The following is a 57,189-nucleotide window of genomic DNA, read 5'->3' as shown; positions in this document are numbered from 1 at the left end:
AAGGAGATCAACAAGCCGTGGTACGCCAACCCCGACCTCTGGATCTTCACCGCGCTGGTGGTTGTTGGCGCCTTGGTGACGTGGGGGTCCATCGCCCGCGCGCGCTCCCAGCGTCGCAATGCCTTTGGTCAGCAACTGCAGCAGGGCATCCTCAGCCTGGCTCGGGTCACCACGGATCTGGACACCACGGAGCTCTCCGCCCGCACCCTGCCCACCGGTTCGGCGCACGCCGCGGACCTGGAGCGGCGCTTTGGCAACTTCATTCAGAGCTACCGCCGGGTCTTCACCGAACAGCAACAGCTGGAGGCCATGGGCCCCAAGGAACGCTCCAAGGCTCCCGCCGTGCACCGTGCCACCGCCTTCGCGGATGCCACCGCGGCCTTGGATTTCACGGACGATGCAATCGTGCAGGCAGCCGCGCTGTATACGCGTTCCGCCCGCTGGCATGACGCCTGGCGGGCCCAGACGGCGCCCTTGCTGGAGGACTTGACGGCACTGACGCAGTTGCCCGCGGCCCAGAATGATGCGGAGAATGCGGCCCTTGCCGCCCTGAATTCCTTCCGGATGCAGGCTCTGGCCCGGGTGGAGGAGATCAGCCGGGCGCTGGATGCGCAGGCGGCCACCGTGGACCAGGCCCTTGATGCGCTAGCGGATGTGCGCAAGCACCTCACCATCCGCCTGGACTCGCTGGCGCAGGTGCAGATCGATTCGTTCGCCAAGACGCAGAGCGAGCGGGAGCAGATGGAGGACCAGCTGCGCTCCGCCCGCTACAGCCAGGGGCGCCGCTACGGCACCGGATCCATCCTGGACGTCACACGTTCCGCTGACCTGTTCTGGCGGGTGACCAACTTCAACCTGGGATACTCGGCCGGTCGCAGCTCCGTTCAGCACAGCCGCCAGGCGGCGCGTTCCAGCTCCTCCGGCGGTGGCATCTCCCGCGGCTATGGCGGGGGCGGCGGCAGCTTCTCCGGCTCGGGTGGTTCCTCGCGGTTCTAGGCGAGGGGCTAGCCCTCGCCCTGCTGCGTCGCTCTGAACTCCGCCAGCAACTCGGGGTCCTCGCACGCGGCCGCAAAGGCCTTCAGGCGACGCTCAATCTCGCGCCCAAGCAGCCAGCCGCCCATCCGCTCCGCGAGGGGTTTGAGCCAGGCCGGCTTGCAGGAGAAGGTGTACTTCCAGACTGCTTGAGTGCCGCCGTCGTGCTCCGTGAAACGCCAGCCAGCGCCAAAGTTGTGGAAGAACCAGGGGCCGGTGACCATCTTCATGCCCACGTTGACGGGCGGTGCGTAGGAGACGTATTCGCTCACCATGCCCAGGCGCATGCGGGAAACGGTGCGCGTCTGCACACCCTTCCCGGCCGCCGTGGCACCGTGGAGGAATCCCTGTTGTGAGATGAAGGGGTCCCATTTGAGGCGGAAGTCGCCGGTCGTCTGCGAGAAGGCGAAGACCGTGGCGGGGTCAACGTTGATGTGGCGTTCGGCGCGAACTTGAGGCATTCGCCAACCTTAGCCGGAGCGGCTGGCCGGGCATCGGACGAGCACGCGGCGCAAGGTGTCAGAGCCCTCATCTAAGATATGTTCATCACTCGATACATATTGGAGGACCCTGCCATGAGGCCCCGTTTTGTTCTCGCGCTCGCGACCCTCGCCATCGGCGCACTGCTTGCCCCCGCCACGCCCGCCGCGGCCGCTCCCGTCACCGTGACGAGCGCCGTCATGGCGCCCACCGCGGTCAAGGCCAGCGGCAAGGTCACCATCAAGAAGCTCGGCAACAAGACGGTTGCCAAGGGCAAGAAGACCACCATCAAGCCCTCCTACAAGCGCGCCGGCAAGGTCAAGGTCACCTCGGCTCGCCTGTGGGCCACCAAGTCCGGCAAGAGCGTTGCCAAGAACAAGGCATCCGCGTCCCTGGGCGCCGGCACGTACAAGGTCAAGCAGAAGGTCAGCTACAAGCTGCGCTCGGGCAAGGGTTGGGGCAAGACCCGCTCCACCACGCTGAACCAGACGCTGAAGGTCCGCGTCGCGTCAGCGAAGCCGACAAAGGCGCAGAAGAACGCCCTGGGCGCGGCGCGGAACTACCTGGACTTCTTGCCCTTTTCCAAGTCTGGCCTGATCAAGCAGTTGCGATACGACGGGTTCTCCGCGGCGAACGCCAAGTGGGCCGCCGATCGCGTGGGCGCCAACTGGAACAAGGAGGCCGCCGCCGCGGCAGATATGTACCTCGAGATCATGTACTTCTCCCGCGATGGCCTGATTGCCCAGCTCAAGTACGACGGCTTTACCTCCGCGCAGGCCCAGTACGGGGTCAACGCGGTCGGCCTCTGACCCGGCGCCGAGCGAGACCAAGCGGGCCTATCGACGCCAAGCGGCTTACACGCCCGCTCCTCGTCGACAAGCCCGCTTGGACGGCGCGGAAACCCCCGCCGCACCACCGCACCCGTTCCACCGGGGCCACCCGGGCCACCCGGGCCTGTCACCATAGGTGAATGCGCATCTGGAGTGTTCACCCTCGCTTTCTTGACCGTCAGGCCCTCATCGCAGGGTGGCGGGAAACCCTGTTGGCACAAAAGGTTTTAGATGGCGGAACCAAGGGCTATAAGCACCACCCGCAGCTGGATCGCTGGCGCGAGACGCCGGAACCGCTGGTGTCCATTGGCTCCTACCTGTGGGGGCTTCGCGAGGAGGCGACGGCGCGCGGCTATCAGTTCGACGCGGGGCGCATCCTCTTCCCGCCCGCCGATCCGCGCGCCCTTGACGCGTCGATGCCGCTGAGCACGGGCCAGTTGGACTTGGAATGGCACCACCTGGAGGCCAAGGTGGAGGCCCGCTCCCCCGAGGTTTACGCGCGGTGGTTCGCACCCGGCGTCGAGCAGGAGGCCGCCCCGCACCCCATGTTCCGCCTCTTTGAGGGACCCCGCGCCAGCTGGGAGCGCAACTAGCGGCGCCACCCCCAGCCGATTCCCAGAAACTTTCACAGCGTGCAAGTTTGCACGGCGTGCACATTTCTACGTAGGGTAGAGCCGTGCCGATCACCCCTCCCCCAGCAGATGGCCTCTCGCGCCGCGAACTGAACCGTCAGGCCACCGCCCAAGCCATTGCCCAGGCCGCGCTCACCCTGGCGGAGGCCGATGACTGGGCCGCCGTCACCGTGGAGCGCGTGGCAGAGGAAGCCGGAATCTCCCGGCGCACCTTCTTCAACTACTACAGCTCCTTGGAAGAGGCACTCAACCGCCCCCTCCAGGTGCTGATGCAGACCGCGGCCAACCGCATGGCGACGGATCACGACCCGGCCGACCTGGACATCCTGGACCGCCTGCTGGAGGGCATCACCGAGGTGCTGAGCCTGGACCTCATGGAACCGGCGGCGCGCGTTCTGCTCATGGGCCGCGACAATGCCGCCCTGCACGCCGCCCAACTGATCACCTGGGAGCGTTGCGTGCAAACGCTCATGCCGCCGGAAGAGGGCACGCCCGCCGTGCGCCTCTACACCTCCACCCTGATCCGGGCGGCCATCGGTGCCGCGCAGGCAGCCTTTGACGCGTGGGGCACCCACCTGGTGAGGCCGCTGAGCGAATCCGACGTGGAGCGCCTGCGCTCCACCATCGCTGACGCGATCGGCCTGCTGCGCGACGGCTTTGCCCGGCCCTCCTGGCTCACGGAGGAAGACCTGGCCTCCTGCAACTTCTCCGCCCCCACCTTCATCATCTAACTCCGCTACCGCGCTTTCCCACCCCGCTTTCCCCACCCCGCAGCTTCCAGTCCCCACCGGGACGTTCACCGAAGGACACCATGGCCTCTCTCCTGTACCGCCTCGGCAAGCTCGCCGCCAGCAAGCGCTGGTGGTTCCTTGGCTCGTGGATTGTGGCGCTGGTCGCCATCGGCGCGGCCGCAGCACTGGGCATGGGCACGCTGAGCAATACCTTCACCATCCCGGGCACCCCCACCCAGATCACCCTGGACAAGATGAAGAAGGAGCTGCCGGAGCTGGCGGGTGGAACCGGATCGGTGGTGTTCCAGGCCAAGGACGGCACGCTGTCCGCGTCCCAAAAGGACACCATTGCGGATTCCCTCAAGAAGCTGAAGGACGAGGACCTGGTCAAGAGCGCCCTGGACCCGTTCGCCATGCAGAAGCAGGTGGACCAGGCGGCGTCCAAGATCGAGGACGGCAAGAAGGAAATTGCCACCAATCAAAAGAAGCTGGACGACGGCAAAAAGGCCCTCAGCGATGGCAAGAAGAAGCTTGAAGACGGCAAGAAGCAGATCGCCACGGGCAAGAAGGACCTGGACAAGAACCAGAAGAAGCTCACTGACTCCAAGGCACAACTAGCCTCCGGTCAGAAGCAGCTGGATGCTGGCCGCCAGAAGTTGGCCTCCGGGCAGAAGGAATACAAAGCCGGGTTGGCCAAGTACAAGAGCGGCCTGCAGCAGTACAACGCGGCCAAGGCCAAGCTCGCAACCGGGCAGAAGCAGTACAACTCCGGCGTGGCCCAGCTGGCCGCGGGCAAGAAGAAGCTGGCGGCAGGCAAGGCGCAGGTCGCCCAGGGAGAGAAGGCGCTTCCCGGCGGGCAGAAAAAGCTCAAGGCCTCGGAGGCCAAGCTGAAGGCCGGGCAAAAGGAATACCAGGCCGGCGCGGCGCAGCTGAAGCAGTTGCAGGGCGGCCTGGCCAGCATCCACAAGCAGTGCGCCCAGGCCCCCCAGGCCCAACAGGCCGCCTGCCGCGACGCCGCGGTGAAGCAGGCCGGCATCGGCTCCAGCTACGCCAGTGCCCAGCAGACCGCCAAGGCCGGCGCAGCCAAGTCCGCGGCAGCCAAGAAGCAGCTAGATTCCGGTGCGGCCCAGCTGGCCGCAGGCAAGAAGGAACTGGCCTCCAAGACGGCCCAGCTGAAGCAGGCCAAGAAGGCCCTGCCCGGGGCACAGAAGAAACTGGACGCCGCGCAGTCCCAGCTCGCCACAGCCAAGAAGCAGCTCAGCACCGGCCGCGCCCAGCTCAAAGCGGGCCAACCCACGCTGGCCTCCGCCAAGCGCAAGCTCGACGCAGCAGCGCAGCAGTTGGCCACGGGCCGCTCCGAGCTGGCCACCAACCAGAAGAAGCTCACGGACGGCCGCGCCCAGTTGCTCGCGGGGCAGAAGAAGTTGGACGCGGGGGCCAAGACGCTCAAGGACTCCGAATCCAAGCTGAAGAAGGAGGAAGCCAAGCTTCCGTCCGCGCAGAAGAAGCTGGACGACGGCGTGTCCAAGTTGGCCACGGCCCGCACCGACCTGGCACTCGGCGAGCGCACGGCGGACGCCTCCTCCACCATGCGCTTTGTCTCCACGGACAACACCACCGCGGTGTCCAACCTGCAGTTTGAGGGTCAGGTGGAGGCCCTCTCTGCAGCGGATCGCCAAGAGCTCCAGGACATCCTCAACGCGTCCACTAAGGACGGCGTTGAGGTGCTCTACTCCAAGGAGATCGTCTCCGACCTGAACTCCTTCTTTGGCCCGGGCGAGGCCATCGGCATCATCATCGCGGCCATTGTCCTCTTTGTCATGATGGGCACCTTCGTGGCCGCCGGCCTGCCCCTGCTCATGGCGATCCTGGGCGTGGGCGCAGGCGTGGGCGGCACGCTGGCCTTCTCCAAGCTCATCGACATGGCCTCCATTACGCCTGCCTTGGCGCTGATGTTGGGCCTGGCGGTCGGGATCGACTACTCGCTCTTCATCATGCACAGGCATCGCAAACAGATGCTGGGCGGAATGGAGACCATTGAGTCCATTGCGCGGGCCGTCGGCACCTCTGGCAACGCCGTGGTCTTTGCCGGCCTCACCGTGATCATCGCCCTCGCGGCGCTGGTGGTCCCCGGCCTGCCGTTCCTCTCCGTGCTCGGCATCTCCGCCGCGGCGACCGTGGCCATCTCCGTGCTGGTGTCCATCACCCTGACCCCCGCGCTGCTGAGCTTCATGGGCCGCAGGATTGCCTCCAAACGCGCCTGGCGCGCGGCACAGCTGCGACGTGAGCAGATCGCGACAGGCGAGGTGGACGTGGCCAGCGAGTCCGCACGCAAGAACCACCGCGGATGGGGCGCCCTCACCAGCCGCCGCCCATGGATCTTCACGGTGGTGTCCGTGCTGTTGCTGGCGATCATCGCTTTGCCTGCCCTCTCACTGCGCACCGCGCTGCCGGACGGCGGCCAGGAGGCCTACGGCTCCTCAGCCCAGCGCGCCTTCTCCACCATTTCCGAGCGCTTTGGCGGCGGTTACAACGGCCCGCTGATCGCGCTGGTGGAGCTGCCAGAGGGGCAAAGCAAGGACCAGGCTCAGAACACCATGCTGGACGTAGCGGATCAGATCCGCCCCACGGAGAACGTGGTGGCGGTGATCCCCGCCAAGGTGAATGATGACCGTACCTTTGGCGCCGTCCAGATCATCCCCAAGGATGGCCCCTCCAGCGCCTCCACCGAGGCCCTGGTGCACTCCTTGCGGGACAAACAAGCGCAGATCAAGGAGGCCACCGGCGCCTCGGTCGACGTGACCGGGCAGGTGGGCGCGCAGATCGACGTCTCCGAGAAGGTCACCCAGGCCCTCGCGCCCTACTTGGCCATCGTCGTCGGGCTCTCTCTGGTCTTGTTGCTCCTGGTCTTCCGTTCCGTGGTGGTGCCGTTACTGGCCACCGCCGGCTTCCTGCTCTCGCTCACGGCGGCGTTTGGCGCCACCGTGGCCGTGTATCAGTGGGGTTGGTTTGGGCCGGTGTTTGATGTGCACGCGACCGGGCCCATCATGAGCTTCCTGCCCATTTTGCTCACCGGCATCCTCTTTGGGTTGGCGATGGATTACCAGGTCTTCCTGGTCTCCTCGATGCGCGAGGCCTATGCCCACGGCGCGGATCCCAGGGACGCCGTGCGCAACGGCTTCCGCGCCTCCGCTCCCGTGGTGACCGCCGCGGCGCTGATCATGACCAGCGTGTTCTCCGGCTTCGTCTTCAGCCACCTGGCCATGATCCGGCCCATCGGCTTTGCGCTGGCGGTCGGCGTGCTCGCGGACGCGTTTGTGGTGCGCATGACCCTGACGCCCGCCGTCATGACGCTGCTGGGCAAGCACGCCTGGTACATCCCCAAGTGGCTGGATCGGATTCTGCCGGACGTGGACGTGGAGGGCGCCAAGCTCCAGCCCACCGCCTCCGGGCACGGCTCGCATGGGGCGCACGTGGCTGACCCGGTCGACGACGCGGAGCGGGCTGGCGCGCGCGCCTAGCGTGTGGCGCCACGCGCCTCACACCCCGCGACTCACACCCTCCCGCGCCAGAACGGCGCGGGAGGGTGTGCTGTTTGGTGGGAGGTCACGGCACGTTTTTTGACGGGTAGCGGCGCGGGGGCCGCTGTTAGCATGAGCTGGTCCCGCCAAGCCGCGGGCCCCTTTCCCGCAGGGTTGCGGGTCACGCTGGGAGTCCCCATGGCCTTGGTAGAACTCACCTTCCCCTCGCGCAATGAGCGCGACACCATTCAGGCGTGGATCTACACGCCCGCCCGGCCCGCCCGGGCCGTGGTGCAGTTGGTGCACGGGCTCGGCGAGCATTCGCGCCGCTACCTGCGCCTCATCAGTGCGCTGCTGGATCAGGGCTTTGCGGTCGCCGCGGATGATCACGCTGGGCATGGCCGGACGGCGGCCCAGTCGGGGGTGTGGCAGGACGCCGGCCCGGACGCGGCCGCCGTGGTGGTCGCTGACGAGCAAACGCTGCGCGCCAAGGTGCGCCAGCTGTATCCGGACCTGCCGTACGTGATGTTTGGGCACTCGTGGGGGTCCATGATCGCGCGGCAGGTGGCCGCCGAGTCCTCGGAGGAGTTTGACGGCCTGATCCTGGGTGGGATTGCCGCGCAGATTCGCGGGATTGATGCGGTGCTTGACCGCGAGGCGCTCGCGGCAGAAGGCGATCCGGAGGCGGATGCCAGCGGCTACCTCGGCGATGTGTTCGCCGGATTTGTGGAGCGCTATGAGGAGGGGGCCTTCCCGACCGCGTGGGTGGCCCGGGATGAGGGGGTTGTCCGCGACCATGCGGCAGACCCGCTGAACAACTTTGGGGCGCCCATGACCGTGCGCTTCATGCAGGGATTTGTGGGGCTGTACGACGCGGCCAACGGCGCGGGTTTCTACAGCTCCTTGCGGCCTGATCTGCCGATCATGATCCTTGCGGGGGGAGATGACCCTGTGGCCAATTACGGCGAGGGCGCCTTCCACGTGGCCAACCGCCTGGTGCTCAGCGGGCACCGCGACGTGGCCACCCACGTCTACTCCGGATACCGCCACGAGGTGCACAACGAACCGGAGATTCGCGACGATGTGGCCGGCAAGATCATCGACTTCGTGAACCGCGTGGCCGGCTGATCACCGCGTCAGGCCGGGGCGGGGCTTGGGTGCTTGGGGAACACGAAGCTGTTCAAGGCCCACCACCGAAAGAGCGTGGCAAGGACCGTACCGATGATGGGTCCGGACACAAAGTCCGCCACCTCTTGGCTCAGGACTGACACCAGCGGGTAGTGGAATCCGAGCACCCACCTGGACACATACAGGGGTGCCGTATTGATGGCGATGGCCACGGCGGCCACGGCAACAAAGAGCGTCATCTGGATGCGCTTCCTGCGGGCCGCGTTGCGCCCCTGGAAGGTAAATTGCCGGGTCAACACGAAGGAGACGATGGTCGCGACCACGTTGGCGATCAGGAACGCCAGGGTGGGGTTTGAGCCGAGGATGGTGAGCTTGAGCGCGTAATTGATCGCGAGGGTGACCAGAAAGCAGAACCCACCCACGCCGATGAATCGCACTAAGCGCGAGAGCCCGTCGCTGCTGGAGGCAATCCTGAGGGCCCAGCCCCGTTTCCCATCTGGCATGGGCAGCAATCGTAGCGGAACGGCGATCTGGCGGGCATCCAGTGCAAGCTGTGAGGAGCCGCCGATACTCCGCTGCCCATGGCCATAGGTCAGCACTCACTGTATGGTCAGCCTATGCTGACCCTTGCCTCCCGGCTCGACGCCATGAACCGGTTGGGCCGCGCCATGGCGGATCCCACCCGCTCCCGCATCCTGCTGCAGCTCCTTGAGGCCCCGGGATACCCTGCCCAGCTGGCCCGGGATCTGGAGTTGACGCGCACCAATGTCTCCAACCACCTGGCGTGCCTGCGCGGCTGCGGCATCGTGATTGCGCAGCCCGAGGGCCGCCAGACGCGCTACGAGATCGCAGATCCTCACCTCACGACGGCGCTGACCGGGCTAGTGCAGACCACCCTCGCCGTGGACCAGTCAGCCCCGTGCCAGGACCCGGCCTGCACCGTCCCCGGTTGTTGCGACACCGGAGACCGCTCGTGACGGGGCCAACCCTGGCTCCCGAGCGCGCCAGCGTACTCAAGAAGCGCATCAGAATCGTGGTGGGCATCACCATCGCATGGAACGTGATCGAGGCCGTGATCGCATTGATCGCCGGGGGCCTGGCGTCCTCGGCAGCGCTGATCGGCTTTGGGCTGGACTCGATCGTTGAGGTGCTCTCCGCGGCGGCCGTGGCCTGGCAATTCGCCTCTCCCGAGCCGGAGAAAAGGGAGCGGCTCGCGCTGAAGCTCATCGCGGTGTCCTTCTTCGCGTTGGCCGCCTACGTGAGCGTGGACGCGGCACTTTCCCTCTTCGGCCTGCGCGAGCCGGAGCATTCTCCCGTCGGCATTGCCCTGGCGGCCCTGAGCCTGCTCGTCATGCCGTTCTTGAGCTGGTTCGAACGCCGGACCGGCCGGGAGCTTGGCTCCGCCTCCGCCATCGCGGACTCCAAGCAGACGCTCATCTGCGCCTATTTGTCCGCGGCCCTCCTGGTGGGCTTGCTGCTCAACAGCCTGTTCGGCTGGGCATGGGCGGATTCGGTTGCCGCGCTCGTCATCGTGGGCTTTGCGATCCGCGAAGGCCTCGAGGCGTGGCGCGGTGATGCCTGCTGCGCGGTGCCGATGGCGCTGCTGACCGGAGAACGCGACTCAGCCGCTGGTTTCGACGACGGTTGCGACGACGGCTGCTGCGCGCCTGCCGCGGCCAGCGCGCCCGCGTCGAAACCGGCGACCAAAAGCCCCTAGAAACGACAAAACTGGTCGTGAGTCCCCCAAGAACCACACGACCAGCTACGCCGAAGCATGACGCACCCATCCCCTCCCAAGACTGGATACAAAAACACATTATCGAATGCCCTGCGCGAAGGTCAAGGAAGTGTCCCCGCGCTCCACAACCACAGCCCGGTACCGTGATCCCATGAGCCTGACCCCTGCGGATTTCACCCTTACCACTGCACCACTCTCCGAGCTGGACGGCCTGACCTGGAACGCGATGGCACGCCTGCGCCAGGACGTGTTTGTGGTGGAACAGGACTGCGCCTACCCGGACCTGGACGGGCGGGATGAGGAGGCCACCACGCTGCACCTGTGGGCCGCAGCACCGGACGGCACGGTCGCGGCCACCCTGCGCATCCTGCATGAGGACCAGGGGCGGGCCAGGCGCATTGGACGCGTGGCCACCGCCCAAGAGTGGCGGGGCAACGGGCTCATGGGCCATCTCCTAGAAACCGCCATCAGCCGCTGCGGCGGGCTGCCCATAGAACTGGAGGCCCAGTCCCACCTGCAGGCGTGGTATGAGCGCTTCGGTTTTGAGCGCGTGGGTGAGGAGTTCCTGGAGGACGGGATCCTCCACGTCCCCATGCGCAAGGGCTGAGACCGGGCCCAGCGGCGTAGGGTGACGAGCATCAGGCGGAGTGTTCTCCGCCACACTCCAGTGCACCGAGGAGTACCCGATGGAACGCATGATCTTCGTCAATTTGCCCGTGGCCCAATTGGACGTGGCAGACCAGTTTTATGGGGGCCTTGGCTTCACCAAGAACGCCGCCTTCTCCAACAGCCTGGCCAGCGCGTGGGAAATCCACGAGAACATCTGGGTGATGCTCCTGTCCAAGAGCTTCTTCTCCACGTTCTTGCGAGACGGCGAGCAGCCCGGCTTCCCCCGCGGAACCCAGCAAAAGCTCAACTCCCTCTCTGCGGAGAGCCCGGCCGCGGTGGACGCGTTTATGGCGGCAGCCGCCACGCACGGTGGCCGCGTCTACCGCCCCGCGGTCAATGAGATGCCCGGAATGTATGGCGGCGCGGTCAAGGATCCGGACGGGCACGTGTGGGAAATCATGTGGATGGACATGGACGCCGCTACCGCCACGGATTCGCCGGAGGGATCCTCCGCGGAGGGCCAGGAGTAGGCCCGCCCTCCCGGCGCGGCCAGCGCCTGGCCGGTAGGCTTCCGGCGTGAGCAACCAGAGCCTGACCCTGCGCCGCATCTCCTCCGACGAGCACAGCCGCTTCCTGAGCACGCTGCCAGGAGTGAGCATCCTTCAGCGCCCGGAATGGGCCCAGGTGAAGGGCGAGTGGCGCGGCGAATCGCTGGGATGGTTTGACGGCCAGGCGCAGGTGGGCGCCGCGCTGGTGCTGCACCGCGCCGCCCCGATCATCGGCCGCACACTGGCGTACGTCCCGGACGGGCCGGTCATCGACTTTGCCGCGTACCCGGCCGCGCAGGTCCTGAGCCAGCTCACCGCGCACCTGAAGAAGAACGGCGCCTTTGCCCTGCGCGTTGGCCCTGCAGCGGACCGGACCGTGTGGAGCGCCATCGACGTGCGCAAGGCCATGGGTGCCGGCGTGCTCAAGGAACTCTGGGAGTTGGATCCCGCCCGCCGCTTCCCCGAGGGCGAGCAGCTGGATGCCGCCCTGGCGCAGGCCGGTTTCTCCCGCCTGGATGCCGGGCTGGACTTTGCCGCCGGCCAGCCGGAGTATGTGGCCCGCGTTCCCCTGGTCACCCCGGAGGGCGCACCCCTGGATATTGATCAGGTGCTGGCCCTCTTCTCCCAGAGTGCGCGCCGCGAGACCCGGCAGTCCCTCAAGGCCGATCTGCAGATCGAGGTTGGCACCACCGCGGACATGGCCCGCTTCCACGCCCTCTACGCCACCACCGCGGATCGCCAGGAGTTCACCGGCCGCCCGCTCTCCTACTTCGAGAACCTGCATTCCTCCCTCAACGCCGCCGTCCCCGGTTCCTGCGTGCTCTACTTCGCCAGCCACGAGGGCCAGGACCTGGCCACCGCGGTGCGCATCCGCTCCGGCAACCTCTCCTGGTACCTCTACGGCGCCTCTGGCAACGAGCACCGCAAGCTCAACGCCCCCAAGGCGCTGCAACACCGGATGCTCGCGGACGCCATCGACGAGGGTTGCATCTACCTTGACCAGGGCGGCGTGACCCCCACCCTGCAGCGCGGCGAGGCCCACGGCGGCCTCTCCTACTTCAAGACCTCCATGGGCTGCGACGTGGTGCGCACCCTGGGCGAATGGGAAATTCCCCTCAGCAAGCCGCTGGCCTGGGGCTTCCAGAAGTACATGGACTTCCGCGCGCGCCGCTGACGGCGGCGCTGTACCGAGCGTCGTCGAGCACAGGGTTGCCGCACGCCGCGGCGCTGGGCGTGCAGCCTGCACACCCGGTGCCCGACGCCGCGTGGTCCGGTTCTGGCGGCCCGGTCACGCGGGCACGGGGTCGGGTCCGCTAGGCTCGTGGCCCATGGACGTCCCCGTTGCGCAGCCGTTTGTTCCCGTCCTCCTTGGCGGAGACATTGGCACCTATTCCCTGGCCCGCGAGTTCCACGAGGCGTACGGTGCGGTGTCCGTGGTGGTACCCGCCGGGCCCAATGGCGTGATTGATCATTCGGTGGCCATCCAGCTGGCCCCGAGCGGCTCCATGACGGATGAAAATGCGCTGATCAACCATCTAGTGGACCTGGGCACGCGTCTGACCGCACAGGGGCCGCGGCCGTTGTTGCTGCTGGGCTCCCTTGACCTGCATGTCACCTTCCTGGCCCGGCACAAGGCCCGCCTTGAACCGCTCTTCACCGTGCCGTATCCGGACGAGGCCACCGTGGAGGCCGCGGCCCTGAAGCAGAACTTCTACCGGCTGTGCCAGGAACTGGGCCTGGCCCATCCCACCACCGTGGTGGTGGATCCGCTCTTGGGCCCGGATCAGCTCCCGGAGCAGCTGCCCTTCCCCCTGATTGGCAAGCCCGCGGACTCCTCCGACTGGGTCAACGCCCAGTTCCAGGGCAAGCTCAAGGTCCACACGCTGCCGGACCGCGCGGCGCTGGTGGCCCTCATGGAAAAGCTGGTGGATTCCGGCTACACCGCGCCGTTCATTCTGCAGGAGATGATCCCGGGCGGGGACGAGCAGATGCGCCTGTGCACCTTCTTCTCTGATCGCTCCGGGCGCGTGAGGTTTGCCGGGTATGGCGAGGTGGTGGTGGAGGAGCACTCCCCCAAGGTGCTGGGCAACTCGGCCGGGATCGTCACGGCCACCGAGCCTTCCGTCGTGGAGGCCGGGCGCCGCATTCTCACCACGCTTGGCTGGACCGGCTTCTCCATGGTGGATGCCAAGCTGGACCCCAGGGACGGGCAGATCAAGCTCTTTGAGGTGAACCCCCGTCTGGGTCGCAACCACTTCTACCTCACCGCAGCCGGCGCCAATCCGGTGCGCATGTATGTGCGGGAGTGGCTGGGGCCGCAGTATGACGACTCCGAGCTGAGCCAGACTGTTGCCCCGCTGGATGCGGCCGGGACGCAGGTCTTGGGCGTCGAGCATCTGTATACCGTTCTGCCGCATGGCCTGCTCAAGTCCCTGGCCCGCGGCCCCGTGGGCGCCAAGGCGGTCACGCTGCTGCGCCAGCGCAAGGTCTCCAATCCGCTCAAGTACCGGGCGGAACGGCACCCGCGCCGCCTGGTGTACGTGGTGCTTTCCTTGGTGAATCATCGCCGCAAGTTCAAGGCCTTCCCGCCGCGCGGCTGACGCCCCTCACCCTCGCGGCGATATACCCCCTCGCGGTACTTGCGGTTTACCCCTAGGGGGTATACATTGGTGGCATGAGCGAGACGATCACTGCCCCAGACACCAACGCGGGCCACGGCTACGCCCCGGATAAGGAGGCGCTGCTCAAGCGCCTGCGCCGCATCGAGGGGCAGGTGCGCGGCATTGCCCGCATGGTGGATGAGGACACGTACTGTATCGACATCCTCACGCAGGTCTCTGCCGTGAACGCCGCCCTCCACAAGGTCTCCCTTGGCCTGGTGCAGGGCCACATTGGGCACTGCGTCGTGGATGCGGCGCGCGAATCCGCGGAGACCGGGGATCCCACCATCGTGGCAGACAAGGTGGAAGAGGCCTCAGCGGCCATCGGTCGCCTGCTGCGCTGACCGCCTGCCGCGCAGCGCACCTGACGCCGCACCGCAGCAACGGTCCGCAGCGCAGCACCGCCCCTTCATGTTTCTCCCCGAGCGGCCCGCCCGCGAGGAGAGTTCCTCCGGCGCGCCCTCAGGGGACGGTCGGAAGCAGTCCCGCTACACCCTTCACGCTTCACGCTTCACCCAACCCAACCCAACCCAAGAAAGAGGCACACCATGAGCGCCAACACCGCCAGCACCAACACCATCAACATCTCCGGCATGACCTGCGGCCACTGCGTCATGAGCGTCACGGAGGAGATCGAATCCCTGCCCGGCGTCACCGGCGTGGACGTGAACCTGGTCGCCGGTGGGCTGAGCACCGCCACCGTGAGCTCGGACCGGGAGATCACCACCGCGGAGCTCTCCGAGGCGGTGGCCGAGGCCGGCTACGCCGTCGTCGCCGACAACGCCTAAACCCCCACAGCGCCCCCCGGAAGCACCCCCTCGGCCGCACCACCGGCCGCACCCGTCAAGGAGATGAGCACCGTGAGCACACGCTCAGATACGCCCGCCGGCCCGGCGCTTGGCGCCCTGGATAGCCCAGTGGCGCGCGGTAGCCGCGTGGTGGAGTTCGACATCCAGGGCATGACCTGCGCGTCCTGCGTGGGGCGGATTGAGCGCAAACTCTCCAAGGTGGAGGGCGTGGAGGCCAGCGTGAACCTGGCCCTGGAGTCCGCCAAGGTCAGCGCACCGGAGGGCATCAGCGACCAGCAGCTCATGGACGTGGTCCAGGCCGCCGGGTACGTCGCCGTGCCCAAGCGCCGCGACTCCGCGCAGGACAGCGGCGATACCAGCGCCCCGGAGCGGGGCGATCACCTCTTTGCGCGCTTCCTGGTCGCCGCGATCCTGACCGTTCCGGTGCTGCTCATCTCTATGGTGCCCGGCGCGCAGTTCCCGCACTGGGGCTGGTGGGCCGCCGCGCTTTCCCTCCCGGTGGTGACGTGGGCGGCCTGGCCGTTCCACCGCGCGGCGGCGGTCAACGCCCGCCACGGCGCGTCCACCATGGACACGCTGGTGTCCATCGGCGTGATCGCGGCGTACGCGTTCTCGCTGGTCCAGATGATCGTGGACCCGGCACTCACGGCGCACGCCATGTGGGGCCATCCCATGCCCATGACGGATCACCAGCTCTACTTTGAGGTGGCCGCAGTGGTCACCACGTTCCTGCTGCTTGGCCGCTGGTTGGAACACCGCGCCCGCCGCACCGCCGCTGACGCGCTGCGCTCGCTGCTGGAGTTGGGAGCCAAGACGGCAACCCTGATCGCCAGCGACGGTTCGGCCACTCAGGTGCCCGCCGCCTCGCTTGTCGCCGGGGATCTGATTGAGGTGCGCCCCGGCGAGAAGATTGCGGCGGACGGCGTGGTGGAATCCGGTTCCTCCGCCGTGGACGCCTCCGTGATCACGGGAGAATCCCTGCCCGTGGAGGTCAGCACGGGCTCCGTCGTCACCGGCGCCACCATCAATACCTCCGGGCGCCTGCTGGTGCGGGTCTCCCGCGTTGGCGAGGACTCCACCCTGGCCTCCATGGGACGCATGATCTCTGAGGCGCAGACGCACAAGGCGCCCATCACGCGCCTGGCGGACCGGATCTCCGCGGTCTTTGTTCCCATTGTGCTGGTCCTGGCCGTGGCCACGTTCCTGGTCTGGTGGTTGGCCGTGGGAGACATCCGCGGGGGCTTTGTTGCCGCGGTGACCGTGCTGGTGATCGCCTGCCCGTGTGCCCTTGGCCTGGCCACGCCCGTTGCGCTCGTCGCCGGGACCGGCCGCGGCTCGCAGCTGGGCATCCTGCTCTCCGGGCCGCAGGCGCTGGAAGAGGCGCGCGGCGTGGACGTGGTGGTGCTGGATAAGACCGGCACGCTGACCGAGGGGCGCATGGCGCTGGCGGCGGTTTCCGTCGCCACACCGGACGGCGCGGCGTTGCCCGCCGGCCTCTCACGTGAGGACGCTCTGCGACTGGCCGGCTCGGCGGAGGCCGGCTCCGAGCACCCGATTGCCCGGGCCATCGCCGACGCCGCCGACGCTGCCGGGGCCGCAGGGGCCGCCGGGGCCGCAGAAGGCGCGGAAGGCGGGCCGAGTGCCTCAGGCGACCGCGCGGCGTCGGGCACATCGCTGAGCGTCTTGCCCGCCGCCACCGACTTTGTCTCCGCGGCAGGCGGCGGCGTGGCCGCGACCGTGGAGGGGCGCCGCGTGGTGCTCGGCAAGGCCGACTGGCTGCGCGCATCCGGGGTGCACATCCCGGAGGCGGGCCAGGGCCTGCTGGCTGCGGCCGAGGCGGGCGGCGCCACCGCCGTGTACCTGGGCGTGGATGGGGCGCTGGCCGCCGTGCTGTCCGTGACGGACACGGTGAAGGCCAGCTCCGCGGAGGGCATCAGCCAGCTGCGCGCCCTTGGCGTCACGCCGTGGCTGCTGACCGGGGACAACGCCTCGGTCGCGGCCACCGTGGCGGCGGAGGTGGGCATCTCCCCGGAGAACGTGATCGCCGGGGTGTTACCGGACGGCAAGGTGGCGCAGATCCGCGCGCTGCAGGCGGCCGGGCACCGGGTGGCGATGGTGGGCGACGGCGTGAACGACGCCCCAGCGCTGGCTGCCGCTGACCTGGGGCTGGCCATGGGATCCGGCACGGACGTGGCCCGCCAGAGCGCGGATATTGAGCTGATGGGCTCCTCCGTGACGCAGGTGGCCCAGGCCCTTGGCCTGTCCCGCGCCACGCTGAAGATCATCCGCCAGAACCTGTTCTGGGCGTTCTCCTACAACGTCCTTGGCATCCCGGTCGCGGCGCTTGGCCTGCTCAACCCCATGATCGCGGGGGCGGCCATGGCGGCGTCGTCCGTGATTGTGGTGACCAACGCGCTGCGGCTGCGGCGCTGGGGCAAGTGACACCACCGCTCGCATTCGCCGTCAGGGCGTGGGTGGGGCAACATGGGGCAATGACCTCCATGGATGACGCGCAGGAGCTGCCGGCCCTGCCCCTACCCACCTGGTTTGGCGGCGAACCCATCCCGGGCGTTGACCCGGACCTTCACCCCACACGGCGTGGGGCATGTTTGAGGTCATCGAGGAGGACGGCGCGCTCAACTGGCTAGAGCGCACCACCCCCGGCTACGACGTCGAGGCACTGCTGGCGCAGCTCAGCGGCTACCTGGGAGACATTGAGCGCACCGATCGATGGACGCCCGCGTTCCCCGAGCCGTTGGATGTCATGGAGAACCACGAGGCGGAGGAAACCGGCCTGGACGAGCGCTTTGCCGCGCTCACCTTCCATGGCTTGCGTCCGGATGACCGGCTCACCGGCCGATACGTCTTTATGGTCATTGGTGAGCGCGCGGACGGCGACCACGAATCCGAGGTGGACCTGCGCTCCCCCGGCCTGGCTGGCCCGGAGCTGGAGGGGATCCTGCGCCTGGCGCAGATGCGCTTCACCGAGTCCCTCTCCTGGGGTGACGTGGGCGCCCTCCCCGCGGAGCAGGTGGATGATGATTTCCCGGTGGACAACTCCACCCTGGGCCAGATGCTGGCCGGCTGGGGCGTGCCCCGCCTCCCCGCTGACGTCTCCTTTGGCTTTGCCTGGGCGGCACTGGAGTTGGAGGACGAGGACGGGCTGACCACCTGGGTGGAGCGCCTGGCCGGGGACTTTGACTCGGCCCGCCTGGCCAGCGCGCTCCTGCTCTCCATTGACCGTCTGCAGTCCCTGCTGATGAGCGAATGGGACACCCCGGATGAGCGCCCACGCGGGGCCAGCCTCCCGGACGATGAAGACGACGGCGAGGACGCCGACACCGAGGTCAGCCCCGTGAGCCACGACGGCCCCCTCCCCGTGGCCCTGGCCCAGCTGGGCTGCCGCGCCGTCCCGGCGGGATGGCGCATCCGCCGGGGCATGATCTACGCGCCGGGCCTGGATCGCGAGGGGCATTCGCGCCTCTACCGCGCATACTCCGCGGCGCCGGAGAGCGGCGTGCCTGCACCGTACGTGAACGACTACGAGGAATTGGGCCTGCTGCGCAGCGCCTTGCGTTCCCTGCTGGACTAAGCCCGCCCGGAAGAGATCCGAACGGCGGAAGCGCTCGGGACGGAGAGCCAGCAAAGGCCCGTGTGCAAACATGGGTCGCATGCAGACTCCCATGATCGACTACATTCACCTACTGCTTGAGTCCATCGGCGAGGATGGGGGCCACGTTGCCTCATATATTCCAGAGCTTGCGCAGGCCAACCCGGACAGGCTCGCCGTCGCCATCGCGACGTTGGATGGCAAGGTGTACGTTGCGGGCGATGCCGACGTGGAATTCACTATTCAGTCCATCTCCAAACCGCTGACGTACGCACTCGCCATCGCCGACCAGGGGCTGGAATCCGTCCTGCAACACATCGACGTGGAACCGTCCGGAGACGCCTTCAACGAGATCTCGCTTGACCCGGACACGGGCCGCCCGCGTAACCCTATGATCAACGCCGGCGCCATCGCCGCCCACGCACTCGTCAGTGGCGAGGATGCAGACGCACGGGTGGATCGCATCGTTGACCTCTACAGCCGCTTGGCTGGAAGGTCGCTCTCCATCGCGGAGGATGTCTTCGAGTCGGAGCTCTCCGAGGCCGATCGCAATATGGCGTTGGCCTACATGCTGCGCACCGTGGGCAAGCTGGAAGGCACCCCCACCGATGTGGTCCGCGGCTACACCCGGCAGTGTTCGGTGTCCGTCACGGTGCGGGACCTGGCCCGGATGGCTTCAGTGTTGGCCGCAGGCGGGGTCACAGCGGAGGGTGAACGGGTGCTGGAGCCGGAGGTTAACCGGCAGGTGCTCAGCGTCATGGCCACGTGCGGCATGTACAACTCTGCCGGTGACTGGCTGACCTCCGTCGGCATCCCCGCCAAGAGCGGCGTGGCCGGCGGCCTGATGGGCATCATGCCCGGCCAGGTTGGCATCGCAGTGTTCTCTCCCCGGCTGGACGCGCATGGCAACAGCACGCGGGGCGTTCGCATGTTTGAGCGCATGAACCACGACCTGGGTTTGCACCTCATGAACGCCTCAGCCTCAGTCAGTACGGTCTCCCGCCGGGTGGAGATCGACGGCTGCTCAGTGCACGAGATCACGGGCGATCTCCACTTCATCGAGGCCGAGCGCATCATGCGGGGCTTTGAGGACGAGCCCGTGGGGGACGCTCCTGTCGTCATCGACTTGAGCCAGGTGCGCCGGGCCAACGACATTGCACGCCGCGTGATGCTGGAGGGGATCAGGCGCCTGCACTTGGACGGTCACGAGATTCGGCTCGTGGATCCGTGGGGCGTCCTCGGTAGCGCGGAGACCGGAAACGGCGAATTGGTGCGAGGCGAGCAGGCGCGTGGCGGCTACGTTCCGGGGGCATTTGCCAACGTAGCGAGTGCCGTTCGGGGCTGACCCGGGAGCACCGGCGAGATCCGCTGGCGCCGCCTCCACCGCACACGGGACGCCACGATGGGTGAGGATTGGCCCCCGCCGCCCCACTCGCGAGACCATGGAGCATGGCCACCGACTCCGAGCTGCTGCGCGTACCCCTCACCGCCTTTCTGCGCGGCGAAACGTTCCCGCCCTTCGAGGCAGAGTCCCTGCCGCGCCATGCCTGGGGGCTGTTCGAGGCGATCGATGCCGACGGCGACCTGACGTGGGCCGAGCGCATGACGGACAGCGCCGACGTCGAGTCCCTCTTTGCCCAGCTCAGCGGCTACCTGGGTGACCTGGTCCGCCACGACACCTGGCTGGAAGACGACGAGACCAGCGTGCCCGACGACGTTGCCTCGGCGATCACGGTCCTGCCGGGTGAGCCGGGCGGCCGGGTTGAGGGCGAACCGGAGGCAGAGCCGGGTGAGGCGGCAGAGGCGGCCGAGGTGGAGCTTGACGCCCGCTTTGACGCCATGCGCTTTGTTGACCTTGATCCGGGCCTGCGCCTCACCGGCCGGTACGTGTTTATGGTCCTGCTGGAGCGCGAGGAGGGCCACGATTCAAGCGCCGTGCTCTTTGACCGCGGTCTGAACGCCTACGAGGTGGAGGGCCTGCTGCGGGTGGCCCAGCTGCGCTTCACGGAGACGCTCTCCTGGTCAGACCCGGAGCCCTCCATCATCGTCCCCGCGGACCCGCCCGAGCGCGGGTCCCTGGGCCAGCTCTTCCCCGGATGGGCCTTTCCCCGCATGGCACCCGGCGTGGAGTTGAGCAGCTGCTGGACGGCCCTGCTGGTGGAGACCCCAGATGGCGAATCCGACTGGATGGAGCGCCATACGGAGCCGCTGGAGCATGACCGCCTGGCGGGCGTTCTTGCCTGGCGCCTGCGCCACCTGGAGGAGTATTCCGTGGCGTCCTGGGATGACCCGGATGACCGGCCGGGCTTCCCCGTCACCATGCGTTTTATGGGTTCTGCCGCAGAGGACCTTGAGTTGGACGCGGACGATTTCCCTGACGGCGCCGAGGATCCGCTGGGGATCGGCGGGACCGGCCCCGCCGCCTACGACCCCACGCGCCGCGATGGCCCGCTTGATCCGCGCATCGCGGCGTTGGAGTGCTTTGCCCTGGCCGACGCCGAATCGGCAGTTCGCGCCTTCATGGTCGGCTTGGGCACGGATACAGACGGCGACCCCTACACCTACCTGGCGTACGCGGCCCGCCCCAGCTGGAACACCTCGCTGGACTTCTTCACCGATTTTGAGGAGCTGGGGCTGCTGCGCAGCTGCCTGCGGGACCTGCTGCGTTAGGGGGACTCGGCGGGCAGGTACTCCGCGGCCAGGCGCTCGGTGGCACGGGCCAACAGGGCCACGTCCGCGCCCACGTTCACAAAGTCGGCGCCGGCCGCCAGGTAGTCACGCGCCTGGGCGGGGTCAAAGGCGTTGACTCCCACCACGGTGCCAGCGGCCTTCACGTCCTTGATGACCTGCTTGACGGCGCCCACCACGGAGGGGTGGGACTGCTGGCCAAGCAAACCCATGGATGCGGCCAGGTCAGAGGGGCCAAGGAACACGGCGTCCACTCCCTCCACGGCGGCAATCTCCCCGGCGTGACGCAGGGCCGTGGCGGACTCGATCTGAACAATCAGCGAGACCAGCTCGTGCGCCCGCGTGAGGTAATCCGGGATGCGCCCCCACCGGGCGGAGCGTGCCAGTGCGGCGCCCACCCCGCGCACGCCGGCGGACGGGTCCCCTGGCTGTGGGTAACGCACCGCCTGCACGGCCTGCTGCGCCTGCGCGGCGTCGTTGATCATGGGGACCATGATGCTCTGCGCGCCCGTATCAAGCACCTGCTTGATCTTGACCTCGTCGTTGTCCGGCACGCGCACCACGGGCACGCTGGGGTAAGCGGCCATGGCGCGCAGCTGCGCCTGGATGGACTCCACCCAAAAACTGCCGTGTTCCGCGTCAATCAACAGGAAGTCAAAGCCTGCGCCGGCGCTAATCTCGGCACTCGTGGCACCGCCGTCGCACACAAACATGCCCACCAGGGGACGCTGCGCGCCCGGGGAACCGGCACCAAAAAGGTCCTTGAAGGAGGGCTGGGGGCTCAGCTGAACTGGCATGTCACGGTTCCCATCTGTCCGTAGTCCGCGTGGACGGTGGAGCCGGCCTCCACCCACATGGGGCGGGTGAAGGAGCCGGCCAGGATGATCTCCCCGGCGCGCAGCTTCTCGCCGTGCTGGGAGAGGCGGTTGGCGAGCCAGTGCACGCCGTTGGCGGGGTGACCAAGGACGCCGGCGGCCACTCCGGTCTCCTCGATCTCCTGATTCTTGGACAGGATCCCGGCCACCCAGCGCAGGTCAATGGCGTCCGGTGTGGTGGGCGTGCCGCCAATGACCATGAGCCCCATCGCGGCGTTGTCCGCAATGGTGTCCACGATGGTGCGCCCGGCCATCTCCACGCGGGCGTCCAGGATCTCTAGCGCGGGGACCACGTATTCGGTGGCGCGCAGCACGTCAAAGATGGTGGCGTCCGGGCCCTCCACGTCATCCTTGAGCAGGAATGCGAGCTCCATCTCCACGCGGGGCTTGGTGTAGTGAGCCCACTGCAGCGTGCAACCGGACTCGCGGATCATGTCCTTGAAGATCACGCCGTAGTCCGGCTCGCTGATGCCCGTGGCGTACTGCATGGCCTTGGAGGTCAGCCCAATCTTGTGCCCGGCCACCACGCGGCCGGCCTCCTCGCCGCGCTGCCGCCAGATGTTTTGCACCGCGTAGGAATCCGCCACCTCCATGTCGGGGTAGCGCTGGGTCAGCAGCGGGACGGGCGTGCGGGTCGCGGCGGCCTGCACCAGCTCATCGGCAATGGCGGTGCGCGTGGTGGAATCCAGCATCAGTTCTGCCCCGCCTGCTCGGCCTGCGACGCCTTGTGCGCCTCATACTTGGCCTTCCACTCACCCGTGGGCGGGAAGAGCCCGTCTATCCCGTGACCGGCCTCCACCTGCTCCAGCACCCAGGCGTCCTGCGCCTCCTGGGCGGCGGCATCCGCGGCGACCTGCGCCACCAGGTGTGGCGGGATCACCACAATGCCGTCCGAGTCCGCCACGATGATGTCCCCCGGCTGGATGGTGGCGCCGCCGCAGGCCACCGTCACGTCGATGTCCCACGGGGTGTGTTTGCGGCCAAGCACCGAGGGGTGCGCGCCGGAATGGAACACGGGCACGTCAATGTCCTCCACAGCGGCCAAGTCCCGCACCGCGCCGTCGGAGATGATGCCGGCGGCGCCCCTCACGCCGGCGCGCGTCACCAGGATGTCTCCCATGGTGGCCGCGCCCACCTCGCCGCGGGCCTCCATCACCAGCACATCGCCCTCATTCAGGTCATCGATCACGCGCTTCTGGGCGTTGTAGCCGCCGCCCACCTGCTGAAAAAGGTCCTCGCGCAGCGGCACATACCGCAGCGTGCGCGCCCGCCCCATCACGCGGCGTCGCCCCTTGGTGGCCACCAACCCCGCCACCGTGCAGTTCTCCACGCCGGCCTTCTTCACGGCGGTGGACAGGGTCGCGACGGCCGCCGCCTGCAGCTGTGCGCGCACCAGAGGGGTCAAGATCTCCTGCTCGACGGCGGGTGCTAGGCCCGCCGCCTCGGCGTCGCCCCAGGCGTCGATCCGGTCCGCGTCCGTCACCTTGGTGGGGTTGCCAAAGGCCTGAAAACCCTGGGTGGCCTGCGTGGCCGTGGTGAGGAGCTCACCGGTGGTGAGCGGTTGGGCCGGGTGGGTGCCTGCGCCGCAGACCTCCACGGAGACCGCGTCGCCGGGCTGGAAGATGGAGGAGCCGGCGGGGGTGCCGGTCAGGATCACGTCCCCCGGGTGCAGCGTCATCTGCTGGGACAGGTCCGCCACGATCTGGCCAAAGGAGAAGAGCAGTTCATCCGTGGTGGCGTCCTGGACGGTGGCGCCGTTGAGCTTGGTGATCACGCGCAGCGCGGCCGGGTCCAGCTGGGCCGCCGGCAGCAGCACCGGGCCAAGCGGGGTGTAGCCGTCCCCGGACTTGGAGCGGATGTTGGAGCCCTTGTCCGCGTACTTGATGTCCTGGATGCCCAGGTCGTTGGAGGCGGTGACCCACCCGACGTGGGACCAGCCCTGCTCCGGGGTGACCCGGCGGGCCGCGGTGCCGATGACCAGCGCAATCTCGCCCTCGAACTGCAACAGCTCCGTGTCCGCCGGCCGCTCCACCGTGGAACCCGTGAGTGCCAGCGAGCTGGTGGCCTTCATGAAATAGGAGGGGAACGCCGGCGTGCGCCCGCGCTGGTTGGCGCGCGAGGAGTATGAGAGGTGAACGGCCAGGACCTTGCCGATCCCGTCCAGGACCTCCTGGGTCACGGGGACTGCAACGGTGGTGTCGGTCGGGAACACGGCGGGACTCCTTTGGCTGAGCGGTGGCAGAGCAAGCCTGCCCCCCCCGATCGTATACGAAATCCAATGATCTGGGTCACAGATCTGGTGGGGGAATGCTCCTTGGAGGCGCTCGTGGGCTTCTGGGCTCCTGGGCTTCTGGGCTCCGGGGCCCGGCGGGTGGCTTCGGCTACTGTCACTGCCACTGCCGCCCTACCCGAAGGGCTTGCCCTCAATCCAATACGCCTGCACGTGCTGGGAGTCGCGGGCAATGCCCGCGCTCCTGAGCGCGGTTCGCAAGGCCGAGATCCGCTGACGCGAGAGTCCCGCCCAAACGAAGCCCACGGCGTCGGGCCCTAGATTGTCCGCCACGGCTGCGAGCTCCGCCACCGGATCATCCGTGAGTTGCACCTTGGCGAGACGGGGGCCAAGGAGGCCGGCGACATCATGCCCCTGGGCGTCCAGGAACACGCGCACCGTCCGCTCCGGCGCCTCCGCGGCCAGGTGGCTGAGCACCGATTCCACCGCGGGAAGCGAACTGGTATCCGCCAGCACGGTCAGCGGCTGCTGATGGCCCAGATGAGGTTTTTGCGGGGTGAAGGACACCACCGTCTTGCTACCCACCCGGACGGCCCGCGTCCACGCACTGGCGGGGCCGTCCGGGTGATGCAGTACCAGGTCCACGTCCAGCCATCCGCCTTCGGGACTGGAGGCCACCACCGTGTACCCCCGCTGCCGAAGCAGCCCGTCCCGCGTTGAATCCGGCACCCACAGTCGGATCCATTCGGTCGGATGACCGCGGAGCGTCTCCACGAGGTCCGGCGCGTACAGCCGGACCCGTCTCAACCAGCTCGTCCTGTCCTCGACTCCCACCACCGTCACGTAGTGTTCGGCGATGCGCAGCATCCGCATGTAGCCGCGCTGAACATTGACGGGCATCTTCACTCCCTTGCTTGACCTGCAAGAGCAACCTTACATAGATAGGTAAGGCTTGTCTAACTTTATTCCGAGGCGCCGCCGGGCGGGCCCCGAACGCGCCCCGGACGCGACAAAGGGGACGAGTGGCCTCGTCCCCTTTGCATCTTGTTCCCCCCTCAACGCCTTGCCTGCGACAGGGAAGGGGGCCCCCAAGTAAGTCGCGCGTGAACCGCACCCCGGCGCCCGACTGGATGGTCAGGCGTTGACGGTCGCGACCCGCTCACGCGTTCGCAAAGAGTCTTCTTTATCCTTAAAAAGCACGCGCAGATATGCTCCGATGCATGATAATTGGGAGCTATGACGAACGAACACGTGTTCTCTGAGGAAGATCGGCGCCTCATCCATGCCCTGCAGCTCTCGCCGCGGGCCAGCTGGAAGGACCTTTCACCGGTGCTGGGGCAGACCCCCTCCGCGCTCTCACGCCGGTGGGACCGCCTGAGTTCAGAAGGCGTGGCCTGGAATGCGGGCATGCTGAGCCCAGAGGTCTTCCAACGCCAGACGGCGATCGTTGAGGTGGACGCGGAACCGGGCGAGGGCAAGCGGATCCGTCAGGAGTTGCTCCGCTGGGGCACGCTCTTCACGATCGACATCAGCGCCTCCGGCGGAACGCTCATCCTCACCGCCTACGCCACCACCGAGGAGCTACTCACCAAGCTGCTTGTCCAGGACATCCCGGCCCTTGGTGGCGTCAAGGACGTGCGCGTTCACATTCTGACCCATCACCACCGCACCGCTGAGGCCTGGACGCTGCGGGCGCTGAGCGAGGGGGACGCGCTGCGGGTCCCGCGTCAGCGCCCGCCACGACCCCGCGCCGCCAAGAACACGGATCCCGAGTTCAAGCTGGCCGTGTCTGCCGAGCTGGCACAGGACGGGCGCGTGCCCGCCTCGGTCCTGGCCCAACGCCTGGGGGTCGGCGAACAAAAGGCGGCCGACGCCGTGGCGGCGCTCCTGCACAGCAACTACTTTCGCCAGCGAGTGGACGTCATGAACTCCGCCTCCGGCTGGCCCGTGCCCCTCTGGTACTTCGCGGAGGTGCCTCCGCGGCACCTAGAACCGCTGACCCGCGCTCTTGGCCTGCTGCCCGATGTCCGCTTTGTCACCACCAGCGTTGGCCCGGCGAACCTGGTGTTCAACGTGTGGCTCAAGGACCTGCGCTCCATCCACCAGCTGGAGGCACAGGTGGCCTCGCTCTCACAGGCCGGCGTGAGCCTGCGCCGTCACCTTGTGCTGCACACAGACAAACGGCTGGGTCATGTGCTGACGACGGGCGGCCGCGCCACCGGCGAGTTCATTCCCTACCTGGAGTGAGCACGTGCAGCGCGGGGGCCCGTTCAGCACGGGGAGCCCGTTCAGTCTTGCGGGGGAGCGCCGACGGAGAGCTCGTAGATCTCCTGCGGGCCAAAGGCGAGCCCGCTGAAGGTTCCGTCGGTGTGCAGCAGCACCGCAGCGGGCGTGGCCGTCAGATCCAGCCGGCTCTTGGTGGCCCCGAACGGGTCCACCAACAGCCGCGCATATGCAACCTCCACCTTGTCCAATGCGGCTGCCGAGCCCACCAGTGCCAAATCGTGCCGATGCATCCAGGCCACATCCTGCGAAAAGTACGCCACCGCATCCGCACAAAACTGGCAGTCGTGGGACACAAAGACCAGCAGCAGGGGCCGCCGCTGGGCCAAGCGGGAGGCATCCACCAGGCCACCGTCCGGCTCGTGGGCCACGAGGGGCATGGGAGGGGCAGGCTGCCCCTCCAGGTCCGCCCCCAAGTACGTCCCGTCTTCCGTGTAAACACCGGGGCGGGCCTGTTCCTCGCCGGTCTGCGCGGAACGCGGTGAACGCTGGACGGCGCGGATGATGCCGGGTGCGCACACGGCGCCGATGCACACCGCTGCCGCCAATAACCACCAGCCCTGCCCCGCCGCCACAGCGGCCGCGGGCGAGACGCCCCACCACGCCGCCACCGAGCAGAAGACGGCACTGACCAGCACACCAGCCGCCCGGACCAGATCGGCGACGGGGATCAGCGCGACGAGTTGACCTCCGCGGGCGTCACCGTCACCGGCTGGCTGACCCCGGCTGAGGTGGAGACGGTGCTGCGTGGGTGCTCGGTGTACCTGCACTCCGCCTCCTACGAGGGCTTCCCGCTGAGCGTCCTGGACGCCGCCGGGGCTGGCCTGCCCATTGTGGTCCGGGACCTGGCCTGCTTTGAGGGTTCGCCGCTGCTTCCCGGCGTCAGCGATCCCGAGCACGCCGCGCAGCAGGTGCGGGAGCTACTCACCAAGGTGCCGGCGCTCAGCGACTCGCTCGCGGCCAGCGCGCAGCTCGCCGCCGCCAGCACCAACGAGGCCCAGACGCACGCCCTGTGGCGCGCCTACTCGGCCGTGATGGAGACGGCAGGGGCCCGACGCCGCTAGGTCGCCGCGGGCGGGCACCGCACCGGGGTTCACCGCGCCGAGGCGGGCCGTTAGGTCGCCGCGGGCGGACACCCCGCCGGGGTTCACCGCGCCGGGGCAGGCCGCTAGTTCGCCGCGGGGCGGGCGCGCTCCGCATTCGAGGGTGCCCCGCCGGGGCGCCCCACCGGGGCACCCCACCCGGCCAGGCGGCGTCGGGCCTTCGGTGAAACGCTCCCGCCTACACCCGCGTTCGCGAGAGCAGGTAGATGAAATACGGCGCGCCGATCAGCGCGACCAGCAAGCCCACCGGGAGCTGCGCAGGGGCCAGCACCGTGCGACCGATCGCGTCCGCGATCACCACCAACACCGACCCAAGCAGCATGGACACCGCGAGCACGCTGCGGTGCTTCACGCCGACCATGGCCCGGGCGGCGTGCGGGGCCACCAGGCCAACAAAACCCACCGTCCCGATGGCGAGCACCGCGAGTGAGGCCAGGACCGCGGAGGCCACCAACACCAGCAGGCGCGTGCGCTCCAGGCGCAGCCCCAGCAGGCGCGGCGTGTCCTCTCCCACCGCGAGCAGGTCCATGTCCCGGCTCAGCGCCACGGCGAGCGCCACCACGACCGCAAGGCCCAGCGCCACCGGGGCCACGTCCGCCCACACCCGCTCGTAGGTGGTGCCAGAGAGCCAGGTGAAGATCTTGGGCGTATTAAACGGGTCCGTGCGCAGCAGGATGAAGGTGGTGACGGACACCGTCAGGTAGCCCACGCCAATGCCGACCAGCACCAGGCGGCCCGGGTCAATTCCGCCGCGCCAGGCCAGCGCGTACACCAGCGCGAACGCCAGGAGCCCTCCGGCCACCGCGGCGGGAAGCATGAGCGTGGCGGCGGCGGTCCCGCCGACGCTGAGCGCCAGCACGGCGCCCAGGCCGGCGCCCCCGCTCACGCCGAGCAAGCCCGGCTCCGCCAACGGGTTTCTCGCCGTGGACTGCACCAACAGACCCACCAGGCCCAGCGCGGCGCCCGCGAGCAGGGCCGCGGCAACGCGCGGGGCACGCTCGTCCAATGCCAGGGAGATGATGCGGGGCGCCTCCCCCTGCGCCCACAAAAACAGGTCCCCCAGCAGCAGCTTGCGCTGCCCCAGAAGCAGGGATCCCACCACGGATCCGGCGAGCGCGACGGCGGCGACGCCGGTGACGATCAGCACTCGGGCCCGTCCGCGCGGCACCACCCCGGCCGCCGCCCCGGACTCCCCCACCCCGCCAGCCGAACCCTGCCCGGAGCGCGAGCGCGCGGCGAGGATGATCAACACCACCGCGCCCAGGATGGAGGTCACCACGCCCGTCGGCACGGTGAGCGCCCTGTCCGCACCAAGGATGGCGCGCACCGCCACATCACTGAGCACCACCACCAGCGCACCCATGAGGGCCGCAGCGGGGATCAGCCACACGTGGTGGCGCAGGGCGGGCACACCGCGGGCCAGCAGCCGCGCGGCGGCCGGGGCACACAGGCCAACAAAACCGATGGGCCCAGCCAGCGTCACGGCCACCGCGGTCATGATCACCGCGAGCACCACAGCGCCAACCCGCGTGGAACGCACCGGCACTCCGACAACCCTCGCAGCGTCGTCGCCCACTGACACCACGTCAAGGCGACGCGAGAGCGCCACGGCCAACACCAGGCAGAGCAACAGCACGGGAAGGCCCCGGGCAGAGGCGTCGATATTGAGCTGATTCAGCGAGCCATTCCCCCAGGCAAAAAGCCCCGTGGTCTCCTCCGTGAAGAGGATCAGCAGCGCGGAGCTGCCGGACTGCAACGCCATCGCCACAGCAGAGCCCGCCAAGACCAGCCTGGCCGTGGCGGTGGAGGCGCCGCCCGCCAGGGCCAGCACCAGGGCCGCCGCGGCCAGGCCACCGACCGCCGCCACGCTGCCGGATGCCCACCACGGAATGCTCAGCCCAAAGGCAGAGACCGCGGTGACGGCAAAGGCGGACCCCGCCGTGACCGCGAGGGTGTCCGGGGAGGCCAACGGGTTGCGCGCCACGGACTGCAGCAGCAGCCCCGCGACGCCGAGCGCCCCGCCCACCACCAGGCCGGACAGGAGCCGCGGCACGCGCGAGCCCCAGAGAATCTCCACGACCCCGCCCCCGGTGCCGGGATGGGCCAAGGCGCCCACCAGCTCCCGGCCGGAGGTTCCCGATGAGCCCTGCGTCAGATGCACCACCGAGAACGCGGCCAGGGCGAGGGCTAGCGCCAGCAGGGTCCCGGCGCCGGCCAGGGCGCGCTGGGGGCGGGTTGTGGAGCGCATTAGGAGGTGAAGGCCGCCACGAAGGCGTCAATCATTTCCTGCGAGGAACGCGGGCCGCCGAAGGTCCAGATGCCCTCCGGGAAACCCTTTTCCCTGTTCTCCTTGACCGCGGTGAGCCCGGACCAGATCGCGGTCTTGCGCAGCGCGGGCATGATGTCCGTGTCCGCGTCCGCCGTGCTGGTGTAAAGCAGGTGGGCGTTCTGGACGGTCGTCAGGCCCTCCACATCGGTCTGGCCCAGCCCGTAGGCCGCATCCACCTCGCCCTTCCAGGCGTTCTTCAGGCCAAGGGACTCGCCCACCTCTGCCAGGAGCGCGCCCTGACCAAAGGGGCGGACCGTGACGTTAGACCCCTCCAGCCAGCCGTCAAAGTACACAAACTCCGACCCGGCCTTGCCCGCGTCCTTGATCTTCTGCGCGCCCTGCTGCAGCGAGGCGTTGAACTCCGCCTCCACGGCATCCGCACGCTCTGCCCGGCCCGTCGCCTCCGCAATCAGGCCAAAGGTGTGGAGCATGTTCTTGATGGGGTCCGTGGCATCCGCACCCGTGGTCGCCAGCACCTTGAGCCCCTTGGCCTCCAGCTGCTTCACGAGCTTGTCATCCGCGGAGGTGGCCTCCACGATCACCAGGTCCGGCTCCGCACCGACCAGCGCGTCAATGCTTGGCTCGCCGCGAGTGCCCAGGTCCACGACGCCGTCCGGCAGCTTCTCCGCGGAGACCCAGGTGCTGTAGCCCTTCACATCCGGGACCGCGACCGGGCTCTGGCACAGGGTGAGCAGGTCCTCCGTCTGCTGCCACTCCAGCACGGCGACGCGCTTGGCCGGGGCGTCCAACTTCACCGTGCGGCCCAGGACGTCCGTCACGGCGACGGGGCCGGTGGTGGGCTTCACGGCGTCGCAGCCGGAGCTGGTGGGGGCAGCTGCGGCGGGAGCGGAGGACTGCGAGACGTCGGTGGTGCCGCAGGCGGACAGCGCTAGGAGCAGCGCCGCGGCGGCGGTCACGGAGGCGAGCTTCTTCATGGGGGGTTCCTTTGGTCTTCTCACATGGGGGTCGGGGAAAGAGGGGGGACGGGGACGGGGTCTGGGACGGGGTCGGGGTCGGGAGGGCGCGCGTCGGGGCTGCCGTGAGGGCCGCCCTCGGGGCCCGCGCTGTTAGGCGCTGCGCACGCGGCGGCCGGAGGCGCTGATGCGCGGTCGGCCAGATTCCGGGTCGGTCTCCACCCGAATGGGGAGGCCGTAAACCTGACTCAGGTGCTCCGAGGTGAGCACCTCCGAGGCGGCCCCGGAGGCATGGACCCGCCCGTCCTGCAGCAGAATCACCGCATCCGCCACGGCCGCGGCATGGTCCAGGTCATGCAGGACCACCCCCACCGCCACCGCGTGGTCCTCTGCCAGTTCGCGAATCAGGTCAAGCGTCTCCACCTGATAACGCAGGTCAAGGTGATTGGTGGGTTCGTCCAACAGCACGACGGCGGTGTCTTGCGCCAGGCACGACGCCAGCCAGGCGCGCTGCAGCTCCCCGCCGGAGAGACGATCCACCGGCCGGTCCGCCAGGTCCGTGAGTCCGGTCAGCGCCAGCGCGCGATCCATCGCGGCTTGGTCCGCCTGGGATAGCCCGGCAAAGCGCCGGCGGTGCGGGTGGCGACCAAAGGCCACCACGTCCTGCACGCTCAGCCCGCCGGGGTGAGGGCGCGATTGCGCCAGCAGGGTCACGCGGCGCGCAAAGTCCTTGGCGCCCAGGCCGTCCACCGGCACGGGCATCGGCATCGGCATCGGCATCGGCCCGAACTTGGGCATGGGCATGGTGCCTTCCGGTGGTGGGGCCGCGGACGGGAGCGGCTCGGGCTCGTGGTCCGGCTCGTGGTCCGGCTCGTGGTCCGGCTCCTGCTCCTGCTCCTGGAGGACCAAGGTGCCGCCACTGCGGTGCTGGAGTCGCACCAGGGATCGCAGCAGCGTGGACTTCCCGCTGCCGTTGGGGCCCACCAACGCCGTCACCTGCCCGGGGAGGATGTCCACGTCCACGTGGTGCACAACATTGCGGGAGGCGTAGCCGACGCTGAGGTCTGCGGCGCGCAGGGCAGTCTGATTCACGAGAGTCAATCCTAAGCCATTTAGGCATGTCGAATGTACGCTAACTGCATCGGGCCATGCCCGAAGGGCCGAACGACCCCCAGCACCCCACAGCGCGGGTTCGCGCCAGCGCGGGTCGCAGCAGCGTGGGTTCGCGCCCCGCAGCCTGGGGGCGCGCCCCGCGGCGGCGCGGCCAACCCGGCCACACGCCGTCGGGCAGTGGGTCAAAAGATGTGTGGCGCGTCACGCGCATTTCGTATACGATTTATGACATGACCACCACGACGAGCAAGTCGCAGCGCGCCTACGACGCCATCCGGAGCCACATCCTGGACGGCACGTACACGCCCGGCTATCGACTGGTCCTCGGCACGCTCGCCGACGAGCTGGAGTGCTCCGTGGTACCGGTCCGCGAGGCCATTCGCCGCCTGGAGGCGGAGGGCCTGGTGCACTTTGAGCGCAACGTGGGCGCGACCGTGTCCGCGGTGGACGCCACGCTGTATATGAACACCATGCAGACCCTCGCGGTGCTAGAGGGCACGGCCACCGCGCTGGCGGCGCCGCTGATCTCCGCGGAATCACTTGCAAAGGCCCACCGGATCAACGAGCAGATGCGCAGCCTGCTGAATCACCTGGAGCCCACCGTCTTTACCGGGCTCAACAATGACTTTCATGCGGCGCTGTATGAGGCCTGCCCCAACACGCATCTTCTGGACCTGGTTCACCGCGGCTGGGCCCGCATGAATGCGATTCGCGCCTCCACGTTTAACACCATCCCTGCCCGCGCAGCCCAATCGGTGGAGGAGCACGACGCGCTGCTCGCCGCCATCGACGCCGCGCGCCCCGCCCCGGAAATCGAGGCCACGGCCCGGGCCCACCGCATGCGAACCCTCAACGCGTACCTCGCCGCGGTCGGCGCACCGCCGTCCACCCTCTAAACACTTCTCGTCCCACCAGACCACCGCATCCCGGGCCACCCTCCGGGAGCACTCTCAAGAAGAAGGCAGCGAACATGAGCCAGAACTTCCTCCCGCAGGACCTGCCCAGCCACCTGCAGCACTACATCGGTGGGCAGTTCGTGGATTCCATCGACGGCGAGACCTTTGACGTTCTGAATCCGGTCACCAACGAGGCCTACATTCAGGCCTCCTCCGGCAAGGTCGCGGACGTGGACGCCGCCGTGGCCGCCGCCAAGGACGCCTTCGAGAACGGCCCGTGGCCGGGCATGCTGCCCCGCGAGCGCTCCCGCGTGCTGCACAAGATCGCCGACCTGATCGAGTCCCGCGAGGACCAGCTGGCGCAGATGGAGTGCTTCGACACCGGCCTGCCCATCAAGCAGGCCCTTGGCCAGGCCCGCCGCGCCGCGGAGAACTTCCGCTTCTTCGCCGACCTGATCGTGGCCCAACATGATGACGCCTACAAGGTCCCGGGCCGCCAGGTGAACTACGTCAACCGCAAGCCCAAGGGCGTGGCCGGCCTGATCACCCCCTGGAACACCCCCTTCATGTTGGAGTCTTGGAAGCTGGCCCCGGCCATCGCCACCGGCAACACCGTGGTGCTCAAGCCCGCCGAGTTCACCCCGCTCTCCGCCTCCCTCTGGCCCGGCATCTTCGAGGAGGCCGGGCTGCCCGCCGGCGTCTTCAACATGGTGCACGGCTACGGCGAGGAAGGCTTTGCCGGGGACTCCCTGGTCAAGCACCCGGACGTTCCCCTGATCTCCTTCACCGGCGAGTCCGGCACCGGCAAGCTCATCTTCGCCAACGCCGCCCCGTACCTGAAGGGCCTCTCCATGGAGCTGGGCGGCAAGTCCCCGGCCGTCGTCTTCGCTGACGCGGACCTGGACACCGCCATCGACGCCACCATCTTTGGCGTGTTCTCCCTGAACGGCGAGCGCTGCACCGCGGGCTCCCGCATCCTGGTTCAGCGCGACATCTACGACGAGTTCGTGGAGCGCTACGCTGCCCAGGCGGACCGCGTGAAGGTGGGCCTGCCGCATGATCCCACCACCGAGGTGGGCGCCATTGTGCACCCCGAGCACTTCGACAAGGTCATGTCCTACGTGGAACTCGGCAAGACCGAGGCCCGCCTGGTGGCCGGCGGCGGCCGCCCGGAGGAGTTCCCCGAGGGCAACTTTGTGCGCCCCACCGTCTTTGCCGACGTGGCCCCGGACGCACGCATCTTCCAGGAAGAGATCTTTGGCCCGGTCGTGGCCATCACCCCGTTCGACACGGACGCGGAAGCACTGGAGCTGGCCAACAACACCAAGTACGGGCTGGCCGCCTACATCTGGACCAACGACCTCAAGCGCGCGCACAACTTTGCGCAGGATGTTGAGGCCGGCATGGTGTGGCTCAACTCCAACAACGTGCGTGATCTGCGCACCCCGTTCGGCGGCGTGAAGGCCTCTGGCCTTGGCCACGAGGGCGGCTACCGCTCCATCGACTTCTACACCGACCAGCAGGCCGTTCACATCAACCTGGGCGAGGTCCACAACCCCGTCTTTGGCAAGCAGGCCTAAGCATTGCCCGCGGGGCCCTTCGTTCAAGGACCCAGCAACGTCAGATGCCCGACGCCGCGTGCGCACCGCACGCACGCGGCGTCGAGCACCGCACACCCCACCGCTTGAGACCGAGCCGCCCACGCGCGCTCGAGACAAACGCTGCGAGCAGCGTTTGTGACCGGCCCAGAGTTTTTGACAAAGGAGTCACCATGCCAGAGATCGCCAACCAGATCCCCACGCCGTCCATCGCCCCGCCGGACATCCTGCGCTGCGCCTACGCCGAGCTGGTCGTCACCGACCTGGCGGCCTCGCGCACGTTTTACGTTGACGTGCTTGGCCTGCACGTCACCGAGGAGGACGAGAATCAGATTTACCTGCGCTCCTTTGAAGAATTCATTCACCACAATCTGGTGCTGACCAAGGGCCCCGTGGCCGCGCTCAAGGCCATGGCCTTCCGCGTGCGCACCCCGGAGGACGTGGACGTCGCCGAGGCGTACTACCAGGAGCTTGGCTGCCGCACCGAGCGCCAATCCGGCGGCTTTGTGAAGGGCATCGGGGACGCGGTGCGCGTGGAGGATCCGCTGGGCTTCCCCTACGAGTTCTTCTTTGAGACGGAGCACGTGGAGCGCCTGCACATGCGCTACGACCTGTACTCCGCCGGCGAACTGGTGCGCCTGGACCACTTCAACCAGGTGACGCCCAACGTGCCGCGCGGGCGCAAATACCTGGAGGACCTTGGCTTCCGCGTCACCGAGGACATCAAGGATGAGGAAGGCACCACCTACGCCGCGTGGATGCACCGCAAGGGCACCGTCCACGACACCGCGCTGACCGGCGGCAACGGGCCGCGCCTGCACCACGTGGCCTTCTCCACCCACGAGAAGCACAACATCATCCAGATCTGCGACAAGATGGGCGCGCTGCGCATCTCCGACCGCATTGAGCGTGGCCCCGGCCGCCACGGCGTCTCCAACGCGTTCTACCTCTACATCCTGGATCCGGACGGCCACCGCATCGAGATTTACACGCAGGACTACTACACCGGAGACCCGGACAACCCCGTCATCACGTGGGACGTGCACGACAACCAGCGCCGCGACTGGTGGGGCAACCCCGTGGTCCCGTCCTGGTACTCCGAGGCCTCCCTGGTGCTGGACCTGGACGGGAACGTGCAAGAGGTGATTGAGCGCACGGACAGCTCCGAGCTGGACGTGACGATCGGCGCGGACGGCTTCTCCTTCACCCGCGCCGGCGACGAGGACGGCACCTACCGCGGCCAGGCGTCCAAGGGGTTCAAGTTGGGGAACCAGGTGTGATGTAGGGCAGGTTGTGCGGCGGCGTTCGGTTCCTTGGTGGGCCGGGCGCCGCTGGCGTTGTGCGCCGGGGGCTGGTTGCGGTGGGGTGTGGCGCGTGGCGCGTGGCGCGTGGCGCGTGGCGCGTGGCGCGTGGCGCGTGGCGCGTGGCGCGTGGCGCGTGGCGCGTGAGGTGGCGAGGTTTGCAGTGCCCCGGCGCACTTTGCCGTGTACGCCACCACGGCAAAGTGCGCACAGACACGGCAAACCTCAGATAGCCGGGCGGCGGCAGGACACGGGCGCCCAAGGTGCCCGACGACGCGACCCCCACCTCCCAGCGCGCCGCGCCCCATCGCCGTCGAACACTGACCGCGACCTCCAGAGCAGTAAGCGCGTCCTCCAGAGCACCAAACGCAGGCCAGACCACATCCCCGCCTCCCACCAAACTCGGTCTGCCGTGCCCCGGCGCACTTTGCCGTGTACGCCACCACGGCAAAGTGCGCACAGACACGGCAAACCCCAACGCGGCCCCGTCCCTCACAACCGGCCAATCAGGCGCAGCCATCCACAATCGGTCCGTTTGGCCCCCACGACCAGCGACCGTCGGGTCAACTGAACCCATGCACACGTCGCTCCAACTCATGCTCCCCACCGATCACTCCCCGCGGCTGGCCCGCCAATTCGCGGCCGGGCACCTCATCCGCATCGCGCCCGGGCAGTACGTGGACGCTCAGCACTGGACGGCCGCCCCGCGCCATGTGCGGGCGGATGTCCTGGCAAGAGCTTGGGCCCTGCGCACCAAAGAGCCGCTGTGTTGCGAGACCGCGCTGCTGCTGCACGGGGTTCCCCTGTTTGGAACGGCGGATCGGCTCACCGCGCTTTCACGCAGTGGCAACCAGGGACGCCAAGGGATGGTTCCCATCTCCGCTTCGGCGCAGATCCCGGTGGGGTGGGTACCGGAGTTGATCCGCCACCGTCACAGCGCGCCGACCGTTGCGACACAGGACGGCCACGTCACCGTGCATCCTGCCTACGCGGCGGCGCAGATCTTGGCTCACGGCAGCCTGCCGGAGGCCATCACGGTCGCTGACGCGGCGGCCAAAGCCGAGTCGGCGCCCACGCATGTTGGGCACGCCGATGAGAATGAATGGTTGCGCCGGGACATGGTACGTGGCGCCATCGCAGAACTCAGTTACGGTGCTTGGCGGCGCCGGGCCACCGCGCGTTTGGCGGCGGGGTCTGCGCTGGCGGAGTCGGTCGCGGAGTCCGGGTCCCGTGCGGTGATGTTGGGTGCGGGCCTGGAAGCGCCAGTCTTGCAACACTCCGTGCACGACCACCACGGATTCGTGGCGCGGGTGGACTTCTGGTGGCCCAGGCTGGAGCTGGTTGGCGAGGTGGACGGCATGCTGAAATACGCAGGAAAGCAGGCCGGCGCCCGCCTGGACACGCGCGACGCTGTGCGCGCAGAGAAGCACCGAGAGAACCGGATCCTGGCTACCGGAGTGCAGTTGCGCCGCTGGGGATGGAACAGCATCACGGCCCCCGAACAGCTGATTCGCACGCTGACGGGCGCCGGTGTCCCGTCGTCACCCGGGGATCGGCTGCTTTAGCCGTCGGCTCAGGGATGGCTCACACCTTGCCCGACGCCGCTCGGTACAGCACGCGGGCGGGTTGGCGTCGGCGGGGGCGGTTGGCGCGGGAGGGGCGGATGGGCCTGCATTTGGCCTCCGACCTCAAATGTCCTACATTTGGGGAATGCCTCAGCAGTCCCCCGGTTCCGAGCCCGTGCCACAGGTCTCTCCCGATCGCCAGGCCGCCCGGACGCCCGCGCACATGGACCCCTCCACGGAGGCTTCCGGCGCGGCAACGCCCCGACCGGCGACCCAACCGGCCACCCCTCCCACCCCCGCCACTTCCCCGGCCACTTCCCCCGTCACTTCCCCGGGCAAGCTCACCCGCGGCCAGAGCATCGTGCAGCTGCTGCGCCAGCGCCTGCAGGATGGCACCTGGCCGGTGGGCACCAGGCTCCCGGGGGAACACGAGCTGGCTGCGGAATTGGGGGTTGGCCGCAATACGCTGCGCGAGGCCCTGCGCAGCCTGGTCAGCGCCGGATTTCTGAAAGCCCGCCGCGGGGATGGCACCTACGTCATCGCCACGGATGACCTGGAGGTGGCGCTCAGCCGCCGCGTCACCCCGGAGGAACGCCTCCACGCGCTTGAGGTGCGCACCGCTCTGGAGATCGAGTCGGCCAGACTGGCAGCCACCCGCGCCACCCCAGAGGAGCTTGACCGGCTGCGGGAGCTGACCGAGGAACGCCGCGCTGCCTCACACGGCTCCAGCGACGTGGCCTTCCTGCGGCTGGACCTGGCCTGGCACGACGCGGTGGCCCAAGCCGCGCGCAACCCGATCCTCCAGGAGATCTACCTGGGACTTGACCGCGTGACCTCCTATTTTTCCCACACTGGCGAGGCCGAGGTCCACGCCGCAGCCCTCTCCCCCAGCCTCAATGAGACCGGCGGGCCCCACGTCCACGGCCGCATCGCCCGGCTAGACCAGGCGCATGATCAGCTCCTCGCCGCGCTCTGTGATCGCGATGCCGACGCCGCCGTCGCGGCCGCACGCCGCATCTTTGACGCCTCCGAACAGCTCCGAACCCTCCCAGGAGACCCCGCATGAGCCCCGCCACTCCGGAAACCCCGGCCAACCCCACAACCCCGGCCACCCCCACAAGCCCGGCGTCCCCCGCAAACCCGGCGTCCCCCACGACCCCGGGGGAACGGGCTCTGCGCCCGGCCCTGCTCCTGGTCGGCATCTTGTTGTTGGCGGCCAACATGCGCGCCGCGCTCACGGTGGTGAGCCCGCTCATGGGCCAGATCAGCGACGAATTGTCGCTGCCTTCCTTCGCCACGTCGGCCCTGATCTCGCTCCCGTTGCTGTGCTTCGCCGTGGTCTCCCCGCTGGCCCCCAAGCTTGCCGCGCGCATCGGGATTGAGCGGACCCTTGGCCTGGCGCTCGGCGCGCTGGCGCTTGGCATTGTGTTGCGTTCGGCCCCGTGGACCCCGGGTCTCTGGGCGGGGACCGTGGTGGTGGGTTCCTCCATCGCGCTCATCAACGTCCTCCTCCCTGCGATGCTCAAACGGGATTTCCCCTCCAAGATTGGACCGCTGACTGGCGCCTACAACGGTGTGCAGTCAGGGTTCGCCGCCCTGGCCGCCGGCTTTGCGGTCCCCCTCGCCTCCGCCCCGGGCTTCGACTGGCGCCTGGCCATTGGCTGCACGGCGGGCATTGCACTGGTGGCGCTGGCCGTGTTCCTGCCTCAGCTACGCTCCAGCGCGCAGCACCGTCCCACGCCCGCTCTCCTGGATCCCGAGCAGGCGCTTGAACGGGAGGCCGGGCGCCCCAAGCCCATGTGGCGTTCGGCGACGGCGTGGCAGGTCACCATTTTCATGGGCCTGCAGTCCAGCCTCTTCTACTCGGTCCTGACGTGGTGGCCGGCCGTGGAGCATGATGGCGGCACCAGTCCTGTGGTCGCGGGCGCGCACATGGCCCTGATTCAGGCCGCCGGCATCGTGGGGAGCCTCAGCACGGGCGCCGTGCTGCGCCGCACCAATCCGCGCATCATGACCATGGTCCCGGTGCTCGTCACCGCAACGGGCATCCTGGGCCAGCTGGCCGCCCCCGACCTGGCCACGCTCTGGGCCATCCTTCTTGGTCTGGGTACGGGCGGCACCATCGTGACCGCGCTGGCCCTCTTCGGCGCCCGCACCCGCGACCACCACCGTGCCGCGACGCTGAGCGGCATGGCGCAGTCCCTGGGTTATCTCCTGGCCGCGTGCATTCCCCCGCTGCTCGGTGCCGTGCATGACCTCACGGGCGGCTGGACCGCCCCGCTCATCACCCTGGCCTGCGTCGCCGTCGCGGCGGCCGTGGTGGGTTCCCTGGCCGCGCGCGATCGCACCATCGACTAAGAGTTTCCGGCGACACGCGGCGGACGGGCCCGGCCACGACAGGCCCGGCAAGGACGGGCCGCCGCGATGAGGCTCCGGCGCCCCGACTAGAGTGAGCACTAGGAAGTGAGAGCAGCAGCAAGGAAAGGCACGCCATGACGCAGATCCCGAGCCCTACCCCCGGCACCGCGGCGGAGATGTACGAGGCGTCCATGGAGGGCCCCGAACACGAGAACGTGGCGGCCCGCGCGGGTCGTTTTGTGGCTGGCCTTGCCACGGCTGCCTTCGGCGACGACGGCTCTGCCTTCAGCGGCGTGCGCGTGGTGGTGCGCCGCAAGGACGACGGCTCCGAGCTGATGACGCTGGACGGCGGCAACTACGAGGGCGATCAGGCCATGCTGGACGCGGTGCGCGCGGACCTGGCGGAGCTCAGCCCCGAGGCCTTTGTGCAGCAGTGGTCCGTCGCGGAGGATTCCCAGGACTAGGGCGCCACCCGATCGGCGACACACAACGAGCGAGGCTCCCTCCATCTGGAGGGAGCCTCGCTCGTTGTTCAGTGGTCGCGACGCGGTGGGCCGCCCGCCGGGACGGGCCGTCAACGGCGTCAATGCCCGACGACGCGGGCTACTTTAGGCGCGCGGCGCGGGCTACTTTAGGCGCGCGGCGCGGCGCCGGGGGCCTCGGGGTCGGTGCCCTCAGCAACGGGGCGCCCGGCCTCTTTGGCCTCGAGGGCGCGCAGTTCGTCATCGCTCAGCTCGGAGGAGCGGTTCACGCCGGAGCCGCGGCCCATGTCGCCGGAATTCTCCTTGGCCACCATCATCAGCAGCGAGATCACCAGGAGGCCGACCACGAAGGCGATCAGGAAGGCGATGCCGCCAAACTGCACGTTCAGGCCGTTCTTGGTGCCGCCGGAGGAGGCCACCGTGGCAACCACGCCGGCCACCACGCCCATGGCGAGGGAGATGATCAGGGCAGGGCGGATGCTCTGCTTCCAGTCGCGCCGTGCGGCGCCTGGCTTAGCCACGAAGGGCCTCCTTGGTAGTGCGGGGGAACATCTAGTCTAGGGCGCGCGGCTGGAACCGGATCACAGGGTGGGCACTCCGGAGTGTGAGTTAAGACCCAGCCTCGGTGGGCTTGGCCGCAGCTGCATCCGCCTTGCGCGAATCCGAGCGGTAGCTCAGGCCGGCAATCAGCAGGTGCACGCCCAGGAGCACCACGATCATGGCGCAGGTTCCGAAGATCCCGTGCGCATCAATCTTCTCCCCCATGCCGATGGCCACGAGCACCAAGACGACGCCGCCGAGCGCGCTGATGCCGCCGGTGAGGGAGAAGTCGCGGGCCGGGCGGCCAAGCGAGCGTTCCTTGACCCCGGCGACCAACTCACTTCCGCCGCCCAGGATCAGGCCAAAGGCTCCGATGAAGGCGGCGGCCGCCGGTTCGCGAACAAAGAGGGCCATCACGCCGGCCACGAGCCAGGCCAGCGCGGCGGCCGTGATTCCGGTGCGCAACGTCTGCGGCAGGCCGGTCAGGCGTGTCACTGGCCACATGATCAGCGCCCACAGCAGGAAGAGCAATCCCAGGGCCACCGCCAGCACCACGGCCGGGGTGTGGCTCACCCAGAAGATCCCCAAGAGGGAGAACAAAATGGCGACGGTGCCTCGATAGATCGTCGGCTTCCAGAGGACGCGCGCAAGATCGATGGAGGTCACAGAGGTGGAAGACACGAGCCCCAGTCTATCGGTGCCCCGCCAGGCCCTAGACGCCCCAGCTTCAACCAGTTTTAATACACCGTTTGCGCATGTGACTCTGCGGGGTATTCTTAGCATTGGGGGATTTGTCATTGACTTGGGGGAAGACGCATGGCTATATCTATGGCCGAAAGACTCACGATTGAGCTTCGACATCGGATCATCACAGGGGACCTGGTGCCCGGGACCGTGGTGATTGAACCCGCTTTGGCGGACGAATTTAAGGTGTCCAAGACGCCGGTCCGGGAGGCATTGCAGCGCCTGAGCCACGAACACCTGGTGCAGGTGTTGCCCAAGCGCGGCTACTTGGTGATCCCCATGACCCAGGCAGATCTGCACGAGGTCCTCGAGGTGCGCCTGGCACTGGAGCCCATCGCCGCCGCCCACCTGGCGCAACAGGTCCGCTCGGACGAGCCGGGCAGCCTGGAAGCGCTGGCTGCCCTGCGCAAGTACCTTGATCACCAGCGCGCGGCCACCACGCGCCGCGGATCACTTCAGGCGTCCACCGCCTTCCACCGGGTCATCGCGGAGCGGTCGGGGAACTCGCGCCTCACGGCCCCGTTGGCTCGCGCTCTGGATGAGTCCACCAGGGCGCTCTACCTCCTCTCTGACGAGATCGACGTGAAACGCTTCATCCCAGAGGTTTCCGCACATGAGGACATGCTCGCGGCGATCGCCTCCGGGGACCCGGAGGCCGCACGCGAGGCGGCCAGCCGGCACCTGGCCCGGATCGCCGAGTTGCCCATCCCCGTCTCCTAACGCCGCCCTGATCGCGGCATGGGCGGCGCGGCTGGCACTGCCCGGATCGGGGCGGTCGGTGCCCGACGACGCCCTGGGCGCCTCAGTGCCCGGGTGCCCGAACGCTCCGGCGCCTGCACCGGAACCCGCTCCGACACCGGCACTCGGGTGCCCGTGCGTCACTTCACACCACCCGGACTTGGCAGATCTAAATAACACGTGTAAGTTACTTACACGTGACAGTTACTCAGATCTTGGACCCCAGAGCGATCCGCAGCCGCGAGGCTCTCCTCAACGCTGCGACCGTTCTTTTGCACCAGCACCACGCGGCAAGCATCACCGCTACCGACGTGGTCCGCGAAGCGCAGGTCTCCCGCCCCACGCTGTATCAGCACTTCGGCGACCTGACCTCGCTCTTCATCGCCGCCACGGAGGCCCGCCTGCGCACGCTCTTCACGGCCACCCTGCAGCCGGTGGATGACGACTACGAGGCGGGCCGCGCCAGCATCATTGAGCTCCTGGAGCAGCTGCGCGCAGAATCCGAGTTCTTCTTTCACGCCACCCGCGGCTCCAGCGGCTTCGCAGTGCTGCAGGCCCTTGCCCTGGTGCTCGCCGAACGCCTAGAGAGCCACTCCCCGGTCCGGGCCATCCTGGACTTGGAGGACACCCCTCCCCACCTCGCCGAGTTCCTAGCCCACGGCACCGTGGGCCTGGTGGCCCGGTGGTTGGACTCAGACTTCACTGGCGAGAATTCAGTTGAGGCCATGACCGCACAGATCGTGTCCCTTCTCGCCTTCCAACTCGACAGCGCTGTGCCGCAGGGCGCCCAAGGCGCCCCCACGCCGTCGAGCACCACAGCCGTAACAAACCCCAAGAAGGTGGCCTAAATGGCGCGCATCACTGACTGGCTGAAAAGCCATTTCAAACTGATGATCTCGCTCGTTGGCGTGGCCTGCATCCCGCTCGTCTACTGCGGCGCGCTGATCTTTGCCAACAGCGATCCCACCGGCCACCTGAACCAGGTGCCGGCGCTGGTCGTCAACCTGGACAGCGCCGCCAAGACGTCCACCGGCGAGAGCGTGGACCTTGGCCCCTCCATCGTGGAGGAGCTGGAGGACAGCGAGGACAACAACAACCTCAAGTGGCAGGAGTCCTCAGAGGAGGACGCCAACCGGGCGCTCGCCAAGGGCGACGCACTCGCGGTCCTGACCATCCCCGAGGGCTTCTCCGCCGCCGCCGCCTCCGCGGGAGACGACAACCCGCAGAAGGCGCACGCAGGCCAGTTGGAGGTGCGCACCAACGACGCGTCCAACTACCTGATGGGCACCATTGGGCGCACGGTGGGCAAGGAAGTCACGAGCTCGGTGCGCACCAAGGTCTCGGAGAACTACCTCAAGAACATCTACGTGGGTTTCACGGACATTCACTCCTCCATCTCTGATGCCTCCGACGGCGCAGCGAAGCTGGCTGACGGCACGGAAAAGGCGGACGGCGGCGCGGGCAAGCTCGTGGTTGGCCTGAACAAGCTCAAGGACGGCTCCGCGAAGGTGGACAGCGGCGCGGTCAAGCTCGCCTCCGGCGCCACCACCCTCTCCACCGGCGCCAACAAGCTCGCCAGCGGGCTGGGCCAGCTGGAGGACAAGACCAAGGACCTGCCCGCGCAGGCCAAGGCACTCAACGACGGCGCGCAGAAGATCGCGGCAGGCACCAAGACCCTGGATGATTCCGCGGGCAAGCTCAGCGACGGCGCCAAGACGCTGTACGACGGCACCAAGACCCTGGACAGCTCCGCCAAGCAGCTCAACGACGGCGCGCAGAAGGTGGCCGCAGGCAACCAGAAGCTGAACAAGACCGCACAGGGCATCTCCACCTCCGTCACGGAGATCAGCGACGCCGTCCAGGAGACCCTTGGCTCCCTCGGCACCCTGGTGGAGGACACCACGGGCATTTCCTCTGCCACCAAGGTGGACGTCTCCGGGCGCGCGGAGGCCGCCAACGACAACATGCAAAAGATCCTCGACAACCCGCAGGTCGCGGCCGCGGTCAAGGCGGCAGGCCTTGAGGAGCGCGCGGCCACGGTCAAGAAGGACCTCTCCGACGTCTCAGATGGGGCCGCCAAGACGGACGCCGCCATCAAGAAGGCGCAGAAGTCCGCCGGGATCGTGGGCAGCAAGGACGGGGTGAGCATCGACGAGCTGCAGGCCAAGGCCAAGAAGGTCAGCGGCGCAGCCAAGACGTTCTCCGACTCCACGCAGCAGCTCTCCGACGGCGCCACGCAGGTGGCCGCCGGTACCTCCAAGCTCTCCAAGTCCACGCCCACGCTCAAGAACGGCGCCAAGCAGCTCTCCGACGGCACCAACAAGCTGGCCAAGGCCACGCCCACGCTGAAGGACGGCTCCGCGCAGCTCGCGGCGGGAACCAAGAAGCTCAACGCCGCGGTTCCCACGCTCAGCAAGGCCATTGCCTCCGCCGCGGACGGTGGGAATGAACTGGCCAAGGGCGCCAAGAAGCTGGCCACGGGCGCCACCACGCTCTCCACTGGCACCGGTGACCTGGCCAAGGGCACCAGCGACGCTGACAAGGGCGCCGGGGACCTGAAGGATGGCCTGGTGGAGCTCAACGACGGCGCCACCAAGCTGGATGACGGCCTGGCGGACGGCGTCAAGGAGATCCCGGACTACACCAAGAAGGACCAGGAGCACCTCTCCACGGTCAACTCCGAGCCCGTCTCGATGGATGACGCCTCGGTGAACAAGATGGCCAACTACGGCACGGGCCTGAGCCCGTACTTCATCTCCTTGGCCCTCTGGATCGGCGGCATTGCGCTCTTCATGCTGATGGCACCGCTGCCGCGCAAGCTGCTTGATCGCCACCTTCCGGCCCCGATCACGGCGCTGCGCGCCTACCTTCCCTCCGCCATCATGGCGGTGGTGCAGGCGAGCATCGTCTCCGCGATTGTGCTCTTTGGGTTGCAGCTGGACGTCGCGAATCCGCTGGGGCTCTGGGGCCTTGCGGTCTTTGCCTCGCTGACCTTCGTGGCCGTGAACCAGGGCCTGGTCTCGCTGCTGGGCGCCCCGGGCCGCTTCCTCTCGCTCATCCTCGTGGTGTTGCAGATTGCCTCCGCCGGCGGCACCTACCCCTGGCAGACCATGCCAGAAATCTTCAAGGCCGTGCGCCCCTACCTGCCCATGACCTACACGGTGGAGGCCTTCCGCTCGCTGGTCGCCGGCGGCGATCCCATCGGCCTGAGCTCCGCCTACGGCGTGCTTGGCTGCTGGATGGTGGGTGGCCTGATCTTCCTGACCATCGCCGCGATCATCAGCCGCAAGTCCGAGGTTCTGCGCGACTGGGCCACGCTGGCCCCGGGTATGCCCGGCGGCGGGCGCGGGCTGGAGTCGGAGAACGCGGCCAGCGCCGACGCCGAGCCGGCTCAGCGCTCTGAGCGCGAGTTGGTCGGTGCGGGCGTGGGTGCCGGTGCGGGTGTGGGTACCAGTGCTGGTGCCGCCAGCACGGCCCAGATGCCCGACGCCGCAGGGTCCGGTCCGCGCCACGCGGCCGGTGGCGCTGCGGTTGCCTCCGCCACTGCGGCGCAGGCGTCCGCTGGGCATGCGGCCGGGGCGCACTCCGACCCTGCCGAGCAGGATGAGGATGCGCTGGACCAGGACGCACAGGACCAGGATGCAGCGGACGAAGGTGCACAGGACCGGGATGCAGCGGGCGAAGGTGCAGAGGACGAGGCCCGGGAGCCCGTGGGCGCCTGGACCGTGGCGGACTTTGGCGGGTCAGAGCCAGACGAGGCCGACGACGTCGATGAGGCAGACGAGGCGAGCACCGACCCGGCGCACGCCGAGGACGCGACTGAGCCACACGGCGTCGAGCAGGAGACCGCAGCGCAGGAGGCAACGGGGCAGGATGACGCGTCGGAGGACGATGACACCGTGGTGCGCACCGACTCCGAGCGGGACCCGCGCAACGGTTCCCCTGAGCACGGGGCCTGACGCGATCAGGGCCTGACGCGATCTGGGTCTGATCCGCAGACCCTTCGCCGCTCTCCGCTACGCCGGGGGGTGAGCGCGCCGCACCGGCGCGCTCACCTCCCGGCGAGCCTGTTTTTGGTGAGGTGCGTGGAGGTGGCCGTCCAGGGGTCCTCCGGCCAGGGGTGCTTGGGGTAGCGGCCGCGCATCTCCGAGCGGACCTGCTGGTAGGGCCCGGACCAGAAGCTGGCCAGGTCCTCGGTGACGGCCAGCGGCCGGCGCGCCGGTGAGAGCAGGTGGAAGAGGATGGGCGCGCGGCCGTCGGCCAGTCGGGGGGTGCTGGCCCAGCCAAAGCACTCCTGCAGCTTGACGGAGACCACGGGAGGGCCGTCGCTTCCCGGCTCCGGGTACTCGATGGCTGCCGTGTTTCCCGAGGGGACGCTCAGCCGTTGCGGCGCCAGCTCCTCCAGGCGCGCGGCGGCCGGCCAAGGCAGCAGTCGGCGCAGCGGGTCCAGCAGGTCAACCTTGTGCGCTGGCGTCCCGGCGGCCAGCCGCTCCAGCTCGGGGCCAAGCCAGTCATCCAGCCGGTCCAGCAGCGCGGCTTCGGAAACGTCCGGCCAGGGCTGGCCCAGCTCCCGGTGCAGGAACGCGAGCCGGCGCCGCAGCGCGCCGGCGTTCTCGCCGAAGTGCAGCAGGCCAAGCCCGTCCGCGCGCAGGGCCGCAGCGACCGCGACCCGCCCCGCTGCCGCGCTAGGTTTCACGGGCGTGGAGGAGAACTCGATGGCGCCCAGTCCCGAGACGTTGCGGGCACGCACCCGTCCGTCCTCGAAGCGGGCCACGATCCTCTGGCCCATCAGCGGCCCGGCGGCTCGCCGCGCCTCCTCCTCGGTGAGCGCGGCGGCGGAGCGGATCACCGCACCGGTCCCCGCGGCCACCCGCCCTGCGGCACGGGCCACGTCCGCGATGGCGATCCACTCCTGCCCGGAGAGACCGCTACCAGGCGGCAGGGCAGCGCGAGTGCCGGAGGCCAGCAGGTAGCTCTGATCCGCCACACGGCGTGCAATCCGCTCAGGCCAGGCCAGTGCCACCACCGCTCCGAGGGTGCCCGCGGTGGCCTGCCTGTCGGCTGCGCTGACGGGCACGGGGTCGCCGTCCGTGCTGGCGGGCACGGAGTCGCCATCCGTGCTGGCGGGCCCGGAACCGCCGTCCGTGCGGGTCGTCCCGGGAACCATGCCTCCGCGGGCATGTTCGCGCGCCAGGCGCTTCAACCGCTGGGTCTCGCGTCGCACAGCCTCCGCCCCGCGGGCGCGTCCCGAGCGCACATCCCGCAGCGCGGCCGCCAGATCCGCGCCGTCCGCGCGCACGTCGGAGGTGGCCAGGGCCACCGTCTCCGCGGCCGCCTGGGCGCCAACCCACGCCGCGCCGCTGAGCAGGGCACGCCCCCAGCGCGGCTCCACGGGGAGGGAGGCCAGGAGCTGACCGAAGCTGGTGATCCGGCCAGCGTCATCCACCGCGCGCAGGGAACGCAGCGTTGCCTCGGCCTCTCGCAGGGAGGCGGCCGGCGGCGCGTCCGGCAACCGCAGGCCCTCCCCGCGGGGGGTGCCCCAAGCGGCCAGCGTCAGCGCGGCCTGGGTCAGGTCCGCGGCCAGCAGCTCCGGCGTAATGTGCTCCGGGGCGGCGGCGAAGGTTCGCTCGTCGTAACAGCGCACCACGGTTCCGGGGCCCAGTCGCGCCGCGCGCCCGGCCCGCTGTTGCGCCGCGGCGCGGGAGGCGGAGACCGTCACCAACCCTTGCATTCCCCTGGCGGCATCCTTTCGCGGCTCCCGTGACAACCCGGCGTCGATCACCAGGCGCACGCCCGGAACCGTCAGCGAGGACTCCGCCAGCGCGGTGGACACGATGATGCGCGCGGGCTCTCCCGCTTGGCGCCCTGAGACGGCACGGTCCTGTTCCTGCGCGGGAATCTGCCCGTGCAGGGGAAGGATCTCGGTGCCCGGCGCCAGGGAGCGCAGCTCCGAGACCACGGCGTTCACCTCACGCGCGCCGGGAAGAAAAACCAGTGCGTCGGTGCTGGGGTTCGCCGCGACCGCTCGCCCGTGGTGCAGGGCCGCTGTCGCCGCGACATGATGCAGAAACTCGCGCCGGACGCCCCTGTCGTCCTGCCTGGGGCCTGATCCAGGGGCCCAGATCACCTGCAGCGGGTGCAACGCGGAGGGGCTATCCACCAGCGGCGCGGGGCGCGCGTCGGAGCCGCTGCCGGTTCCAAGCAACGCGGCAAAGCGCGGGGCGTCCAGGGTGGCGGACATCGCGACAAGGCTCAGGTCCTCTCGCAGTTCGCGGACCTCCATGAGCAGCCCGATCAACAGGTCGGTATCCAGCTGGCGTTCGTGGACCTCATCCACAACCACCGCGCCCACCCCCGTCAGCTCCGGATCGGCGAGCAGGCGGCGCAACAACAGACCCGGGGTCAGGAACTCCACCTGGGTCTGCGGGCCGGCGTGGTGCTCGCCGCGCACCGAATACCCCACCCGCTCCCCCAGACGCGAGCCGTCCAGCTGCGCCAGGCGGCGGGCCGCGCTACGCACCGCCACCCGGCGCGGCTGCGTGACGAGGGTGCGCAGGCCCGGCGCCTGCTGGTTGGCCAGCAGCGGCGGGACCAGGGTGGTCTTGCCGGTTCCGGGAGGCGCCTGCACCACAACGGCCGGCGCGCCCTCCGGTGCGGCGGGCGAGGTTCCGGGCGAGGTTCCGGGCGAGGTTCCGGGCGCGGCTCCGGGCGCAGTTCCGTGCGAGGTTCCGGACGCAACAACGGGTGGCGCACCGAGCGCCGCACGGAGCGCGGGCAACGCCTCGGCAAAGACGAGCCCCGCGCCGATCGCGGCGATATCAAAGGGGCGGGGCGCGGCGGACGGATTGGACACGTGCTCCATTGTGCCCGCCCACTCAGCCACCCAGTCAGCCAACCCACCCGGCCCGCCCACTCAGCGCAGCCGCGGGGCCGCCTCGATGAGTTCGCGGGTGAAGGGATGCTGCGGCTGGGAGAGCACGGACTCCGTGGCGCCGCGCTCCACGATCACTCCGGCGTCCAGGACCGCCAATTCATCGCTGGCATGGCGGATCACGCCCAGGTCGTGGGAGACCAGCAGGATCGCCAGCCCGCGCTCCTGTTGCAGCTCATCCAGCAGGTCAAGCACCTTGGCCTGGACGGAGGCGTCCAGCGCGGAGACGGGCTCATCGCACAGCAGGATGGCCGGTTCCACGGCGAGCGCGCGGGCGATCGCGACCCGTTGGCGTTGCCCGCCGGAGAGCGTGCGAGGGTGGGCGTGGGCCACCGCGGGCAGCAGGTGCACGGCGTCCAGCAGTTCCTTGATGCGCGCGGGGTCCCTGCGCCCCAGCGCGTCCTCCAGCAGGCGGCGCACGTTCCAGCGGGGTTCAAAGGAGCCAAGCGGGTCCTGCACCATCATGGCCATCCGCCGGCGCTGCGGACGGCGGGCGCGCTCAGAGAGCGCCGACCACGGCGCACCGCCCAGCATGACCTCCCCGGCCTGCAAGGGGATGAGCGCGGCCACGGCCCGCAGCAGCGTCGACTTTCCGGAGCCCGACTCGCCAACGAGCCCCAGCGTGCGCCCTGCCCAGAGGTCCAGGTCCACGCCGCTGACGGTCGGCGCGGGCGCGCCGCGGTGGCGCACCACCAGGCCCCGCGCACTGAGCACCGGGGCGGCGTCCTCCGGGGCGGGCGGTGGTGGCGCGGTCGTCGGTTCGGCCCCGGCCAGCAGCCGCTCCCCTCGGGGGCGCTCCCACGGCACGGACGCCACCAGGCGCCTGGCCTGTTCGGATTCCGGGGCGTCCAGGACCCGGTCAATGGGGCCGCTCTCCACCACGCGCCCCTGATCAAGGACCAGCACGTCGTCAGCGACCCGGCGCGCCGCGGCCAGGTCGTGGGTGATGAAGAGCAACGTCCCGCCTGCATCGACGCGGGCGCGCAGCAGGTCAAGCACCACGGCCTGGCGGGTGGTGTCCAGCGCCGTGGTGGGCTCGTCCGCGATCACCACGGCGGGGTCGGCGGCCAGTGCCGCGGCGACCAGCGCGCGCTGGCGCATGCCACCGGAGAGCTCGTCGGGGCGGCGCGCGGCGGCCTCTGGGTCAAGGCCCACGGCGCAGAGCAGCGCCGGGAGGTCCAACGGCACCCCGGCCAGCCGAGCGGCGTCGGACACCTCACGCCCCACCGGACGCAGGGGGTCAAGCGAGCCCAGCGCGTCCTGCAACACCGTGCCGACCTGGCGCCCACGCAGGCGGCGCCAGGCTCGCTCACCCAACCCAGCGGCGTCGACCCCTGCGATCATCAGCCTGTCCGCCGTGACGGTGCCGCCCGTGAGCCCCACCAGGGCGCGCGCCGTGACGGATTTGCCGGAGCCGGACTCGCCCACCAGGGCAAGGCAGCGCCCGGGGAACAGCTGCAGGTCCACCCCGCGCACCACCTCGGTGGCGCCAAAGCGGACGGTGAGGCCGCGCACGTCCACCACAGGATCAGCCCTCATGCGGCGCCCCTTCCGGCCCAGCGCGCGGAGAGCCGGCGGCCCAGCAGCGTCACCACGATGCCGACCGCCACGATCGCCAGCCCCGGGAAGACCGTCATCCACCAGCCGGAGCCAATGTAGGTGCGGCCGGCGTTGAGCATGGCGCCCCATTCCGGGGCGGGCGGCGGGGCGCCCAAGCCCAGATATCCCAGCGCTGACGCCCAGACAATGGCCTGGCCCACGCCCAGCGTCGCGACCGCGAGCAGCGGGCCCACGGCGCCGGGCAGGATGTGCACGGCGACGATCCGGGCGGGGCTCTTGCCCAGCATGCGCGCGGCCTCCACGTGCCCGGAGCGGGAGGCGCGGCGCACCTCGGAGCGCAGTAACCGGGCATAGCCGGGCGCGCTGGAGAGGCCAACGGCCACGATCACGGTGGCGATCCCCGGGCCACGCACAGCGATGAGCAACAGCGCAAGCAACAGGGTGGGGAACGCGAGCATCGCGTCCACCAGCCGGGAACCGGCGGCGTCTAGGAGGCGGCCGCCCAGCCCGGTGATGAGGCCAAGGACCGCGCCAAGACCCACGCCGATCAGCGTGGACGCCACGCCAATCAGCACGGAGGAGCGTGCCCCGTGCACCACCCGCGTATACAGGTCTCGCCCGGACTCGTCCGTGCCAAAAAGGTGCTCGCCGCCCGGCGTCCGGAAGGCGGAGCTGGGATTGATCGCGAGCGGGTCCGCGGGCGCCAGCAGCTGCGGCCACAAGGCTGCCAGCAGGATCAACGCGGCGCAGAGCGCCAGCGCGGCGGTAGCGATACGGCGCAGTATCCGGGATATCCCGTGCCCTGCGCCGCCGTTGCCCCCTGCGACCCGGCCGTGCGGCAGGGGACCCGGCCCAGCGGCGTCGAACGTGGGGTTCTGACTCACGCGGCCCTCCTATCCACCAGCCGCACCAACGCGTCCGCCGCGATGGTGACGAGGACGTAGCCCAGCGCGGAGGCCAGGGTGACGCCCAGGACCAGTGGCACATCGCGTCCGGTGACGGCGGTGAGGAGCGCGCGGCCCAGGCCGGGGCGGGCAAAGACGGTCTCGATCACCACGGCACCGGAGATGAGATAACCAAAGGCCCAACCGGAGAGGTTGATTCCTGGGACCAGCCCGTGGCGCAGCGCGTGCCGGACCCGCAGCCCCCAAGGGCTTTCTCCGCGGGTCCGCGCGGCGAGCGCGTAGGGCGAGGCCAGGGCGTTGAGCATGCCCTCCCTCATGGTTTGGGACAGATAACCGGCCAGGGGGATGGCCAGCGCCAGGACGGGGAGCACCAGGCCGCGGGCCGTGCCGGTGGAGACGGGCGGGAACCACCCCAGCTGCGTCGCAAAGACGATGATGAGCACGGCCGCGAGCCAGAAGCCGGGCAGGACGGAGGCCACCAGTTCCAGGGCAGAGGCCAGCCTGGCCGCCACGCGAGAGGACCCGGTGGCGACCATCGCGGTCATCAAGGCCAGGACCCACGCCGCCAGTAGCGCCCACACCGCCAACGTCAGCGTGGGGGCCAGCAGCGGGCCCATCACGTCAGCGACGGGTTTCTTCTGCGAGTAGGAGGTCCCCAGGTCCCCCTGCATCAGCTGGCCAAGGAAGTGGCCGTATTGCACCAGCACGGGCCGGTCCAGCCCGTATTGCTCCCGCGCGGCCTGCAGGGCCTCAGCGCTGGCCTGGCTTCCTGGCCCGCCGAGGGCCGCCTCCGCCGGGCCCCCCGGCAGGGCCTGCAGCACCACAAACGCCAGCGTCGCCACCAGCCACAGGGCAATGACGGCGCCCATCAAGCGCACGGCAACGGCCACCCACCAGCTCTTGCGGTGGGTGGCCGCCCGGCCGGAGCCGGGCTTGGTCATGACTGCGTTTGCGCCGTGGCCCGTGCTCATGTGGCCCTACTTGGCCGGAAGCGCCTGCACGTCAAGGAAGGAGGGCGTGCTGACGGTCGGCAGGGCGCGCAGGCCCTTCACGCCGGAGCGCAACAGGTAGTGATTCTGCTGGTCATAGAGCGGCAGGATCACCTGCTTCTGCGCAATGATCTGCTGGGCCTGCTTGTACAGCTCGGTGCGCTTGGCCTCGTCATCCACCGTGGCGCTGGCCTGGTCAAGGAGCTTGTCCAGGGCCGGGTCGTTGATCTGGGCGTGGTTGGCGAAGTAGCCGGAGGGTGCCGGCTTGATGCCGCTGGAGTGGAAGAGGATGCGCAGCACGTCCGGGCCCACCTTGGTGTACGGGGCGGAGACCAGTTCGTACTCGTTCTTGCCCAGCGCCTCATACCAGCTGGGCAGGTCAAGGAGGGAGATCTTCACGTCAAAGCCGGCCTGCTTGGCGCCGGCCTGGAGCTGCTCAAAGAGGGACTGCTCCGCCGGGATGGACTGGTTGGTGCTCACGGGGAAGCGCACCGTGAGCTTCTTCCCGTCCTTCTCCCGGATGCCGTCCTTGCCCTTGACCCAGCCGGCCTCGTCGAGGAGTTTGTTGGCGGCCTCCAGATCAAAGGGGTAGGAGTCTGCCTGGTCCTGGTGCGCGGGTTCCACGGAGGAGAGCGCGGAGGTGGAGCGCTTGGTGGTGCCCATGAAGAGCGAGTTCACGGCGGCGTCCACGTCCACGGAGCGGATGAACGCCTCTCGCACTTTTTGGTCGTTGAACGGTGCTTGGCCGGAGTTGAGCTCAAGGCGGTTGGAGGCGCCGGGGCGCGGGGCGTCCAGTTCCTCGATGCCGCTGGCCGCGGAGGCCGCCTTGATGTTGTCCGGCTGCGCGTTGTCCAACACGTCCACCTCGCCGGACTGCAGGGCCGCGTAGCGCGTGGCCGAGTCCGGAATGAAGCGCCAGTCAATCTGCGTCAGGGTGGCGGGGCCGGACTGCTTCTGCGCGTCCGCCGGGGCGGAGGTGTAATTCTCGTTGCGGGTCAGCACCACGCGGTCCTGCTTGGTCCAGGACTTCACCATAAACGGGCCGGTGCCCACCGGCGCTGCGCAGTTCTCTTCCTGGCTGCGCTTGAGCGCGGTGGGAGACTGGATGGCGTTCCACGGCTGCGAGAAGGACTCCAGCAGCGCGGAGTCCGGGGCGCTCATGTTCACCTTCGCCACGTTCTCAGAGACCTTCTCCACGCTCTTGATCTTGGCGAACGCCAGGTATCCGGTGGAGGAGCCCGTCTTGGGGTTTTGCAGGTGCTCCACGTTGGCCTTCACGGCCTCCCAGTTCAGCGCCGTGCCGTCGGTGAACTTCACGCCGTCCTTCAGCGTGATCTCCCAACTCTTCCCGTCCTTGGCCACGCTCCAGGAGCTGGCGAGCCACGGGATGATCTTGCCGTCCTTGTCGCGGCTGACCAGGTTCTCCAGGAATTGCGAGCCAATCAGCGCCTGCGGGTAGTTGCCGCCCACATGCGGGTCAAGGCATTCCGGCTCGGCGTCGCCGGTGGCGTAGGTCAGCGTGGTGCGCGTGTTCTGCTCCGCTGCGCCGCCAGAGGCGCCGTTGTCGCCGCCTCCCGCGGAGCAGGAGCTGAGCGCCAGCGGGGCAATCGCGGCGAGGGCCACCGCAGAGAGTAGGGCGCGCTGGCGCGTGGAGGTGCGGGAGGAGTTCAACATCTGAGGGCCGGGTCCTTTGTGCAAGTGATGCGCCCGCGCGGGCGGCGCGGGCGTCTCCATTCTGCTCGCAGTCCCCGGGGGCGGGGGCGGCAGGGGTTGCGCGCGGCGTCATAGTTGGGGGTGCTGGGCACGTTACAGATGCCCGACGCCGCGTGGCCGGGCGGGCGCGCATGCAACCTTTGTGCAACGTTGGGGCAACGTCTGCGCCCCCCAGGGGCGCGGTGCGGCGCGGTGCGGCGCGGTGCGGCGCAGGCCCGGTGCGGGCCGGGCGCCTGCCGCGCGTCTGCCGGGTACCTCAACTTGCCCACCCAGAGACCCGGCGTCAAACTCATCTAGGCGCAACCTTTTTAACCATGCGCCCGCACGCCCACCTATCGAGGAGCACCACCCGTGACCGAGCCGTGGGATCAGGCGCAGCTTGCTGCTGCTCGTGCCGCGAGCCCCTTGGCCGCTTTGGTTCCGTTGGTGCGCGCCCTCCTTGGCCAGGCCGCGCGCGAGGCGGAGCTGTTGGTGGTCGTGGCGGATTCCTCTGGGCGTGTGCTGTGGCTGGAGGGCGAGGACGACGCACTGGCCACCGCCGAGGCCTGGGGCTTGCTCGCAGGGACCGAGTGGGCGTTGGTCAACGGCGCGCTCACCGGGTTGGGGCGTGCACTGGCCACCCGCACACCACAGCGCGTGGACTCCCCTGACGCCTCCCCGCATCCTTGGGCGGCCGCGCCCGTGCGTGATCCCCGCTCCGGCACCATGCCCGGGGCGCTTGCGGTGACCGGCTCCCCCGCTGCCCTGGATGCTTTTGTCCTCGCCGCGCTGCGGGGCACGGCCTCTACCGTTGAGGCGCATTTGGCGACCACGTCCGGAGGGGTCGCGAGCGGCTCGCCCGTGGGTTCCTCCTCCGCGCACGCCTTGCTGCGCCTGACCGGGCCGGATGCCCCCGCCCTCGATACGCCCCACGGCACCAGCCCGTTGAACCGGCGCCACGCGGAGCTGCTGGCGACGCTGGCGGAGGCGCCCGGCGGGCTAGCCGGCACCGAGCTGATGGCGCGGGTGTACCCGCAGCCCATCACCACAGTGACGTTGCGCGCGGAGATGAGCCGCCTGCGCAAGGCGCTGGAGGCGGCGGGCGCGTTCGAGGCGGGCGTTGGGCTGAGTTCGCGGCCCTACCGACTGACGGGCGTAGAGGACGACGGCGCTCGGGTCGCCGCGCATTTGCACCGCGGCGCTCTGCAGCCCGCGCTGAACGAATACGGGGGCGAATTGCTGCCCGGCTCCGAGGCACCTGCGGTGGTGGCCCGGCGCGAGGAACTTTCCGCCGCTCTACGCGGGGCCGTGCTCGGCGCCGGGAACCCCGATCTCTTGCAGGCCTACCTGCGCCTGCCGGAGGCGGATGGGGACGCACAGGCATGGGAAATTGCCGCGCAGGTGCTGCCGGATGGCTCGCCGCGACAGGCCGCCGCTTTGGCTCACCTCGATGGCCTGTCTGGGCTCGGCCCCTCGCTCGCCTAGGCCGGGCCTCTCAACGCATAGTCACGACTGTTTCACCGATGATTGCGCTTTAGTCTCACATCATTATAAAAACGGGTACGGTGATCCACGACAGGCTTCGTTGGGGCGAAGCTCTAGACGAGGGGGGCAACGTGGCGAAGTACAGCATCGACACCGTGGGTCTGCAGTTGGACCTGCAACGTGTGGCCGGTGATGGAGCTGCCGAGCCCACATGGGGAACACACCCGGATGCGGCCCAGGTGAAGTCCTCTTGGGACGCGGACGTGGCGGATAAGCCCCGCGTCGCGGCAACCCAGATGGGCGATAAGTGGGGGGCTGAATGAGGTACTCATCCACGTGCTCTATGGGCTCGGTAGGCAGTTCCGACTTGAAGGATAATCCCGAGTTCGCGTGCGAAGCGGGCCTATCGCTCACAAGCACCCCTCAAGCTCGCTTAACGTCGGCAAGCCCGACGAGCCCCTGACTCTTCGGCCTGAGGAATATAAGGATGAGGTGCGGAAACATTGGATAACAACGCTGACTAGGAGCGATGAGGTGCATATATCTAGAACAAAGATTGCCAGCAAACTAACGGTAGCCCTTCTGGCCAGCACTTTGACTGCCTGTGGATCGTCAAGCGATAACTCCACCGTCCAGGAAGAGCATGACAAAGTAACTCAAGCGCGTAAAGTCATTTCCGATGCTGGTTTCGAAACAGAAACGGAACTTTTCTGGGAATATACCTGCAAAAGCAAGCAACCCTTCGCATCAAAAACCTATTGGAGGTCTATTCAGTTGGCAGACGGGGGAAAAAAGACCGCTGATGGGATCTCTGAGGCCTACGCAAGCCAGGGGTGGACGGCTCTAAGCGGCGCCTGGACCAGCGGGGTTAGTTCAGGAGGTAAGGATTATGACCCGGAAACATTTTATTCCGTGAACTACACGCTAAATGACGCTACCGTGTCGGTCAACATTTTCAGGAAAAATCCCAATAGAACTGAAGTGCTTACTACGACCACCTGCAAGGATCAGCCGGCGGATCGGGAACTGGAAAAGGATCCGGAGCATCCTGAGGCGTACTGAAGCCCGCATCCAGGCAGAGAAGCTCAGAATTATCGGTAGTCACCATCACAGCACGCAGCCCGGCGCCGACGGTGAGGCCCGCGGAGGTCGCGTGCGAAGCGGGCCTATCGCTCCCAAGCGCCCCACAAGCCCGCTTAACGTCGAGAAGCCCGACGAGCCCCTGACCCTTCGGCCTGAGGAGTACAAGGATGAGGTGCTGAAATATTGGATAACAACCCTGACTAGGAGCGATGAGGTGCATATATCTAGAACAAAGATTGCCAGCAAACTAACGGTAGCCCTTCTGGCCAGCACTTTGACTGCCTGTGGATCGTCAAGCGATAACTCCACCGTCCAGGAAGAGCATGACAAAGTAACTCAAGCGCGTAAAGTCATTTCTGATGCTGGTTTCGAAACAGAAACGGAACTTTTCTGGGAATATACCTGCAAAAGCAAGCAACCCTTCGCATCAAAAACCTATTGGAGGTCTATTCAGTTGGC

Annotated in this window: 51 protein-coding genes (1 of these 51 only partly in view); 34 read left to right on the top strand and 17 right to left on the bottom strand. The window is 68.6% G+C overall.

Features of this window, described 5'->3' with window-relative positions; genetic code table 11:
• On the top strand, positions 1 to 996 hold the 3' portion of the coding sequence (locus tag DWQ67_RS08945; protein WP_121485269.1) for a DUF5129 domain-containing protein. The gene continues 648 nt to the left of window position 1, outside the view; only the last 996 of its 1,644 coding nucleotides appear in the window; the start codon falls outside the window, past its left edge; the stop codon is at positions 994 to 996.
• An 8-nt stretch (positions 997 to 1,004) separates the two neighbouring features.
• Here the strand turns inward: DWQ67_RS08945 and DWQ67_RS08940 are convergent, their stop codons facing one another.
• Complete coding sequence (locus DWQ67_RS08940; RefSeq protein WP_121485268.1) at positions 1,005 to 1,493, bottom strand: SRPBCC family protein; 489 nt, start codon at positions 1,491 to 1,493, stop codon at positions 1,005 to 1,007.
• Positions 1,494 to 1,607: 114 nt separating this feature from the next.
• Between DWQ67_RS08940 and DWQ67_RS08935 the strand changes: the two genes are divergently transcribed.
• The 5 genes from DWQ67_RS08935 (at position 1,608) to DWQ67_RS08915 (ending at position 8,354) form a co-directional block, all read left to right on the top strand.
• Positions 1,608 to 2,321, top strand: a complete 714-nt coding sequence (locus DWQ67_RS08935) for an Ltp family lipoprotein (RefSeq protein ID WP_121485267.1) — start codon at positions 1,608 to 1,610, stop codon at positions 2,319 to 2,321.
• Positions 2,322 to 2,482: 161 nt separating this feature from the next.
• The gene (locus DWQ67_RS08930) at positions 2,483 to 2,935 is read left to right on the top strand and encodes a pyrimidine dimer DNA glycosylase/endonuclease V (RefSeq protein WP_121485266.1); all 453 of its coding nucleotides are present in this window, start codon (positions 2,483 to 2,485) and stop codon (positions 2,933 to 2,935) included.
• 83 nt (positions 2,936 to 3,018) lie between these two features.
• The gene (locus DWQ67_RS08925) at positions 3,019 to 3,705 is read left to right on the top strand and encodes a TetR/AcrR family transcriptional regulator (protein ID WP_121485265.1); all 687 of its coding nucleotides are present in this window, start codon (positions 3,019 to 3,021) and stop codon (positions 3,703 to 3,705) included.
• An 80-nt stretch (positions 3,706 to 3,785) separates the two neighbouring features.
• Positions 3,786 to 7,226 carry an MMPL family transporter gene (locus DWQ67_RS08920; protein WP_121485264.1) on the top strand — a complete coding sequence of 1,147 codons (3,441 nt, stop codon included), beginning with the start codon at positions 3,786 to 3,788 and terminating at the stop codon, positions 7,224 to 7,226.
• Positions 7,227 to 7,424: 198 nt separating this feature from the next.
• Positions 7,425 to 8,354: an alpha/beta fold hydrolase gene (locus DWQ67_RS08915; protein WP_121485263.1), complete on the top strand. Its 930-nt coding sequence runs from the start codon at positions 7,425 to 7,427 to the stop codon at positions 8,352 to 8,354.
• An 8-nt stretch (positions 8,355 to 8,362) separates the two neighbouring features.
• Here DWQ67_RS08915 and DWQ67_RS08910 read toward each other — a convergent pair whose 3' ends face one another.
• On the bottom strand, positions 8,363 to 8,857 hold the full coding sequence (locus DWQ67_RS08910; RefSeq protein ID WP_147433655.1) for a GtrA family protein: 495 nt from the start codon (positions 8,855 to 8,857) through the stop codon (positions 8,363 to 8,365).
• 114 nt (positions 8,858 to 8,971) lie between these two features.
• On the opposite strand from DWQ67_RS08910, the gene cmtR reads away from it, so the two are divergent.
• The 12 genes from cmtR (at position 8,972) to DWQ67_RS08850 (ending at position 20,998) form a co-directional block, all read left to right on the top strand.
• Complete coding sequence (gene cmtR / locus DWQ67_RS08905; protein ID WP_121485261.1) at positions 8,972 to 9,331, top strand: Cd(II)/Pb(II)-sensing metalloregulatory transcriptional regulator CmtR; 360 nt, start codon at positions 8,972 to 8,974, stop codon at positions 9,329 to 9,331.
• Complete coding sequence (locus tag DWQ67_RS08900) at positions 9,328 to 10,071, top strand: cation diffusion facilitator family transporter (RefSeq protein WP_121485260.1); 744 nt, start codon at positions 9,328 to 9,330, stop codon at positions 10,069 to 10,071. The genes cmtR and DWQ67_RS08900 overlap by 4 nt, the downstream gene beginning before the upstream one ends.
• A 172-nt stretch (positions 10,072 to 10,243) precedes the next feature.
• The gene (locus DWQ67_RS08895; RefSeq protein WP_121485452.1) at positions 10,244 to 10,699 is read left to right on the top strand and encodes a GNAT family N-acetyltransferase; all 456 of its coding nucleotides are present in this window, start codon (positions 10,244 to 10,246) and stop codon (positions 10,697 to 10,699) included.
• 79 nt (positions 10,700 to 10,778) lie between these two features.
• On the top strand, positions 10,779 to 11,231 hold the full coding sequence (locus DWQ67_RS08890) for a VOC family protein (RefSeq protein WP_121485259.1): 453 nt from the start codon (positions 10,779 to 10,781) through the stop codon (positions 11,229 to 11,231).
• A gap of 46 nt (positions 11,232 to 11,277) precedes the next feature.
• Entirely contained in the window at positions 11,278 to 12,423 is a 1,146-nt protein-coding gene (locus tag DWQ67_RS08885; RefSeq protein WP_121485258.1) for a lipid II:glycine glycyltransferase FemX, read from the top strand.
• 154 nt (positions 12,424 to 12,577) lie between these two features.
• A complete protein-coding gene (locus DWQ67_RS08880; protein ID WP_121485257.1) occupies positions 12,578 to 13,849 on the top strand; it encodes a carboxylate--amine ligase in 1,272 nt (423 codons plus the stop codon).
• A gap of 74 nt (positions 13,850 to 13,923) precedes the next feature.
• Positions 13,924 to 14,253: a metal-sensitive transcriptional regulator gene (locus DWQ67_RS08875; protein WP_121485256.1), complete on the top strand. Its 330-nt coding sequence runs from the start codon at positions 13,924 to 13,926 to the stop codon at positions 14,251 to 14,253.
• Between the two features lie 204 nt (positions 14,254 to 14,457).
• On the top strand, positions 14,458 to 14,697 hold the full coding sequence (locus tag DWQ67_RS08870) for a heavy-metal-associated domain-containing protein (protein WP_121485255.1): 240 nt from the start codon (positions 14,458 to 14,460) through the stop codon (positions 14,695 to 14,697).
• A gap of 63 nt (positions 14,698 to 14,760) precedes the next feature.
• Positions 14,761 to 17,160 (top strand): heavy metal translocating P-type ATPase, encoded by a 2,400-nt coding sequence (locus DWQ67_RS08865; protein ID WP_121485254.1) that lies wholly within the window; start codon positions 14,761 to 14,763, stop codon positions 17,158 to 17,160.
• A 163-nt stretch (positions 17,161 to 17,323) separates the two neighbouring features.
• A complete protein-coding gene (locus DWQ67_RS08860) occupies positions 17,324 to 18,310 on the top strand; it encodes a hypothetical protein (protein WP_121485253.1) in 987 nt (328 codons plus the stop codon).
• A 79-nt stretch (positions 18,311 to 18,389) separates the two neighbouring features.
• Complete coding sequence (locus tag DWQ67_RS08855) at positions 18,390 to 19,673, top strand: glutaminase (RefSeq protein ID WP_121485252.1); 1,284 nt, start codon at positions 18,390 to 18,392, stop codon at positions 19,671 to 19,673.
• A gap of 104 nt (positions 19,674 to 19,777) precedes the next feature.
• Positions 19,778 to 20,998 (top strand): hypothetical protein, encoded by a 1,221-nt coding sequence (locus DWQ67_RS08850; protein WP_121485251.1) that lies wholly within the window; start codon positions 19,778 to 19,780, stop codon positions 20,996 to 20,998.
• Here the strand turns inward: DWQ67_RS08850 and DWQ67_RS08845 are convergent.
• From DWQ67_RS08845 to DWQ67_RS08830, 4 genes are all read right to left on the bottom strand, one after another.
• Positions 20,995 to 21,813: an HpcH/HpaI aldolase family protein gene (locus DWQ67_RS08845; RefSeq protein ID WP_121485250.1), complete on the bottom strand. Its 819-nt coding sequence runs from the start codon at positions 21,811 to 21,813 to the stop codon at positions 20,995 to 20,997. The two genes, DWQ67_RS08850 and DWQ67_RS08845, sit on opposite strands and share 4 nt — an antisense overlap.
• The gene (locus DWQ67_RS08840; protein ID WP_121485249.1) at positions 21,798 to 22,583 is read right to left on the bottom strand and encodes a 2-keto-4-pentenoate hydratase; all 786 of its coding nucleotides are present in this window, start codon (positions 22,581 to 22,583) and stop codon (positions 21,798 to 21,800) included. The genes DWQ67_RS08845 and DWQ67_RS08840 overlap by 16 nt, the downstream gene beginning before the upstream one ends.
• Positions 22,583 to 24,103: a fumarylacetoacetate hydrolase family protein gene (locus DWQ67_RS08835; protein WP_121485248.1), complete on the bottom strand. Its 1,521-nt coding sequence runs from the start codon at positions 24,101 to 24,103 to the stop codon at positions 22,583 to 22,585. The genes DWQ67_RS08840 and DWQ67_RS08835 overlap by 1 nt, the downstream gene beginning before the upstream one ends.
• 192 nt (positions 24,104 to 24,295) lie before the next feature.
• Positions 24,296 to 25,021 (bottom strand): siderophore-interacting protein, encoded by a 726-nt coding sequence (locus tag DWQ67_RS08830; RefSeq protein ID WP_121485247.1) that lies wholly within the window; start codon positions 25,019 to 25,021, stop codon positions 24,296 to 24,298.
• Between the two features lie 336 nt (positions 25,022 to 25,357).
• Between DWQ67_RS08830 and DWQ67_RS08825 the strand changes: the two genes are divergently transcribed.
• Positions 25,358 to 26,368 carry an Lrp/AsnC family transcriptional regulator gene (locus DWQ67_RS08825; protein ID WP_121485246.1) on the top strand — a complete coding sequence of 337 codons (1,011 nt, stop codon included), beginning with the start codon at positions 25,358 to 25,360 and terminating at the stop codon, positions 26,366 to 26,368.
• Between the two features lie 41 nt (positions 26,369 to 26,409).
• Here the strand turns inward: DWQ67_RS08825 and DWQ67_RS08820 are convergent, their stop codons facing one another.
• Positions 26,410 to 27,042: a hypothetical protein gene (locus DWQ67_RS08820; protein WP_147433654.1), complete on the bottom strand. Its 633-nt coding sequence runs from the start codon at positions 27,040 to 27,042 to the stop codon at positions 26,410 to 26,412.
• On the opposite strand from DWQ67_RS08820, the gene DWQ67_RS08815 reads away from it, so the two are divergent.
• The gene (locus DWQ67_RS08815; RefSeq protein WP_121485244.1) at positions 26,965 to 27,468 is read left to right on the top strand and encodes a glycosyltransferase family 4 protein; all 504 of its coding nucleotides are present in this window, start codon (positions 26,965 to 26,967) and stop codon (positions 27,466 to 27,468) included. The two genes, DWQ67_RS08820 and DWQ67_RS08815, sit on opposite strands and share 78 nt — an antisense overlap.
• Positions 27,469 to 27,685: 217 nt before the next feature.
• On the opposite strand, the gene DWQ67_RS08810 is transcribed toward DWQ67_RS08815, so the two are convergent.
• From DWQ67_RS08810 to DWQ67_RS08800, 3 genes are all read right to left on the bottom strand, one after another.
• Positions 27,686 to 29,755 carry an iron ABC transporter permease gene (locus DWQ67_RS08810; protein ID WP_121485243.1) on the bottom strand — a complete coding sequence of 690 codons (2,070 nt, stop codon included), beginning with the start codon at positions 29,753 to 29,755 and terminating at the stop codon, positions 27,686 to 27,688.
• Entirely contained in the window at positions 29,755 to 30,771 is a 1,017-nt protein-coding gene (locus tag DWQ67_RS08805; RefSeq protein ID WP_121485242.1) for an iron-siderophore ABC transporter substrate-binding protein, read from the bottom strand. Before DWQ67_RS08805 ends, DWQ67_RS08810 begins: the two co-directional genes overlap by 1 nt.
• A gap of 132 nt (positions 30,772 to 30,903) precedes the next feature.
• Positions 30,904 to 31,842, bottom strand: a complete 939-nt coding sequence (locus DWQ67_RS08800) for an ABC transporter ATP-binding protein (protein WP_199712668.1) — start codon at positions 31,840 to 31,842, stop codon at positions 30,904 to 30,906.
• A gap of 251 nt (positions 31,843 to 32,093) precedes the next feature.
• Between DWQ67_RS08800 and DWQ67_RS08795 the strand changes: the two genes are divergently transcribed.
• From DWQ67_RS08795 to DWQ67_RS08760, 7 genes are all read left to right on the top strand, one after another.
• Positions 32,094 to 32,759 carry a GntR family transcriptional regulator gene (locus DWQ67_RS08795; RefSeq protein ID WP_121485450.1) on the top strand — a complete coding sequence of 222 codons (666 nt, stop codon included), beginning with the start codon at positions 32,094 to 32,096 and terminating at the stop codon, positions 32,757 to 32,759.
• A 74-nt stretch (positions 32,760 to 32,833) separates the two neighbouring features.
• Entirely contained in the window at positions 32,834 to 34,339 is a 1,506-nt protein-coding gene (hpaE, locus tag DWQ67_RS08790; protein ID WP_121485241.1) for a 5-carboxymethyl-2-hydroxymuconate semialdehyde dehydrogenase, read from the top strand.
• Positions 34,340 to 34,539: 200 nt separating this feature from the next.
• A complete protein-coding gene (gene hpaD, locus DWQ67_RS08785) occupies positions 34,540 to 35,637 on the top strand; it encodes a 3,4-dihydroxyphenylacetate 2,3-dioxygenase (protein ID WP_121485449.1) in 1,098 nt (365 codons plus the stop codon).
• Positions 35,638 to 36,233: 596 nt separating this feature from the next.
• Positions 36,234 to 37,223 carry a hypothetical protein gene (locus DWQ67_RS08775; RefSeq protein ID WP_121485239.1) on the top strand — a complete coding sequence of 330 codons (990 nt, stop codon included), beginning with the start codon at positions 36,234 to 36,236 and terminating at the stop codon, positions 37,221 to 37,223.
• 145 nt (positions 37,224 to 37,368) lie between these two features.
• Positions 37,369 to 38,289, top strand: a complete 921-nt coding sequence (locus tag DWQ67_RS08770; RefSeq protein ID WP_158595417.1) for a FadR/GntR family transcriptional regulator — start codon at positions 37,369 to 37,371, stop codon at positions 38,287 to 38,289.
• Entirely contained in the window at positions 38,286 to 39,581 is a 1,296-nt protein-coding gene (locus DWQ67_RS08765; protein WP_121485237.1) for an MFS transporter, read from the top strand. Before DWQ67_RS08770 ends, DWQ67_RS08765 begins: the two co-directional genes overlap by 4 nt.
• Positions 39,582 to 39,715: 134 nt before the next feature.
• A complete protein-coding gene (locus DWQ67_RS08760; RefSeq protein ID WP_121485236.1) occupies positions 39,716 to 40,045 on the top strand; it encodes a hypothetical protein in 330 nt (109 codons plus the stop codon).
• A gap of 167 nt (positions 40,046 to 40,212) precedes the next feature.
• Here the strand turns inward: DWQ67_RS08760 and DWQ67_RS08755 are convergent, their stop codons facing one another.
• Positions 40,213 to 40,584 (bottom strand): hypothetical protein, encoded by a 372-nt coding sequence (locus DWQ67_RS08755; RefSeq protein WP_121485235.1) that lies wholly within the window; start codon positions 40,582 to 40,584, stop codon positions 40,213 to 40,215.
• Between the two features lie 88 nt (positions 40,585 to 40,672).
• A complete protein-coding gene (locus DWQ67_RS08750) occupies positions 40,673 to 41,284 on the bottom strand; it encodes a hypothetical protein (protein ID WP_121485234.1) in 612 nt (203 codons plus the stop codon).
• Between the two features lie 147 nt (positions 41,285 to 41,431).
• On the opposite strand from DWQ67_RS08750, the gene DWQ67_RS08745 reads away from it, so the two are divergent.
• From DWQ67_RS08745 to DWQ67_RS08735, 3 genes are all read left to right on the top strand, one after another.
• The gene (locus DWQ67_RS08745; protein WP_158595416.1) at positions 41,432 to 42,067 is read left to right on the top strand and encodes a GntR family transcriptional regulator; all 636 of its coding nucleotides are present in this window, start codon (positions 41,432 to 41,434) and stop codon (positions 42,065 to 42,067) included.
• 215 nt (positions 42,068 to 42,282) lie between these two features.
• The gene (locus DWQ67_RS08740; RefSeq protein ID WP_121485232.1) at positions 42,283 to 42,933 is read left to right on the top strand and encodes a TetR/AcrR family transcriptional regulator; all 651 of its coding nucleotides are present in this window, start codon (positions 42,283 to 42,285) and stop codon (positions 42,931 to 42,933) included.
• Complete coding sequence (locus DWQ67_RS08735; RefSeq protein WP_121485231.1) at positions 42,934 to 46,044, top strand: YhgE/Pip domain-containing protein; 3,111 nt, start codon at positions 42,934 to 42,936, stop codon at positions 46,042 to 46,044.
• A 92-nt stretch (positions 46,045 to 46,136) separates the two neighbouring features.
• Here the strand turns inward: DWQ67_RS08735 and DWQ67_RS08730 are convergent, their stop codons facing one another.
• From DWQ67_RS08730 to DWQ67_RS08710, 5 genes are read right to left on the bottom strand one after another with little or no spacing between them, the layout of a single operon-like run.
• Entirely contained in the window at positions 46,137 to 48,947 is a 2,811-nt protein-coding gene (locus tag DWQ67_RS08730; protein WP_199712667.1) for an ATP-dependent RNA helicase, read from the bottom strand.
• 51 nt (positions 48,948 to 48,998) lie between these two features.
• Positions 48,999 to 50,555, bottom strand: a complete 1,557-nt coding sequence (locus DWQ67_RS08725; RefSeq protein WP_121485230.1) for an ABC transporter ATP-binding protein — start codon at positions 50,553 to 50,555, stop codon at positions 48,999 to 49,001.
• The gene (locus tag DWQ67_RS08720) at positions 50,552 to 51,460 is read right to left on the bottom strand and encodes an ABC transporter permease (protein ID WP_325049622.1); all 909 of its coding nucleotides are present in this window, start codon (positions 51,458 to 51,460) and stop codon (positions 50,552 to 50,554) included. The genes DWQ67_RS08725 and DWQ67_RS08720 overlap by 4 nt, the downstream gene beginning before the upstream one ends.
• Complete coding sequence (locus DWQ67_RS08715; protein ID WP_233556010.1) at positions 51,457 to 52,452, bottom strand: ABC transporter permease; 996 nt, start codon at positions 52,450 to 52,452, stop codon at positions 51,457 to 51,459. The genes DWQ67_RS08720 and DWQ67_RS08715 overlap by 4 nt, the downstream gene beginning before the upstream one ends.
• A gap of 6 nt (positions 52,453 to 52,458) precedes the next feature.
• Positions 52,459 to 54,144 (bottom strand): ABC transporter substrate-binding protein, encoded by a 1,686-nt coding sequence (locus DWQ67_RS08710; RefSeq protein ID WP_121485229.1) that lies wholly within the window; start codon positions 54,142 to 54,144, stop codon positions 52,459 to 52,461.
• A 390-nt stretch (positions 54,145 to 54,534) separates the two neighbouring features.
• On the opposite strand from DWQ67_RS08710, the gene DWQ67_RS08705 reads away from it, so the two are divergent.
• The 4 genes from DWQ67_RS08705 to DWQ67_RS14075 all read left to right on the top strand — a co-directional run.
• The gene (locus DWQ67_RS08705; RefSeq protein WP_121485228.1) at positions 54,535 to 55,647 is read left to right on the top strand and encodes a sigma-54-dependent transcriptional regulator family protein; all 1,113 of its coding nucleotides are present in this window, start codon (positions 54,535 to 54,537) and stop codon (positions 55,645 to 55,647) included.
• 131 nt (positions 55,648 to 55,778) lie between these two features.
• Complete coding sequence (locus DWQ67_RS08700) at positions 55,779 to 55,970, top strand: hypothetical protein (protein WP_121485227.1); 192 nt, start codon at positions 55,779 to 55,781, stop codon at positions 55,968 to 55,970.
• A 211-nt stretch (positions 55,971 to 56,181) separates the two neighbouring features.
• A complete protein-coding gene (locus DWQ67_RS13625; protein ID WP_147433653.1) occupies positions 56,182 to 56,709 on the top strand; it encodes a hypothetical protein in 528 nt (175 codons plus the stop codon).
• Positions 56,710 to 56,902: 193 nt separating this feature from the next.
• A partial coding sequence (locus tag DWQ67_RS14075; protein WP_233556009.1) for a hypothetical protein occupies positions 56,903 to 57,189 on the top strand: 287 nt, incomplete at its 3' end.

This window comes from Galactobacter caseinivorans, assembly GCF_003640665.1.
GTDB lineage: Bacteria > Actinomycetota > Actinomycetes > Actinomycetales > Micrococcaceae > Galactobacter > Galactobacter caseinivorans.
This window is presented reverse-complemented; position numbering and strand designations above follow the sequence as displayed.

What these genes read in the sequence shown, in the direction of transcription:
- DWQ67_RS08825 (WP_121485246.1), top strand. Translation starts at nt 25,358, where the DNA reads ATGACGAACGAACACGTGTTCTCTGAGGAAGATCGGCGCCTCATCCAT.
- DWQ67_RS08855 (WP_121485252.1), top strand. Translation starts at nt 18,390, where the DNA reads ATGCAGACTCCCATGATCGACTACATTCACCTACTGCTTGAGTCCATC.
- DWQ67_RS08880 (WP_121485257.1), top strand. Translation starts at nt 12,578, where the DNA reads ATGGACGTCCCCGTTGCGCAGCCGTTTGTTCCCGTCCTCCTTGGCGGA.
- DWQ67_RS08870 (WP_121485255.1), top strand. Translation starts at nt 14,458, where the DNA reads ATGAGCGCCAACACCGCCAGCACCAACACCATCAACATCTCCGGCATG.
- DWQ67_RS08730 (WP_199712667.1), bottom strand. Translation starts at nt 48,947, where the DNA reads ATGGAGCACGTGTCCAATCCGTCCGCCGCGCCCCGCCCCTTTGATATC.
- DWQ67_RS08915 (WP_121485263.1), top strand. Translation starts at nt 7,425, where the DNA reads ATGGCCTTGGTAGAACTCACCTTCCCCTCGCGCAATGAGCGCGACACC.
- DWQ67_RS08765 (WP_121485237.1), top strand. Translation starts at nt 38,286, where the DNA reads ATGAGCCCCGCCACTCCGGAAACCCCGGCCAACCCCACAACCCCGGCC.
- cmtR (WP_121485261.1), top strand. Translation starts at nt 8,972, where the DNA reads ATGCTGACCCTTGCCTCCCGGCTCGACGCCATGAACCGGTTGGGCCGC.
- DWQ67_RS08930 (WP_121485266.1), top strand. Translation starts at nt 2,483, where the DNA reads ATGCGCATCTGGAGTGTTCACCCTCGCTTTCTTGACCGTCAGGCCCTC.
- DWQ67_RS08845 (WP_121485250.1), bottom strand. Translation starts at nt 21,813, where the DNA reads ATGCCAGTTCAGCTGAGCCCCCAGCCCTCCTTCAAGGACCTTTTTGGT.
- DWQ67_RS08715 (WP_233556010.1), bottom strand. Translation starts at nt 52,452, where the DNA reads ATGAGCACGGGCCACGGCGCAAACGCAGTCATGACCAAGCCCGGCTCC.
- DWQ67_RS08920 (WP_121485264.1), top strand. Translation starts at nt 3,786, where the DNA reads ATGGCCTCTCTCCTGTACCGCCTCGGCAAGCTCGCCGCCAGCAAGCGC.
- DWQ67_RS08895 (WP_121485452.1), top strand. Translation starts at nt 10,244, where the DNA reads ATGAGCCTGACCCCTGCGGATTTCACCCTTACCACTGCACCACTCTCC.
- DWQ67_RS08735 (WP_121485231.1), top strand. Translation starts at nt 42,934, where the DNA reads ATGGCGCGCATCACTGACTGGCTGAAAAGCCATTTCAAACTGATGATC.
- DWQ67_RS08860 (WP_121485253.1), top strand. Translation starts at nt 17,324, where the DNA reads ATGTTTGAGGTCATCGAGGAGGACGGCGCGCTCAACTGGCTAGAGCGC.
- DWQ67_RS08935 (WP_121485267.1), top strand. Translation starts at nt 1,608, where the DNA reads ATGAGGCCCCGTTTTGTTCTCGCGCTCGCGACCCTCGCCATCGGCGCA.
- DWQ67_RS08760 (WP_121485236.1), top strand. Translation starts at nt 39,716, where the DNA reads ATGACGCAGATCCCGAGCCCTACCCCCGGCACCGCGGCGGAGATGTAC.
- DWQ67_RS08840 (WP_121485249.1), bottom strand. Translation starts at nt 22,583, where the DNA reads ATGCTGGATTCCACCACGCGCACCGCCATTGCCGATGAGCTGGTGCAG.
- DWQ67_RS08775 (WP_121485239.1), top strand. Translation starts at nt 36,234, where the DNA reads ATGCACACGTCGCTCCAACTCATGCTCCCCACCGATCACTCCCCGCGG.
- DWQ67_RS08725 (WP_121485230.1), bottom strand. Translation starts at nt 50,555, where the DNA reads ATGAGGGCTGATCCTGTGGTGGACGTGCGCGGCCTCACCGTCCGCTTT.
- DWQ67_RS08910 (WP_147433655.1), bottom strand. Translation starts at nt 8,857, where the DNA reads ATGCCAGATGGGAAACGGGGCTGGGCCCTCAGGATTGCCTCCAGCAGC.
- DWQ67_RS08890 (WP_121485259.1), top strand. Translation starts at nt 10,779, where the DNA reads ATGGAACGCATGATCTTCGTCAATTTGCCCGTGGCCCAATTGGACGTG.
- DWQ67_RS08830 (WP_121485247.1), bottom strand. Translation starts at nt 25,021, where the DNA reads ATGCCCGTCAATGTTCAGCGCGGCTACATGCGGATGCTGCGCATCGCC.
- DWQ67_RS08795 (WP_121485450.1), top strand. Translation starts at nt 32,094, where the DNA reads ATGACCACCACGACGAGCAAGTCGCAGCGCGCCTACGACGCCATCCGG.
- DWQ67_RS08805 (WP_121485242.1), bottom strand. Translation starts at nt 30,771, where the DNA reads ATGAAGAAGCTCGCCTCCGTGACCGCCGCCGCGGCGCTGCTCCTAGCG.
- DWQ67_RS08710 (WP_121485229.1), bottom strand. Translation starts at nt 54,144, where the DNA reads ATGTTGAACTCCTCCCGCACCTCCACGCGCCAGCGCGCCCTACTCTCT.
- DWQ67_RS08875 (WP_121485256.1), top strand. Translation starts at nt 13,924, where the DNA reads ATGAGCGAGACGATCACTGCCCCAGACACCAACGCGGGCCACGGCTAC.
- DWQ67_RS08770 (WP_158595417.1), top strand. Translation starts at nt 37,369, where the DNA reads ATGCCTCAGCAGTCCCCCGGTTCCGAGCCCGTGCCACAGGTCTCTCCC.
- DWQ67_RS08810 (WP_121485243.1), bottom strand. Translation starts at nt 29,755, where the DNA reads ATGCGCTCCACAACCCGCCCCCAGCGCGCCCTGGCCGGCGCCGGGACC.
- DWQ67_RS08850 (WP_121485251.1), top strand. Translation starts at nt 19,778, where the DNA reads ATGGCCACCGACTCCGAGCTGCTGCGCGTACCCCTCACCGCCTTTCTG.
- DWQ67_RS08940 (WP_121485268.1), bottom strand. Translation starts at nt 1,493, where the DNA reads ATGCCTCAAGTTCGCGCCGAACGCCACATCAACGTTGACCCCGCCACG.
- DWQ67_RS08745 (WP_158595416.1), top strand. Translation starts at nt 41,432, where the DNA reads ATGGCCGAAAGACTCACGATTGAGCTTCGACATCGGATCATCACAGGG.
- DWQ67_RS08865 (WP_121485254.1), top strand. Translation starts at nt 14,761, where the DNA reads ATGAGCACCGTGAGCACACGCTCAGATACGCCCGCCGGCCCGGCGCTT.
- hpaE (WP_121485241.1), top strand. Translation starts at nt 32,834, where the DNA reads ATGAGCCAGAACTTCCTCCCGCAGGACCTGCCCAGCCACCTGCAGCAC.